Source organism: Kineococcus sp. NBC_00420 (genome assembly GCF_036021035.1).
Taxonomy (GTDB): domain Bacteria; phylum Actinomycetota; class Actinomycetes; order Actinomycetales; family Kineococcaceae; genus Kineococcus.
Genome location: NZ_CP107930.1, coordinates 3726432 through 3783178, shown reverse-complemented (window position 1 = coordinate 3783178; position 56747 = coordinate 3726432). Strand labels below are relative to the sequence as shown.

Here is a 56747-nt window from a genome sequence, read left to right as displayed (position 1 = left end):
GTCGGCCACCGGGCGCACCGGCAGGTCGGCCCAGTGGGGAAACTGCTCGGCGATGAGCTGGTGGACCAGGTCGGTCTCGACGCTGAGGCGGGTCGGTACTGGACCGAGGTCGTGGGCGGTGCTCATCCACGCGGCCCCGGGCCGACCGTTGCGGTCGCGGGTCGGACTGCTCCGTCGTCGTGGACCACGGTGACCAGGCTGGCAGACGGAACTGCTTCCCTCACCCGCATTCCGTGCTCCTCGGCGTGAGCGCGAGGTTCCCGGCCTCCGACGCCCGCCCGTACCGCGGAACGACCCTGAAGTCCGCTGCCTCGGTGGAACCGCGGCCCGTCCCGCCGGCGCACCTCGACGGTCGAGGAAGAGCTTCGAGTCCCGCGGCGACCTCGTTGTCGGACCCCTGGGACAGACTCACTGGCATGATCTTCAACGGGCTCGCAGACGGTGAACGCTGGTGATCGACCTGCGCCAGGTCGCCGCGGCGCCGTGGGAAGAGGACCTCCTGGTCACCGCCCGCCACAAGGGGCTCGTGGACGTCTGGTCGCTGGAACGTGCCGCGCACTGCGCCACGTTCGAGACCATCTGGGACTACGGCGGTTGGCGGGGTGCACTGGTACCCGGTGAGCACCCCGTGGTGGTCGCCGGCGCCTGGGAACGCCACGGTGTGTGCGGCTACGACCTGACGGGTCAGCGGCTGTGGCAGGACCGCAGCCGCACGAACGTGGAGGCCGTGACTGCTCTGGCTGGAGGTCGTGTGGTCGTCACTCACCTCCGCAGGGCCACCCGCGTGCTGGAGGCAGCCACCGGGGAGGAGGTGCGTTCCCTGCGAGGGGTGTTGAGGGTGATCGCGCTGACTTCGGACCTCTCGCTGGGAGTGGGTGGTGGTTGGTGCCGCCTGCTGGACGGTTCGCTGGATCCGCTGGGGCCCCGGATCGCGACCGGACCGGGTCCGGTCTGGTTCGCGGCTGGCGACGGGGAGCACCTGGCGTTCACCGACAACGGGTTTCTACGGATCCTCGACTCCGACGGGCGAGAACGAGCGAGGGTGCCTGAGCACTTCCGTCTCGTCCTCCACGACCCGGTGACGGGGACCTGGGTCGCGGTCGGTGAGACCTTCGAGGGGAAGAACTCCCTGATCCGGCTCAGCGACGACGGGGAGGTTCTGGAGCAACGTCCCTAAGACCTTCGCGTCGGCGGTACGGCGACGATGCGCGGAGGCAGAACGTTGATCGTGATCACGGCTGAAGGTGTGCAGGTCGTGAACTGCGCGGACTGGAGCGTGCGATGGCTCGAAGCGCCGTGAGCCTGGGCGTCGAGTAGCCCCGTGGCAGCGCCGCGGGCTGACGGCTATGCCACCCATCACCATCGGCCAGCTCGCCACCAGCACATCGCTCGCTCTTCGCCAGACACGCACTTCGCGGGATGACCGTGAGGTTCTCGGGCGTCGTCAGCGTTCGAGGAGCCGGGTGGTCCAGGTGGCCAGTGCCGCAACCGCGGTCCGGGACAACGCGGCACGCGGCTGCATGCTGGTGAAGCCGTGGAAGGCGCCGGGCCAGACGTGCAGCTCGGCCTGGACCCCCGCGGCCCACAACGTGCTCGCGTAGGCGACCGTCTCGTCGCGGAACACCTCTGCGCTGCCGCAGTCGAGGTAGGCCGGGGGCAGGCCGGACAGGTCGTCGGCTCGGGCGGGGGCGGCGTAGACGGACACGTCGTTCCCGCCGCGGCGCTCTCCGAGGTAGGCGTTCCACCCGAAGCGGGTCATCGCGCGGTCGGCGACGCCGACGCCGTCGATCTGGTGGGTGGAGACGGTGGAGTCGCTGTCGTCGAGCATCGGGGAGATCAGGACCTGGGCCAGGACCGCGGGGCCGCCGCGGTCGCGGGCCAGCAGGGCGGTTCCCGCAGCGAGGCCGCCGCCGGCGCTCTGCCCGACGAGCACGATGCGGTCGGGGTCGATCCCCAGCTCCTCGGCGTGGGCTGCGGTCCAGGCGAGTCCGGCGTAGCAGTCCTCGACGGGGTAGGGGTCGGGGTGTTCGGGGGCGAGGCGGTAGTCGACGCTGATCAGGACGACGTCGTGGGTGAGCAGCCAGTCGTCGTAGGAGTCGAGGTTGCCGAGGTGGTGACCGAACATCATGCCGCCGCCGTGGATGGCGTAGAAGCACGGGGCGGTTCCGGTGCGCCCGGCGCGCTGGACGATCGCGAGGTCGATGGGTTCGCCGAGGTGGCCGGGGACGGTGACGCTGCGCCGCTCCAGGCCCTTGGCTCGCAGGTCCGCGTCGAGCTGGTCCTGGCTGATCTCCAGAGCCCGCATCCGGGGAAGCATCTCGGTGGTGAGGGTGAACGGGCCGCGAGCCTGCACCGCGGTGAGGAAGACCGCCAGCTCCGGGTCGAACGGCGGGTGGGCGCTGGGTGCGGTCACGACTGGACGCTCTTCTCTTCGGAGGGGGTGGTGGAGGTCTTGTCGGCGCCGCGTCGGGAGCGGTGGACGCCGAGGGCGACCAGGGCGGCAGCGGCGAGAGTGAGGGTGAGCCCGGCGATCTCGAGGGCCTGCTGGAACTGCCCGACCTGGGTCGTGCTCCAGGTCGGTGCGGTGAGGGAACCGGTGAACAGCGCGGCGAGGATCGTGCCCGTGGCGGCGATGCCGATGCCGGTGGCGAGTTCGCTGGAGGTGTCGACCAGGGCCGCGCCGACGGAGGTCCGATCGGCGGGTAGACCGCGCAGGACGTTGTTGCCGGCCACGACCCCGACCACGCGCATCCCGGCGGCCACGAGCACGAGGGCGGCGACGACGACGGGGTAGCCGTAGCTGCCGGCGAGGGCGAAGACGGCCAGGCCGGCGACGACGGCGGTGGCGCTGAGCCAGGCGGCTCGCTCGAGTCCGACGCGGGCGACGAAGGGTCCGACGAAGCGGCCACCGGCCAGCAGCACCGCGACCTGGGGCAGCATCCCCAGCGCCGCGGCCGTGGGAGGCCAGCCCCAGGCGAACTGCAACTGCAGCGTCACCAGGTAGTTCGAGCCGGCGACGGCGAGGCCGGCGGCGGCCTTGTAGGCCAGTCCGCTGGCGACGAGCGGGCGGGCGATCAGGGCCAGGTCCAGCAGCGGGTGAGCGGCGGTCCGTTCACGCAGGACGAAGGCGGTCGCGGCCAGGACCGTCAGGGCGGTGGCCACCCACGGCACCCACGAGCGAGTGCCGTCGGCGACGAAGAGGGTGGGGGTGAGCAGGGCCGCGACGATCGTCGCGGTGCCCAGCACAGCGCCGGCGACGTCGATCGGGTCCGTGTGCAGGTCCCCGCCGACACCCGCGCCGACACCCGCGCCGACACCCGCGCCGGTGTCGGCGGCGACACCGAGGCGGATGCCGACGAGGGCGAGCACGGCGATGGGGACGTTGGCCAGCAGCAACACCTGCCAGGGTGCGACGGTCAGGACGAGACCACCTGCCGTGGGGCCCACGGCGAGTCCGACCAGGCCGGCGGTGGAGATGACGGTGAGGGCCCGCACGCGCAGGTCGTCGGTGGAGAAGAGCCGGAAGGCCAGGGCCATCGAGCCGGGCGTGGTCATGGCCGCGGCCACGCCCATCACCGCCCGCACGGCGATCAGCTCACCGGTGGTCGAGACGAACGCGGTGGCCAGGCTCGCCGCGGCGAGCAGGACCAGTCCGGTGAGCATCACCCGGCGTCGCCCGAACCGGTCGGCGATGGCTCCGAAGAGCAGCATGGCGCCGCCGAAGAGGACGGAGTAGGCCCCGCCGATCCACTGCAGCGAGCTCGTCGTGGCGTGCAGGTCGCGCCCGATCGTGGGGAGGGCGACGTTGAGGATGGAGTTGTCGAGCATCTCGAAGAGGAAGACGGCGGAGAGACCGGCGAGGGCGATCCACGCCTCGCGCAGCGAGCGGGGCGCGGGGCGGGGCTCACTGCGGATGGCAGTCTGGGGGATGGTCACATCAACTAAGTTAACTGACTAAGCAGAGTCACACAAGAGAGTGAGGCCGTGATGCCCCGAACAGGTGAGCGCGGCGGGCCGCAGACCCGCGCCAGGATCGCCGAGGTCGCTGCCCGGCTCTTCGCCGAACGCGGTTTCGACGCGGTGACCGTCGCTGAGGTCGCCCGAGAGGCGGGGGTCTCCAGCGTCACGGTGTTCAAGCACTTCCCGCGCAAGGAGGACCTCTACCTCGACCGTGCCGACGACGCGGTCGAGCTCCTGCGCACCGCGGTGCGCGAACGGGCCTCGGGGACCGACGTGCTGACCTCCCTGCACGAGGTGAGCCTCGGACTGCTCGCGGCCCGCCACGTCCTCGCCGGCTTGGACGAGCGGTCCGCGCCCTTCTTCCGGACGGTGGCGTCCTCGCCCGCGTTGATCGCCCGGGCCCGTGAGATCGCCGCGGACCTGCAGGACACCCTCGTCGAGGAGTTGGAGCGTGATGAGGGGTTCGCGGGGAACGCGACGCTGTTCGCCGCCCTCGTCGTCGCCGGCTACTCCACCGTGCTGGTGGGCAACGCCCGTCGCCGGCTGGCGGGTGAGTCGGTGGAGGCGGTGGGTGCGGACCACCGTGCGCGTCTGGATGAGGTGTTCGGCGCGTTGCGGAGCGGGCTGGGAGGTGGCGGTGGGGACCACAGGGTCAGCTGAACCGAGTCAGGGGATCACAGCGCAGCTCACCTCGACAGTGCGCTGAAGTTCACGCAGATCGGCAGGAGAGGTCGTCGGCCACCAGCGACAGCGCACACATTGCGGTATGAGCGGATGGTTGGTCGGACTGGCAGCCTGACGGCTCCCACGACCCAGACGTTCTGATCAGCGCGCCGTCCGGGCAGCCAAGGCATCAGCCAAACGCTGAGCGTCGTCGACGGGCATGCCGATCAGACGCTCGCTGCGACCGTCGCTGAGCAGCAGCTGGCTGACGTCCTGCCGGCGGCCCTGCACCTGCACGTCGCGCACCTGCGCCCACGAGACGACCCGGGTCTTGGGGAAGCCGTTCCGCAGGCGGACGCCGTCGACGGTGAGGGTGGTCGAGGGGGTCCAGACAAAGTAGGCGCCGAGGAAGACGATGAAGAACAGCAGCTGAATGATCGCCAAGACGACGTCGAAGGTGTCTGGATCGCCGATGAGCCGGGTCACGGCTAGGAGCGCTTGGACGCTGATGCTGCCGAAGAGCAGTGCCCGGACACCGCGACCGGTGGTCCAGGTGTAGCGAGGCTGTAGACCTGTGAGGTCGGGAGCCTCGTCGTGCGGGCTGTTCACCCGCGCACGGTGGCACAGGCTGTCGGCCGGCTGGGGCAAGGAACCGCCGCGTCACCTGGATGCCGCAGCCGTTCGGAGAGCCGGACTGACCTGATGGGCACGAGCACGTCAGCGTGCTGGACGCCAGTGCGGACATCGACAGATCCGGTCGCCAACGCCGGGGTGACCGCGCACAACACGGGATGACCGTGCGCTTCGCGCGCACCGCGGGATGAGCGTGCGCCGAGCGCACCGCGGGACGGCCGTGCGGCGCTGACTGTCCGGGTCGATGAGCCTCGGCTCCGGTGCGGGCTGTCGACGGGGGCAGCAGCCGCACCGGCACGCCGAGCTCGCGCAGTGGGCCCTGACCTGTGGCGGCAGGACGACGGCGTTCGACGCCGCGCGCAGCGCAGGCCTGTACCGCGCTGCTTCGGCTACCTCCTGCACCACGTGTCGGCCGTCGCCTTCGGTGTGTGAGAGCAGGTCTGCAAGCGGCCACAGTCTCCAGATGTCGGACTCTGCAGAACGCGGGACGCACCAGCCGCGCTCGGACGGCGGTGACGGCAGCGCGGAAGGCCATGGATCGTCAGGACCTCATCGCCTGGGACTGCTTCAGCGGTCACTTCGCAACGACCGTGGTGAAGTGGCCTTCTGGGAGATCTTTCACCAGAGTGCAGAGCTGGTCGATGGGGAGGGCTGGGCTCCACAGGTAACCCTGCGCTGCGTCGCATCCCAGGCGCGTCAGCAGGGTGCACTGCTCCTGGGTCTCGACCCCTTCGGCGATGGTCTTCAGGCCGATGGCGTGGGCCAGCTGCACCACCGACCTCACGATGGCCAGGTCCTGGGGGTTCTCGGCGATGCCCTGGATGAAGCTGCGGTCGATCTTCACGTGCTGGGCGGGGAAGAGACGCAGGTAGGTCAGGGACGAGTGCCCGGTCCCGAAGTCGTCGATGGCGATGTCGCAGCCCAGCGCGCGGATGGCGTTCAGGACGCGCCTCGAGTGCGCGAGGTCGCGGATCACGACCGTCTCGGTGACCTCCACCATGAGGTTGCGGTGCGTCATCGCAGGGCCGGCGGCGCGGATGGCCGAGTCGATCGTCAGCTCGACCGCGGAGTCGGCGATGTCGTGCGCCGAGAGGTTGACGGCGATGTGGGCGCCGGCAGGGAGAACGCCCGTCGACAGCAGACGTGCACCGTCTCGGCAGCCGCGCACGAGCGCCCACTGGTCTATGGCGGTGATGAGGCCGGTGTCCTCGGCCAAGGGGATGAAGACGTTGGGCGGGACCGTGCCGCGCTCGCGGTGAGTCCAGCGGATGAGGGCTTCGACGCCTCGCACCGTCCCGGTGCGCAGGTCGACGACGGGCTGGTAGTGCAAGGCGAGGTCACCGGCGGTGAGGGCGTCCCGGAGGTCGCCCGCCAGCGCGAGCCGCCCCTGCGTGTGGGCGTCCAGGCTGTCGTCGAAGAGCTGCACGCGCCCGCGGCCACGCACCTTGGCCTCGTACATCGCGACGTCGGCCTGCCGGATGAGGTCGCTGCTGCGGCTCGGCGCCGCCACCGCCACCCCCACCGAAGCGGACACGTACGAGCGACGACCCACGACCTCGAACGGCTCGGACAGCACGGCGAGCACGGCGCGGGCGAGGGTGAGCGCCTGGTCGATGCCGGTGTCGGTGCACAGGACCACGAACTCGTCACCACCGAAGCGGGCGACGGTGTCGCCGGAGGACACCACCTGCGACAGCCGCCGGGCCACCTGGACGAGCAGCACGTCGCCGGCGTGGTGGCCCGAGGCGTCGTTCACCATCTTGAACTGGTCGAGGTCGACGAACAGCACAGCGACGGCGGGTTCGAGCGCTGCCCCCTCCCGCGAGGTGTGTTCCAGGCGCTGGAGGCGATCGAGCAGCAGCGCTCGGTTGGGCAGCCCCGTCAGGGAGTCGTGCAGCGCCTGGTGTTCGAGCCTCTGCTGGAACCGGCGGCGCTCACTGACGTCGCGACCGATCGTCGACACGGCGACCACCTGCCCCTGGGGGTCGAGGACGGGCGAGATGGTCAGGGCGACGTCGACGGTGGACCCGTCCGGTCGCTGCGCGGTCCACTCCGACGACAGCACGACTCCGTCGCGGGCGACGGCGGCGAGGATGCCCAGGACCTCCTCGGCGCGGTCCGCGGGCACGAGATCGGTGACCGGGCGGCCCGTGGCGCCCTCGGTGGGGTGGCCGTAGAGCTCTGCCGCGGCCCGGTTCCAACCGGTGATCACGCCGTCGACGGTCATGGACGTCACCGCGTCGGCGGTCGACTCGACGAGCTGGCGGTAGCGCTCGGCGCTCTGGGCGATGACCTCGCTCTGCCGCTCCAGCTCCTCCACGAGGTCGGTCCGCGGCGCGAGGAACAGCTCTTGCAGCCGGAGCGGTACCTCGCGGTAGGCGGCCATGTCGCGCCGGAAGACGAGCAGGTACAGCAGGAGCGGCCCGCTGAACGCGACGGCGATCACGAGCTTCGACTTCAGGCCGGCGCTGATCGCCGGCGAGAGGTCAGGTGAGGTCGGCGCTGCGAGGATCGGGAACAGGACACCGTCGAGGCAGAGCACCGCGATGTAGAAGACGACACACGCGAGGGCCAACGTGAGGCCGCTGCGCACGCGCGTCTTCAAGGCCTCGAACGTCATGAGCAGCAGGACCAGCTCGGTGATGATGAGGATGCCGCCGAGAGCCACGACGAGCAGGGACACGTCGAAGACGTCGGGTGAGGTGTCGAAGCGGTTGACCACGGCGGTGTTGCGCAGTGCGGCCGCGGTGACCGCCAGGACCCCGACCTTGATGACGTTGACCGCGATCACGATCTTGATGATGTTGCGCACCACGTGGCTGTCGCGGGCGGTGACGACGGCGAGCAGGCTGGCGAGCACCAGCGCCCCGTACAGGATGCTGCCGGCCGACACGACCAGACCGTCGGCGAGCGGAAGCGCGTAGATGGAGCCCATGAAGCCCCCGAAGACGAGCACCACGGCGATGTAGGTGTACGACAGCAGCAGGCGCAGGGGCTTGCGGAAGAGCGCGAAGGCGAAGGGGAACGCGGAGTACAGCAGGATCTGCGCGATGAACAGCGGCCAGGGCCCCACTGCCCGCCTCCCTCACCGCCTGTGATGAACCTTCACGACAGCGTAGGGGTCTGTCTCCGCGGTGGTCGCTGGAAGCTGAGCCCAGGTCGTGCCGGTCGCACGAGTCGTCGTGGAGCACTGTCCTGCGTGCAGCACCCCACTTCGGACCTGCGGGACGGTGCGGTGCGATCGCGTGGCCATCGCCACGACCGGACGTCGCCGGCTCGGGTGACCGCGCGCACCGGGATGACCGTGAAGTCACCGAAACCCGTGGACCTCCCTGAGACGCTGCCCGGATGGAGAGCTCCGGGTGGGTCGCGGTCCGCTGCATCTTCCGCAGCCAGGCCGAGCACCACGGTGCTGAGGTCGTCTACGAGGAGCGTGTGACGTTGTGGCGGTAAGCCGACATGGACCGCGCCATCGAGAGGGCTGAGGCGGAGGCGCAGACATACGCGAGCGAGACGACCTGGCCGCCGGATCGGGTGACGGAGTACCTGGGGCTCGTCCAGGCCTACGCGCTGTTCGACGAGCCGGTGGACGGGGCGGAGGTGTTCAGCTTGATGCGGACGAGCGATCTTCCTCCGACGGCCTACCTGGACCGGTTCTTCGACACCGGACAGGAGCGTCGACGAGATGTCGATGAGCCCGCCGAGCCGGACTGAGACCGTCCTACGCCGTGGGGCAACGTCACGCGCACCGCGGGATGACCGTGCCGTCGCAGACCCGCCGTGGCTGTCCTCAGATGGCCGGATGACCGCATCCAAGCCTGGTCGCCGACGTGGCTCCCGGCATTCGTTGCGGGCGCTGCCATGCAGCGTTGCCCCTCCGAGTCAGCATCTCCAGCTGACCACCACCACTGGCTGACCCCCACCGGTGGACGGCGTGAGACACCAGATGGTCCCCTCGGCCCCGTTGGCGGGATCGGCAACGTCCGCGGTGCGGGAGAAGACGCCGGCCTGGATCAACACGTCGAGGCGGTCTGAGGGGTGCACGTCGCGTTCGGCGTGCTCTTCCTCCAGGCTGACAGAGAGGGGGACGACGATGAGCTTCTTCTCCGGTCAGCGTCACGGGCCCAGCGCCGCGCAGATCATCAGTGGCTGACCTGGCCGAGGGGGCAGTCGCTGCGCAGGTGATGAGCTGCCCGCCATGGCTCGACCCTGCCCCTGCTCCAGTCCCCGGTGCGGTCGTGGCGGTGCTGCGCCGGCGTCAGGACGCACTCATCGGCCATGACTCGGCCGGGGAGGGTCAGTCCTGAGTCCGCTCCCACACCAACGCGGCGACGACCCACCACCCCACCTGCACCATCGCCGTCCACAGGAACGCCACCACCGCCAGGACCAGCAGGGGTGTGCTGCCCGTCGTCATCCCCGAGACCAGCAGCAGGAGGGCGGCCACCAGACCGGCCACCGCCGCGAACCGCATGATCTGCAGGTACGGGTTGCCGGCGTCGACGACCAGGTCGCGCAGGCGCAGCGGCAGGATGGTTCTGCTTGGTGAGCTCACCGCACCATCATGGCCGCGCGCCCCCTCCTGGGACGTCCTTCGCCGCGATCACCGACGTCACGGTCGTCCCGCCGTGCGCGGGCACCTGCACCGCGAGGCCCCGGACCCAACACGCCTTCGCGGGCTTCGGCCGTCAGGCACCCTGAACCCGTGGAAGGACACCGCCGCTACCGCCCCCGTGCTCACCCGTCCGCGCGGACCCAGGTGAACACCACTGCGCTCCCCGGTGAGCGGGCACCGCGACCAGGGCCGGTCACCGACGCCGACGACGAGCGACTGGCCCGGCTGCGCCGGCGGGTCGTCGAACCGGTGGTGACCAGCGTCCTGACGACCGAGGAGCTCGAGCACCTGAGCGTGCACTGGGGTGTGGACGGTCGTGAGGGGGACGTGTGGGTGCGCCTCGACGTCCCCGACCAGCGGCACGAGGAGCTGCTGCTGTCGCCGTGGTGGGTAGCGGACCCCTGCGACGTCGAGGTCCCCACCAGTGCTGCGCAGATCGCCGCTCACCTGGGCGACCGCTTGGAGGACTGGATCTGCGAGACGGCCTTCGCGTGGGGCCAGCAGCGCCGAGCCCGGTACCAGCTGCCCGAGACGTAGCCCGGGGCGGGCCTGGCACTGTCGACCGCTCCGTCATCCAGCGTCGCGCGGACCGGAACCTCTGGTGGCACAAGCGCTGCCTCGCCCTCATGCCCGTCGTCGGCCTCGGCGAACTGCGCCAGCACGCCTCCGACCTGGTCCGCCGCGTCGAAGCGGGCGAGGAGGTCACCATCACCGTGGCCGGCCGAGCCAGCGCCCGGCTGGTCCCCGACGACACCAGGTCCTGGCGCACCTGGACGACGTCGGAGGGGACGTCCTGGGCGAGGAGATCGTGCTGGGCCCAGCGGGAGCGGTAGCGGTTCGGATGCCCGGACGGGTCGGGCAGGACGGCAGGTCGTGACGGGTGCACCCCTCCAGGAATGGGCGGTGGCAGCCGATGGTTGTGATGGCTGGTCGCCCCGGTACGTGTCCCCGGGCCTCAACCCTGCCGCTACGAGCGGCCACTCGCCGTGAGGCGACGCTCGGGGCGACCACCAACCCTTCCTGTGACGACTCGTGACACCGAGTCGGGGGGGTGCTTCCACGGGGGTTTTGCGGAGGTCTATGTTCGCGGCACCACCCCGTGGAAAGGACCACGAATGCCGCGTTCAAGCAATTCCCAGCATTCTTCCGCACGACTCTCATTCAGGCTCCTCACCGCCGCTGTCGGTGCCACCGCCCTCGTCGCGACCGGCGGTGCGGCCCACGCCGCCCCGGCCCGGACCACGACGATCGCGGGCACGCTGCCGCGGTGGCTGCCGAGCGGTACCGCCGCACGCCTCGCCCTCCGTTCGGCCCCGGTCGACACCCCGCAGTCCGTCCGCGTCTACCTCGCGCCGCGCGGTGGGCTGAGCGCTCTGCAGGCCGCGGTCGCCGGCGTCTCAACGCCCGGCTCCCCCACCTACGGGCACTACCTCGACGGAGCGCAGTACGCCGCCGCCTTCGGCCCGACCGAGGCCGCCGCCACGACGGTCTCGAACTACCTGGCCTCCGCCGGTCTGCACGTCGACTCCGTCGAGGCGAGCCGACGCTACGTGGCTGCCACCGGAACCCGGCAACAGCTCCAGCGGGCCTTCGGCGTCACGCTGGCCTCCTTCACCCACGACGGCGCGGACGTCGTGGCTCCCACCACCGCCGCGTCGCTGCCGACCGACGTGGCGGCCGACGTGATGACCATCAGCGGCCTCGACACCAGCGTGCAACGCATGACGTCGCAGCGGATCGCCGAGACCGGGGGCACCACGGCCGCGGACACCACCGCGAACCGCACCGCGGCCGCCGCGTCCGCCGCCGGGGTCGCCCAGCCGGTCGTCGCACCGCCGGCCGCCTCGGTCGTCGGCCGACCGTGCAGCCAGTTCTACGGCGGCCTCCTGGCGAAGTACCAGGCGGACTACAAGACCCCCCTGCCCGCCTTCCACGGGCAGACGCCGTCCTACGCCCTCTGCGGGTACACCGCCCCGCAGTTGTTCAACGGGCTCGGCGGGGACACCGGAACCTCCGGTGGCGGTGTCACCGTCGGAGTCGTCGACGCGTACAACTCCTCGACGATCGTGGCGGACACGAACACCTACTCCAGCGCCTACGGCTGGCCCACCCTCGCCCGCAACCAGTACTCCACCTGGAGCGCCGGGAAGTTCACCGACCAGGAGGCGTGCGACGCCTCGGGCTGGACGGGTGAGCAGACCCTCGACGTGCAGGCCGTGCACGCCATGCGTCCCGCGGCCCGCATCCGCTACTACGCGGCCTCGAACTGCGCCGGTGGGCTCATCGACGCCCTCGCGGCCGTCGTGGACGAGAACCGCGCCGACGTCGTCACGAACTCCTGGGGCGGTCTGGAGACCGACACCGGCGCGGACGACGTCTTCGCCTACGAGCAGATCTTCCTGCAGGGCGCGTTGCAGGGACAGACGTTCCTCTTCAGCTCCGGTGACAACGGCGACGAGATCGCCTCGACCGGCACCAAGCAGGTCGACTACCCGACCAGCGACCCCTACGTCACCTCCGTCGGCGGGACCTCGACGGGCCTCGGCAACGGCGTGCGCAACGTCGTCGCCGAGACCGGCTGGGGAACCGGCGTCTACGCCCTGAACGACAAGGGCACCGACTGGGTCGACGGCGGGTTCCTCTACGGCGCCGGCGGCGGGTACTCCACCCTCTTCCCGCGGCCCGCCTGGCAGGCGGGCACCGTGCCGAACACGGCCCCCACCGGGCGCGCCGTGCCGGACATCGCCAGCGTCGCGGACCCGCAGACGGGGATGCTCGTGGGCCAGACCCAGACCTTCCCGGACGGGGTCCGCTACGGCGAGTACCGCATCGGCGGGACGAGCCTGGCCTCGCCGCTGGCGGCGGGCGCCATCGCGGAAGCCGTGCAGCGCAAGGGCAAGCGGGCCGGACTCGCGAACCCCGCGTTGTACTCGATCGCCCGCGGCGCCTACACCGACGTCCAGGCCTCCACGGTCAAGGGCGTGGTCCGCGCGAACTACGTCAACGGACTGGACCCCAGCGGCGGGACGTCGTACACCGTCCGCACCTGGGGCCGGGACTCCACCCTCGGACTCGCGAAGGGCTGGGACCCCGTGACGGGTCTCGGGCGTCCCGGCGCGACGTTCGCCAGGACCCTGGCGAGCACCCTGGGGAAGTAGGACCCCACGACGAGAACGCGCCCACCGGGTCTCCCGGTGGGCGCGTTCTCCGTTGTGGGGAGGATTCAGGCGTGGCGGCGGCGCGCCGCCGCGGTGATCAGCAGACCACCGGCCAGGACGAGCGCCGCACCGACGGTGATCCAGGGCGCGATGTCCGCGCCGGTGGTCGCCAGGTCCTCCTCGGCGACCGCCGCGGCGGCCGGCTTCGAGGTCGTGGCCGACGGGGTCGGGACGGCCACGGCGGGGACCGTGGGCGTCGCCGTCGGCGCCGGGGACTCCACGACCGGGGGCGGGATCTCGGTCGCGACGGCGGAACGGGGTTCCTGGTCCGGGGCGAGCCGCGCGTTCTCGGGCAGGCCCAGGTAGGCCGTGAACGCCTCGAGGTCGGTCTTCCCGAGTTCGACCCTGTCGGTCCCCTCCGCCAGGGTCGTGAAGTTGTCGCCGCCGGAGGCCAGGAAGCTGTTGACGGTCACCCGGTACTGCGCGGTGGCGTCGAGCTCCGCGCCGTCGAGGGTCACCGACTTGACGTGCTGTCCGGCCGGGGCCGCGTCGTCGTAGGTGAAGAAGAATCCCTTCGGCACCCCGAGGGCCAGGAACGGCCGCGAGGAACCCGCGGGCTGCCACTGCTGCTCGAGCACCTGGCGGACCTGCGCACCCGTGAGGGTCAGGGTCACGACGGAGTTCGCGAACGGCTGCACCGCAGCGGCTTCGGCGTAGGTGACAACACCGTCACCCTCGCTGCCCGAGGCCGCGTACTCGAGGTCGTCGCGGATGCCGCCGGGGTTCTCGAACGCGATCTGCGCACCGGCGCCCTCGGTCTGCTGCAACTGCGCGTCGGCGATGAGGTTCCCGAGCGGGGACTGCGTCCCACGGTCGTCGTCGGCGCCGGAGAACGCGCGGGTGATGTCGGCCGTGACCGAACCGACGGGCGTGGTGCCGACCTGGTCCGCGAAGGCCACCGCGTCGTCGACGATCTTCTGGACGGCCGGGTCGGGGGTGAAACCCTCCACCGGGACGACCTGGTGGGCCTGGGCGACGACGTCACCGGTGACGTCGTCGACGTTCAGCACGAGGTTGTCCACGGCGACCGAGTAGCTCTCGGCGGAGACGACGGGACGGGCGACGGCCTTGCCCGCGACCGGGAACTCGCAGTCGTAGAGCATGTGCGTGTGCCCGGAGACGATGGCGTCGATCTGCGGGGAGGAGTTCTGCACGATCTGCCCGAAGGCGCCCTCGGAACCGACCGCGGCGCAGTCGGTCCCGGACGAACCCTCGTGGGCGAGCAGGACGATGACCTGCGCCTCGTCGTTGGCGGTGTTCCCGTCCGACAACTGCGCGGCGACCCGGTTCGCGGCGGCGACGGGGTCGGTGAAGCGCAACCCGGCGATGCCGGCCGGGGCGACGAGGCTCGACGTCTGCTGCGTCACGACCCCGATGAACCCGACGCGGATCCCACCGACCTCGGTGGTGGCGTAGGCGGGCAGGGCCGGGGTCCCGTCGGCCTTCACGACGTTCGCGCCGAGGTAGGGGAACGCCGCCAGCGGGTCGGCACCGTTCGCGCCCTGGCGACCGGTCACCCCGATGCGGTCGGTGAGGTCGGTGTAGCCCTGGTCGAACTCGTGGTTGCCGACCGCGGAGACGGCGACGCCCATCTGGTTCAGCGCGGCGATCGTCGGGGCGTCCTCCTGGATGAAGGAGGTGAACGTCGAGGCTCCGACGTTGTCACCGGCGGAGACGACGATGGTGTTGGGGTTCTGCGCGCGCATGACGTCCAGCGCACCGGCCAGCTGGGCCGCCCCACCGACGGGTTGTCCGTCGTCGGTCTCGTCGGGGGCCTCGAGGCGACCGTGGAAGTCGTTGAACGCGCCGATCTGGATCTGCGTCTGGCCGGGTGCGGGGGCGGGCAGCAGCGTCGGGATCTGCCCGGGGGTGGCCGCCTCGGCGGGAGCCGCGAGCAGCGGGGTCGCCAGGACCGTGAGCACGGCTCCCGAACTGAGGAACCGGACGAGGGGACGACCTGTGCGCATGAGCTCGCTTCCACGAGGTGGGTGACTGGCGCCGGAGTCTGCCAGTCACAGTGACGTCCAGGGAACCCCTGGGTCACTCCACACGTGAACATCAGGTTTCGGCGGGCGGTGCCCCCGGCGAGTTCTCACTGAGAGCGATCGCGAGCCCACGTTGCGCAACTCCAACGAGGCCGACGCCTTCCGCCTCGGACAACGGGATCCACTGCGCGAGATCGGTGCTGCCGCCGACGTCGAGGACCTGCGGAACCTTCACCTCGACCGGCGCGGCCGTCACCAGGATGCGCACGGCGTGGAAGTCCTCCAGGACCCCCCGCGGCGAGCGCCCGGTGAAGTGCTCGGCACCGATCTCGGCCAGACCGGTCACGACGACGTCCATGCCGGTCTCCTCGTGCACCTCGCGGACCACGGCGGCGATGGGGTGTTCGCCGTGGTCGACACCGCCTCCCGGCAAGGTCCAGCGCCCCGGGCTCGGGGTGGTGGTGCTGAGCCGGGTCAGCAGCAGGGACCCGTCCGCGACGACGACGGCGTAGCAGGCGAGGCGTTGCCGGACGACGGGGACGTCGGGGTCCTCCGCGGGTGCCGTGCGCCGCAGTTCCGCCTCCTCGAGCGCCACGAGGGCGTCGGCGACGAGCGGCCACTCCGCCCCGACCGGCCGCCACTCCCCCGCCGGGGGTTCGGCGACCGAGACGGCCAGGACCAGGTGCACGGTGTGCAGGTCGACGTCGCCCTGGGTGCGGCGACCGTCGTGGACGGCCAGGAGTCCCCCGACCTGGGCGTGTTCCCCCAGGACGCGCCGCAGCGCCGCGGTCGGGGTCTCGCCGTGGGCGAGGACCGTCCAGGGCAGCGAACCGTCGAGGGTCAGCAGCCGGTCGTCCGCGCCGCCCTCCTCGACGACCGCGGCGTGGACCGCGACGCGTTGCAGCGCCCTCACGCGGTGGCGCGCGGCGCCTGGCGGGCGTCGAGGTGGGTCCGCGCGAACCGGGCGTTCTTGCGCTCGGCGTAGAAGGACAGGAACGGGATCGTCCCGGCCAGGGCGGTCAGGACCATCCGCTGCCAGGACCACCGGAGCCGGTTGCCGAGGTCGAAGGTCGTGATGAGCAGGACGACGTAGAGCCAGCCGTGGGCGACACCGACGACCTCGACCACGCGGTCCCCGCCCCCGAAGGCACCGAAGTACTTCTGCGGCATGCCGACCAGCACCAGGACGACCAGACCGATGCCGGTCAGCCAGGCCATGACGCGGTAGCGCGTCAGCGCGGACCGGACCTTGGGGACCGAACGCAGACCTCGCGCACCTCGCGCACCTCGTTCAGCACTCACCGGGCACCACTCATGTCTCGTCCTCCGTGACCGTCGACGTGCTCGTCCGAGCTCGCGTCGCCGTCATCCTCTCCTGCGGCGGCGTGCTCGTCGCGCACGACCCGCACCCAGATCACGATCGCGAACAACCCGAACACCCACCACTGCGCGGCGTAGGCGAGGTTTCGCCAGTCCAGGCGGTGCGAGGCCTGCCCGGGATCGGCGGGCGGGACGGCGCTCAACCCGGCGGCCGGCGCGGCGTCGGTGACGTAGGCGTTGGCGACGCCGTAGTCCACGCGGTTGATCAGGTCCGCGGCGCTGACGATCCACGTCTGCCCCTCGGGCAGGACGGCGGTCGAGGGTGCGAGGTCGGAACTCTCGGGGGGTTGCAGCGTCCCGGTCAGGTCGACGACGCCGGTCGGCAGGGGCGGCGCGGCCTGCCCCTGCGGGACCCAGCCCCGCACGACGGGGACCCCGGACCCGTCCGCCAGCACGACGACGCCGAGGACCCAGGACCCGACGGTCCCCCCGAGCTCACGCCCGGGGACCAGCAGGTCCAGGGCCGGGTCGAAGGTGCCGTGGACCTCGACGCGGCGGCCGACCTCGTCACCGGAGAGCACGGCCGCGGCACCCGAGGCCCCGGCGTCGACGACCGTCGAGATCGGGACGACCGGCTGGGCCGCAGGGGGTTCGGTGACGACCACGTTCCCGCGGTGCCACTGCCAGACCCCGAGGCCGCTGCAGACGACCACGACGAGCAGGGCCACCAGGCCGAGTCCGGCGAGCCGGCCGTTGAGGCCGCGACGGGGATCTGACACCCCCCCAGGCTACGTGGCGGACCTGGGAAGTCCCTCAGCTCGTCCGCTCGAACTGGTCCCGATGGACCTCCTCGGCGATAGCGGAATCCCAGAGGCGTTGGTAGCGCTTTCCCCGACGGGGACGGTCAGGCTGCGTACCGGATCCGTCGAAGCGGGTGTCCGCACCGAGGAACGGAGCGGTCAGCGCGAGAGCGAGGAGCACGCAGAGAACGATCAGGACGCCCATCAGGATCACCACTCGCCCTGTGAACCGCTACCGGACTGGCTGACGAAAGCGCTATTCTCTCTTCTCATGGACCACGGTAGCAGTGTGCAGCGCGTCACCGCCAGCCTGCGGGACCTCGCGGCGACCCTGCCCGCGGGCACGAAACTGCCCAGCAGTCGCCGGCTGGTGAGCGACCTCGGCGTCGGGCCGGTCACCGTCCAGCGGGCGATCGACGTGCTCGTCGCGGACGGGACCGTCGCCACCCGGCCGGGCGCGGGCACCTTCGTCGCACGCGCGAGCCGGACCCAGACCGTCGACACGGACTGGCAGCGGGTGGCCCTCGGCGCCTCCCCCGTCCGGACCGAGGGGGTGCTCGCCTCGCTGGCGATCCCCTCCCAGGACGTCCTGGACATGTCCCGCGGCTACCTCGACCTGTCGCTGCAACCGTCGTCCAGGTTGTCGGCGGCCATGGCCCGCGCAGCCCGGCGGCCGGAGGCGTGGACGACCCCACCGCTGCAGGGCATGCCGGAACTGCGGACCTGGTTCGCCCAGCAGCTCGGCGCCGACCGCGACGACGTCCTCGTCAGCCCCGGCGGCCAGGGCGCGCTCTCGACGGTGCTGCGTTCGATCGTGCCGGCCGGCAGTCCCGTCCTCGTCGCCGTCCCGAGCTACCCGGGGGCGATCGCGTTGCTGCGCAGCGCCGGTCTCGTCCCGATCCCCGTCCCCACGGACACCGACGGCGTCCGCCCCGAACTGCTGGAACGTGCCTTCGAGCAGACCGGCTCCCGGGTGCTGTACCTGCAGCCCACCTACGCCAACCCGGACGGCCACGTCCTGGCCGCGGAACGCCGCCGCCCCGTCCTGGAGATCGCCGCCCGCGCCGGGGCGTTCATCGTCGAGGACGACTTCGCCCGGTGGCTCAGCCACGGACCGACACCGCCGCCGTCCCTGCTGCGCGACGACACCGACGGCCGGGTCATCACGGTGAACTCGCTCAGCAAGGCCGCCGGACCCAGCCTGCGGGTGGGGTGCATCGTCGCGCGAGGCCCGGTGGCGCAACGCATCACCGGCCTGGCCGTGGTGGACCACCTCATCGTGTCCCGGCCGCTGCAGGAGGCCGCGGTGGAACTCGTGACCGGGGCGGGCTGGAACGCGCACCTGCGCTCGCTGTCGGCCGCCCTCGGCGCGCGGGCCACGAAGCTCTCGACCGCCCTGTCCCGCGAACTGCCCGACTGGAGCTTCGTCCGCCCGCGCGGCGGGTTCTCCACCTGGGTGCGCCTGCCGCGCGGCACCGACGACGTCGAACTCGCCCGCCGCGCCCTGACCAGGGGTCTCGCCGTCGGGCCGGGACGCCACTTCGTCGTGGCCGAGGAGGACGCCGCCTACCTCCGTCTCTGCTTCGCCGCGATCCCCGAGCAGCACATCGACGCCGCGGTGCGGATCCTCGCCGACTCGCTCTGAGGTCCGTGTCCGGTTCCCTTGACATCGTGTCAGGTCTACTTGACACTCGTGGTCATGGGCAGGACATCGGCACAGGGCCGAGGGAACCGCGTCCGGGCGGCGAGGACGGTCCGCGGACTGACGCAGGCGGAACTCGCGACGGCGGCCGACGTGACGCGGCAGACGGTGGTCGCGATCGAGGCGGGGAACTACGCCCCGTCGGTCTACCTGGCCCTCGACATCGCACGGCACCTGGGACGGAGCGTCGAAGAACTCTTCGACGCGGAGGAGGCGACGACGTGAACCACCAGAACCACCAGAACCACGAGCACGACGAGAAGGATCCGCGCGAGAGCGTGTTCGTCCGGCTGGCCGCCGGTGTCGGGGACCTCGGGAACCCGTTCTACCGCGAGGAACCTCAACGGGACGTGTGGAACGAGGCCTCGGCCGTCGGGATGCAGTTGACGTTGTGGGCCGGGATGGCCGCCGCCACCGTCATGGTGTGGCTCGGTGGGGCGCAGGGTTTCCCTTACGCCCTCACCCTGATGCTGCTGCTCGGCGCGATCAGCTGGGTGGTCCTCCTCTACGCCGCACGGTTGGGGGTGCACGCCGGCAGCGGAACCCGGATCGCGCGGTGGCGCGTGGTCCCGTACCTGGTGCTGCTGCTCGCGTTCTTCGCGGGAGTCCTCCACTCGGGCGTCGTGAGCGGGAGCACGGGCTGGGGCGCGACGTTCGGTGTCCTCGTCGGTGTTCTCGCGGGTGTGCTCGGACTGCGCCGCTCCCGCCGGACGGCGCAGGCGTGAACCTCGCGACCTTCGAGACCCCCACGGGTCCGGTCGAACTGCGCCACGCGCGGGCGGGCGACGTCCTGGGGATCGTGGCGATGCTGCACGACGACCAGATCGCCGCGGACCGCGACTCGGTGCGCGAGACCGGGGACGAGGCCGAGGACGAGGCGGTCTACCTGGCCGCGTTCGCGCGGATCGAGGCCGACCCGTCCTCGGAACTGTTCGTCCTGACCGACGCCGACGGCACGCTCGTCGGGACGCTGCAGTTCAACGTCCTGCCGGGGTTGTCCCGGCGCGGCTCGGATCGCGCGCAGCTCGAGGCGGTGCGCATCGATTCTGCGCGGCGGGGCGGTGGCCTCGGGTCGCAGTTCATCGGCTGGGCGCTCGAGGAGGCCCGCCGACGCGGGTGCGGGCACGTCCAGCTGACCAGCGACGCGCGCCGCGTCGACGCCCGCCGGTTCTACGAACGGCTGGGTTTCGTCGCGTCGCACGTCGGGATGAAGCGCGAGCTCTGACTGGCCGAGGACCGGCTCGTGACGGGGTCCACGACCCGACGGACCAGGGGGCACAACGTCTGGCCGTGGGTGGCGAACAACTCGTCGCGGGAGTCGAACCGGCCGAGGTCGGCGACGACCCGGTCGGCCAACCCGGCGGCCTCGTCGTGGCCGTCGCGCGCGCAGCCCCCGGTGCAGTCCTCCAGCGAGACGGCACCGCGGGCGAGGGCCTCGAAGAGCGTCTCGCCGTCCCGGTTCGTGAAGGCCGCAATCCCGGCGCCCGGGGGTGCGAAGAGGTGCGAGGCCGGCACCCAGGAACCCTCCACCCGGAACTCCGGCCAGGCCAGGACGACGACGTCCGGCACGAACCGGTGCAGGCGCGGGAACCTCGGGTACCAGAACCGCCCGTCGACGAGCAGCCCGCGGCACCGGGTCACGACGTCGAGGGAGCGTGCCGTCGCCTCGAGCACGGCCATCCGCTGGCTGCACGATCCCCTGCCCCTGCGCAGGGTCACCGACGCGGGCTGCAGTTCGTCGAGGGCGTAGACCGGGCGGACGGCCACCGAGACCAGAGCGTGGGCCGAGCGCAGGCGCTCCCGCTCGTCCCCGCCACGGGTCCGCGCCGCGAGGTTCCGCACCGCCTCGGCGGAGTGGTCGAGGACGGCGGTGGGCTCACGACTCCCCGTCGCCTCCCGGGCGGGGTCCGGGTCCCGGGGCAGCCACCACGGGGTGGTCAGGCGCGTCGTCACGGTCTCAGCATGCCCCGCCCGGTCCCGCTCAAGGTCACCCGTTCGGCCGCCGATGCGGAGGGTTCACCCCCAGGAGGAACCCGTGCCCGCTCAGAACCCCGGAACCCGACGACTGCTCGCCGACCGGTCGATGACGACCAAGATCGCCGCCGCCGTCCTGGCCGCGTCGACCGTGGCCGTCGGGGTCGGCGCCGTGGGTCTGGTCGGCATGCAGCGCGCCGAGGACGAGGTCGCGAAGATCAGCGACCAGCACGTGGCGGGGATGGCGGACATCTCCACCGCGCGCGGCGCGATCGCCGCCCAGTACCGCGCGGAGTTCCTGGCCCTCATCCCCGGCGCCGACGTCCCGGCCTCCGTCCAGTCGGCCCACGAGGCGGACGCGGCGCTCACGAAGGCCCTCGACAGCTACGAGGCCCGCGGCTCCGTCGGCGCGTCGTCGAAGGCGGTCGCGGAACTGCGCACCTCCTACGGCGAGTACGCCACGTTGCGCGACGTCCTGGTGCTGCAGCAAGCGCCGCCCAGCGGTTTCCAGATGCCCGCGGGTGATCAGATCGGGGCCCGCTTCGGCGGGGCCGAGAACGGCTTCAACGCCGCCATCGCCACCCTGCAGGCGGACGAGACCCGCCAGGCCGCGGCCGGTCGGGCCGCCGCCGAACAGGCCGTCAGCCGGGCCAGGACGATCGTCCTCGCGGTGCTGGTCGGCGGGCTGCTGCTCTCCGGGGCCATCGGCCTGGCCGTCGTGCGGCTGATCCGCCGCCAGCTCGACAGCGTCGCGACCGCCCTCGACGCCGTCGCCGAGGGCGATCTCACCGTCGCCGCCGAGGTCCACTCCGCCGACGAGCTCGGGGCGATGGCCGGGGCGGTCAACCGCGCCCGCGACGGCATCCGTTCCGTGGTCTCCCGGATGGCCTCCTCGGCGGCCGACCTGGCCGGGTCCTCGCAGCAGCTGACGTCCGTGGCCGGCGAGCTGTCCCACGGGGCGCAGGAGTCCGCCGCGCAGGCCCAGGTCGTCTCCGCCGCCACCGGGGAGATCTCCGCCAACATCGCCACGGTGGCCGCCGCCGGGGAGGAGATGACGTCCGCGATCCGGGAGATCTCCAGCGCCACCGCCGAGGCGTCCTCCACCGCGAGCACCGCCGTGGCCTCCGCCGACGAGGCCAACGCGACCATCCAGCGCCTCGGCACCTCCAGCCGGGAGATCGGTGACGTCGTCAAGCTCATCACCTCGATCGCCGAGCAGACGAACCTCCTCGCCCTGAACGCGACCATCGAGGCCGCCCGGGCCGGTGAGATGGGCAAGGGTTTCGCCGTGGTCGCCGGCGAGGTCAAGGAACTCGCGCAGCAGACGGCGCGGGCGACGGAGGAGATCGTGTCCCGGGTGGGTGCGACGCAGACCGACGCGGAGGCGGCGTCGGTCGTCATCGGGCAGATCGCCGAGGTCATCGCCCGCATCGACGGCCTGCAGGCGACCATCGCCGCCGCCGTGGAGGAGCAGTCCGCGACCACGTCGGAGATGGTCCGCAACGTCAACGAGGTCGCGACCGGGTCGCAGGAGATCTCCACGAACATCTCCGGCATCGCCGCGGCCGCGTCGCGCACCACCGACAGCGCGGGGGCCACGGCGACGGCGGCGGCGGAGGTCTCCCGGGCGGCCGGGGACCTCACCGCGCTCGTCGTGACCTTCCGGGTCTAACCGGCGACCGGCGGCGAGGTCACTCCCTCGTCGCTCTCGTCCTCGTCCTGGAGGGCCGCCAGCAGCCGTCCCAGCACGGCGACGACCCCGGGCAGTGCCGCCTGGTCCTGCGGGCTCAGACGGTTCGCCGCAGTGGCCAGGGTCGTCGCGCTCGCCCGGTCGTAACGGGCCAGCAGCGACCGCGCGGAACCCGTCGCGCTGACGTTGACCACCCGCAGGTCACCGCCGGCGGAGGACCGCTCGGTGAGACCGGCGACCCCCGTGACGCGCAGCAGGTTGCTGATCGTGGACCGCGCCAGGTGCAGGGTCTCGGCCAACTGGCTCGGGGTCAGCGGGCCACGGTCGGTCAGGACGCGCAGCAGCTCGACCTGGGCCTCGGGGAGGTCCGGCAGGTCGGCCAGCTCGCGGCTGCGCCGCAACACCCTGCGGCGCAACGGTCCCAGCAGGACCGAGAGACCGGCCGCGGTGGAGGTGTCGTCGCGCACGCCCTCATCCTGCCCCGGCGGTCCGCTTGACCCCAACTGCTTTTGCACGCAAAATCATCGCGTGACGACTCACCGCGCGCCGACGCCCACGCCCAGCGACCCCACACCCCCGCAGGACCTCGACGGACTGGTCGGGCACCGGTTCGTCTACACCTACGCCAACGGCTGGCAGTACGAGATGTACGTCAAGAACGAACGCACCATCGACTACCGCATCCACTCCGGGATGGTCGGCGGGCGGTGGGTCAAGGACCAGGAGGTCGACCTCGTCCAGCTCGACGAGGACAGCTTCAAGCTCTCCTGGAACGAACCGACCGGGACGTCGGTCGTGGTCAACGTCATGCCGGGACGGCGCCGCCTGCACGGCACCATCTTCTTCCCCCGCTGGGTGGAGGAGGACGGGTCCAGGACCGTGCTGTTCCAGAACGACCACCTGCCCCTGATGCGGCGCTACCGCGACGCCGGGCCCACCTACCCGATCCTCGTCGTCCCCGAGTTCGCCCGGATCACGTTCTTCGAGCACGTCGGCACCGACGACGACACCGTCGTCTCCGTCGCCCCCGGCGACCTGCCCGCCGACTTCACCGCGCAGGAGAACTGAGGTGGCCCCGACCGGGCACACCCGGCGGATCACCACCGGCGACGGGCTCACGCTCGCCGTCCACGGCTGGGACGGTTCCGGCGCCGGGGCGCAGGCCCACCCGGTCCTGCTGCACCACGGCTTCAGTTCCAGCACGTCCGTGGAGTGGCCGCGCTCCGGGGTCCTGGACGCCCTGCTCGCCACCGGGCGCCGGGTCGTCGCGGTGGACGCCCGCGGTCACGGGGCGTCGGACAAGCCCCACGACGCGGCACGCTACGGCGAGGCCCGGATGGCCGCCGACGTGATCGACGTCCTCGACGCCCTGGACCTGGCGCAGGTCGACCTGGTCGGGTACTCGATGGGGTCGGTCGTCTCGCTGCTGGTGGCCTCGACCCACCCGGACCGCGTCCACCGCCTCGCCGTGGGCGGCGTCGGCGCCGGGATCGTCGAGGTGGGCGGCGTGGACACCCGCGCCCTCTCCTCCGCCCGCCTCGCCGAGGCGCTGCGCTCACCCGACCCCGCCACGATCACCGACCCGATGGTCCGGGGGTTCCGCGAGTTCGCCGAGCAGACCGGCAACGACCTGCCGGCCCTGGCCGCCCAGGCCGACGCCGTGCACGCCTCCCCCCTCGCGCTGGACCGGATCACCGCGCCCACGCTCGTGGTGGCCGGCGACGCCGACCCCCTCGCGCAGCGCCCGGAGGTCCTCGTCGCCGCCGTCCCGGGAGCCCGGCTCCAGCTGGTCCGGGGTGACCACGGCGCAGCCCTCACCGACCCCCGGTTCGCCGCTGCGATCGCCGGGTTCCTGACCCCGTGACGGCCGGCTGACGGTTTCAACGGGCAGGAAGGCGCCGGGCTTCCTACCGTTCGGGGTACCGGGACCACCGGTGACCATCGTGGAGAAGGAGCGGACATGTCCATCGCGGACAAGGCCAAGAACGTCGTGCAGCAGACCGTCGGCAAGGCCGAGGAAGCCGTCGGGAAGAAGACCGACGACGCGGAGCTGACGGCGCAGGGCCACAAGGACCAGGGGATGGGCGCTGCGCGTCAGAACGTCGAGAAGACCAAGGACGCCCTCGACGAGAAGTGACGTTCGAGAACGGCAGGGGCTGACTCCTCCCGGGGTCAGCCCCTCCTCACGTCCGGGACCGCAGGAGGCTCACTCCCACTCGATGGTGCCCGGCGGCTTGCTCGTGACGTCGAGCACCACGCGGTTCACCTCGGGCACCTCGTTGGTGATCCGGGTCGAGATCTTCGCGAGCACGTCGTAGGGCAGCCGCGTCCAGTCCGCCGTCATGGCGTCCTCCGAGGACACCGGACGCAGCACGATCGGGTGGCCGTAGGTCCGCCCGTCGCCCTGGACCCCGACCGAGCGGACGTCGGCGAGGAGCACGACGGGGCACTGCCAGATGTCGCGGTCCAGACCGGCCGCGGTGAGTTCCGCCCGGGCGATGGCGTCGGCGGACCGCAGGATCTCGAGGCGTTCCGGGGTCACCGCCCCGACGATGCGGATCGCGAGTCCTGGACCGGGGAACGGCTGGCGGTAGACCATCGCCTCGGGCAGACCGAGCTGCACGCCGACCGCGCGCACCTCGTCCTTGAACAGCGCCCGCAGCGGTTCGACGAGTTCGAAGGCGAGGTCGTCCGGCAGCCCGCCGACGTTGTGGTGGCTCTTGATCGTCGCCGCGCCGGTGCCGCCACCGGACTCGACGACGTCGGGGTACAGGGTGCCCTGCACGAGGAACTTGACCTCGCCCCCGGCCGCACCTTCAGCCTCGACGACGTCGCGGGCGGCCTGCTCGAAGACGCGGATGAACTCGCGGCCGATGATCTTCCGCTTCTGCTCGGGATCGCTGACCCCGTCCAGCGCCTCCGCGAAGCGCTGGACCGCGTCGACGACGTGCAGCTTCACCCCGGTGGAGGCGACGAAGTCCTTCTCGACCTGCTCCGACTCCCCCGCGCGCAGCAGGCCGTGGTCGACGAAGACGCAGGTCAGCTGGTCGCCCACGGCGCGCTGCACCAGGGCCCCGGCGACCGCGGAGTCGACGCCACCGGAGAGGGCGCAGATGACCTTGCCGTCACCGATCTGCGCGCGGATCCGCGCGACCTGCTCCTCGATGACGTTGCCGGTCGTCCAGTCCGGGTCGATGCGGGCACCGCCCCGCAGGAAGTTCACCAGGACGTCCTGGCCGTGCGTGGAGTGCTTGACCTCCGGGTGCCACTGCACGCCGTAGAGGCGACGCTCGTCGTCCTCGAAGGCCGCGACCGGGGTACCGGCCGAGGACGCGGTCACCCGGAAACCCTCGGGTGCGCGGGACACGCTGTCCCCGTGGGACATCCACACCGACTGCTCGGTCGGCTGGTCGTGCAGCAACGTCGAGTCGGCGGCGTCGCTCAGGTTGGCGACGGTGCCGCCGTACTCGCGCTGACCGGTCTGGGCGACCTCGCCGCCCAACGCCTTGGCCATCGCCTGGAAGCCGTAGCAGATCCCCAGGACGGGGACCCCGGCCTCGAAGAGGGAGGCGTCGACCTGCGGGGCGCCCTCGGCGTACACGCTGGACGGGCCGCCGGAGAGGATCACCGCCGCGGGGTTCTTCGCGAGGATCTCGGCCACCGGCATGGAACTGGGGACGATCTCGGAGTAGGTGTCCGCCTCACGGACCCGGCGCGCGATGAGCTGCGCGTACTGGGCTCCGTAGTCGACGACGAGCACGGGGCGGTGCGCACGTTCCGCACCCACCTCGGCGAGTTCGATCTCAGGCTGGTCCTGGGGCTGGCTCTCGGGCGCATCCGGCGTCACGACCCAAGGGTAGCCGCGTGCGGGACCCCGCTCCTCCCCCGCGATCGTGGACGCCGGTTTAACGTGTGGGCACGGGTGCGGGAATGCGATTACCGTCGTTGCTCGTGCGCTCCCTCCCGCTGAGCGATCCCGGAACCCCCGACGTCACCTCCCCCCTGCGCTTCCTGCTGCACACCGCGGCGCTGCAGTGGGCTCCGATGGTGATCGGCTCGGGCGTCGGGACCGTGTGGCTCCTCTCCCAGGCCGTCCTCCCCGCCGCCATCGGCAAGGCGATCGACGAGGGCGTGGTCGCCGGTGACCCCACCGCGCTCACCCGGTGGGCGCTGGTCGTCCTGGGCCTCGCCGTCGTCACCGCGACGGCCGCGATCGTGCGCCACCGCTACGGCGTGACGAACTGGCTGACCGCCTGCTTCCGCACGCTGCAGCAGGTCGGGCGGCACACCGCGCACGCGGGGACGGCCGTCACGGAGAAGCTCCCCCAGGGCGAGGTGCTCGCCTCCATCGCCTCCGACGGGCCCCGCCTCGCCGACGCCTTCGACGTCACCCAGCGCGCCGTCGCCTCGCTCGCGGCCGTCGCCGTCGTCGCCGTCCTGGTGCTGCGCACCTCGGTGCCCCTCGGCCTCGTCGTCCTCGTCGGGGTGCCCGTCATCATGGCGTTCCTGCTCCTCCTCCTGCGGCCGCTGCAGGACCGGCAACGACTGCACCGCAAGCTGTCCGGTGAACTGACGTCGATCGGCACCGACACCGTGCGGGGTCTGCGGATCCTGCGCGGGATCGGTGGCGAGGAGGTCTTCCTCGGCCGCTACCGGGCCAAGAGCCAGCAGGTCCGCGCGGCGGGCGTGCGCGTCGCGACCTGGGAGTCGGCGCTGGAGGCGCTGCAGATCCTCGTGCCCGGCCTCCTCGTCGCCGCGCTCGTGTGGGCCGGGGCGCGGGCCACCGTCCGGGGCGAGATCACCCCCGGGGACCTCGTCGCCCTCTACGGCTACGCCGCGTTCCTCACCTCACCGCTGCGGATGCTGGTGGAGGCCGCGGACAAGTACGCTCGCGCGCTCGTCGCGGCCCGGCGCCTCATCACGCTGCTCGAGGTCCCGCCCGCGGTGCACGACACCGGGCACGCCGTCAGCCCCGGCGGGGACCTCGCCGATCCCGAGTCCGGGGTCGTCGCCGACGCCGGTCACCTCACCGCCGTCGTCTGCGACCCGCCGGAGGACGCCGCGGTCCTGGCCCGCCGCCTCACCCGCTTCGACGACGACACCCGTGCCACCTTCGGCGGGACGGCCCTGCTCGACATGCCCGTCACCGACGTCCGCCGGCGCGTGCTGCTGGCCGAGGACGACGCGCAGCTCTTCAGCGGGACGATCCGCGAGCAGGTCGACCCCGAGGACGTCCACGCCGACACCGAGGTGCTCGACGCCCTGCGGATCGCCGACGCCGTCGAGATCCTCGACCTCGTCGACGGCGGCCTCGCCGGAACCGTCACCGAACGCGGCCGCTCGCTGTCCGGGGGACAGCGCCAGCGCCTCGCCCTGGCCCGGGTGCTGCTGCGCGAACCGGAGGCCCTGGTCCTGGTGGAACCCACCAGTGCCGTCGACGCGCACACCGAGGCCCGGATCGCCGGCCGGTTGCGCACCGCCCGCGCCGGACGGACGACCGTCGTCGCGACGGCCAGCCCGCTCGTCCTGCCGCAGGTCGACAGCGTCTGCTGGGTGCGCGACGGCCACGTCGTCGCCCGCGGGACGCACGCCGAACTGCTCGACCGCGACGCCCGGTACCGGCGTTTCGTCACCCGCGACGCGGGTGTCCCCGTGCCGCGGGGCGCGACGTCCGACGTGGAGGGAATGGCATGAGCGAACCGACCACCGAGCCGACGACGCTGCCCGTCGCCGATCGCGCGCAGGTGCTGCGCGACGTGAAGCGCCTGATGACCCAGCACCGCGGGCCGGGCCTGCGGATGCTCGGCCTGCACGCCCTCGCCGCGCTGGCCGGCCTGGCCGGGCCGTTCCTGCTGGGCCGCCTCGTCGACGACGTCGTCACCGCCCTGGGCGCGCGGACGCCGCTGGCCGACGTCACCTCCACGATCGACACCGCCGTGGCGGTCCTCGTGGGTGCCGTCGTCGTGCAGGCCGTGCTCGCGCGGCTGGCCCGGAAGCGCTCGCTCGTCCTGGCCGAAGGGGTCTTCGCGCAGCTGCGCGAGGAGTTCCTGACCCGCGCCACGGCGCTGCCGCTGTCCGTGGTGGAACAGGCCGGCACCGGGGACCTGGTGTCGCGCACCACCAACGACGTCGACGCGTTGAGCTACACCGTCCGCTACGGCGCCCCGGCGATCCTCGTCGCGTCGGTGACGTCGGTGCTCACCGTGATCGCCGCCGTGTTCTCCGGACCGCTGGTGGCCCTGGCGATCGTCGCCGGCATCCCCGGGTTGTGGTTCGCCACCCGCTGGTACCTCAAGCGCGCCCCGCAGGGCTACGCCGCCGAACGGGCCGAGTGGGGCCGGATCTCCACCACGCTCGGCGAGAACGTCGAGAACGTCCGCACCGTCGAGGCGCTGAACCTCGCCGACCACCGCGTGCACCTCGTCGACGACGTCATCGGCGCCACCGTGCGGCGCGAGCGCTACACCCTGTCGCTGCGCACCGTGTGGTTCCCGAGCATCGAGATGTCCTACCTGCTGCCCGTCGTCGTCGCGCTGCTCTGGGGCGGCTTCCTCGTCCGGCACGACCTGCAGAGCGTCGGTCAGGTCACCACCGTCGTGCTCTACCTGCGCCAGCTCGTCGGCCCCGTCAACGAACTGCTGGCCTGGTGGGACGAGCTGCAGGTCGGGCAGGCCTCCTTCGCCCGGGTCGTCGGGCTCAGCGCCGTCGACGCCGACCGGGTCGAGAGCTCCGACCGCCCCGTCCACGACGAGATCGCCGCGGACGCGGTCGGGTTCGAGTACAGCCCCGGACGCCCTGTGCTGCACGGAGTCTCGCTGGCGCTGGAACCGGGCGAACGGCTCGCCATCGTCGGGCCCACCGGCGCCGGGAAGTCCACGCTGGGCCGCCTGCTGGCCGGGATCAACCCGCCCACCCACGGTTCGGTGCAGGTCGGCGGCGCGGAGGTCACCGGCTTGCCGCTGGACGAACTGCGCTCGCGGATCGCCCTGGTCACCCAGGAACGGCACGTGTTCGCCGCGACCCTGCGCGACAACACCGCCCTCGCCGCCCCGGGGTCCTCCGACGCCGTCGTCCGCGAGGCGCTCGCGGCGGTCGACGCCCTCGGCTGGGTCGAGGCCCTGCCCGAGGGGCTCGACACCCCCGTCGGCGAGAACGGCCTCACGTTGTCGGCCGCGCAGGCCCAGCAGGTCGCCCTCGCCCGGTTGGTGCTGGCCGACCCGCACACCCTCGTCCTCGACGAGGCGACGTCGTTGCTCGACCCCAACGCCGCCCGCCACCTCGAGCGCTCCCTCGCCGCGGTGCTCGAGGGCCGGACGACCGTCGCCATCGCCCACCGCCTGCACACCGCCCACGACGCCGACCGGATCGCGGTGGTCGAGGGCGGCCGGATCACCGAGCTCGGCACCCACCACGAACTGGTCGACGCCGGCGGTCCCTACGCCGACCTGTGGCGTTCCTGGCACGGCGAGGCCTGACCCCGCCGCGTTACGATCGGGACGTTCACTCTCAGGGCTCCGGTGCGTCAGAGGTGGGGAGGCGCACCCGCACCACTGGAGCCTGCCCTGTGACGAGCCCACCCGTCTCCCTGCGCTCGCGCTACTCGCGACTGCCCGAGATCGCCGGTCGCACCTACCTGGCCACCACCGCCCTCGGACGACTCCCCGTCGCGATGGCCCCCCTCGCGATCCTCGCGCTGGTCACCTCCACCAGCGGCTCCGTCGCCGTCGGCGGCATCGCCAGCGCCTGCTCCGCCCTCGGTGAAGCCCTCGGCGTGCCCGTCGTCGGCGCGCTCGCCGACCGGCGCGGGCAGCGGGCCGTGTTGCTGAGCGTCGTCGCCCTGCACCTCCTCGCGCTCGGCGGCCTGTTCGCCGCCCTGGCCTCCGGCGGCCCCTGGACGCCCCTGGCCGCGGCCGGCGTCGGTCTCACCCTGCCCTCCGTCAGCGGTTTCTCCCGCGCCCGCTGGCTGCGGATGACGGCCGACGGCGACGAGCGCTCCACCGCGTTCGCCTTCGAGGGCACCGTCGACGAGGCGGCGTTCATCCTCGGTCCGGCCCTCGTCGGGATCATCGGGGTGCTGATCAGCCCGACGGCCGCCCTGCTCGCCACCGCCGGGCTGAGCGCCGTCTTCGTGTCGGCCTTCGCCTGCCACCGCAGCCACCGGATCACCGCCCCCGTGCGCCGCGCAGGACGTCCCCGACCCGCGCGGGTCCCCGGCGTCGTGCTCGTCCCGGTGCTCGCGATGCTCGCGATGGGCGCCGTCTTCGGCGCGACCCAGACCGGGGTCACGGCCGCCGCGGAGGCGGTCGGCTCCCCCTCGACCGGCTCGCTGGTCTACGCCCTCTCCGCGATCGGGTCGACGGCGACGACGGTCTGCCTCGTCCTGCTGCCCAGGACCTTCGGCCTGCGCGCACGCTGGGCCGTCTGTGGGGCAGGACTGCTGCTCGGGGCGGGCCTCATGGCCCTGGCCGCGGACTCGCTCGGCGCGCTGTCCCTCGCCGTCCTCGTGATGGGCGTCTTCGTCGGGCCGACGCTGGTCACGGTCAACACCATCGCCGCCACGCTCGTCGACGCCGAACGCGGGGCGTTCCTCATGGCCCTGCTCAGTTCCGGGGTGGTGCTCGGCATCGCCACCGGCGCAGCGCTGGGCGGCGCGCTCGCCGAGGGGTTCGGCCCCGCGTGGGGGTTCACCGTCGTCGCCGCGGCCGCCGTGCTGCTGCTCGTGCTGGCCCCGCTCGCCCCGACCCGCCGCTGACCGGCGGAAACAACACTTTCCGCCCTCTCAGAGCGCATTCGAGGGCGGGAAGTGTTGTTTCCGCGGAGAAGTGGGAGGTCGCGTCAGGCGGTGAGCTCGGCGTAGTCGACGCCGGTCCACTCCACCGACCGGGCCCACAACCAGGCGGCGTCCGCGGTGTCGTAGGCCGCGGCGCTCGCCGCCACCAGCACGGGGAAACCGCGCCACTCGTTGCGCCCGTCCGGGCCGAAGTACTCGCCGCCGAGGACGTCGGGGTCGGTCGCGGCGCGCAGCAACGGCCACGCCCCCTGCGCCGGCGGCTGCCCGATCGCCCGGCCGAAGACCGAGCCCAGCGCCTCGCCGAACCGGTTGCCGCCCAGCGGGGTGTTCTTCCACAGGCTGGTGTCGGACAACCCCGGGTGCGCGGCCACCGAGACGATGCCGGCGTCGACGGCGAGCGCCCGGCGCTGCAGCTCGAACCCGAACAGCAGGTTCGAGAGCTTGGACTGCCCGTAGGCGAACCACTTCTGGTAGCTGCGTTCGCTCTGGAAGTTCTTCCGGTTCAGCCGGCCGAACTTGTGCGCGACGCTCGCGACGGAGACGACCCGGGCCCCGCCGCCCGCGAGCAGCGCGGGCAGCAGCAGGCCGGTGAAGGCGAAGTGCCCCAGGTGGTTCGTGCCCACCTGGGTCTCGAAACCGTCCACCGTCCGCCCGAACGGCGGCGCCATGACCCCGGCGTTGTTGACCAGGACGTCGATGCTGGATCGGCGGTGCAGGACGTCGCTGGCGGCCCGGCGGACGCTGGCGAGGTCGGCGACGTCGAGCGGGATGACCTCGACGGTCGGCTCCACGCCGGAGTCGCGGACCTCGGCGGTCAGCTGCGCGAGCGCCGCCCGACCGCGTTCGGCGTTGCGGCACGCCAGCAGGACGTCGGCGCCTCGGCGGGCGAACTCCGTCGCGACCTGCAGACCGAGCCCGCTGTTCGCGCCGGTGACCAGGACCGTCCGCCCCTCCTGCCGGCCGATGGCGTCGGGCGTCCAGGGGGCGGTGTCCTGCTGCGGCACAGTGGGTTCCGTTCGGTCAGGAGGTCGGTTCAGGCAGGCTGGTAGGGCGAGACGACGACCTCGATGCGCTGGAACTCCTTGAGGTCGGAGTACCCGGTCGTGGCCATCGAGCGGCGCAGCGCACCCATGAGGTTCGTCGTGCCGTCGGCGACGCGACCCGGGCCGTTGAGGATCTCGGCCAGGGGCGCGGAGGTGCCGACGTGGACGCGCTCACCGCGGGGCAGCACCGCGTGGTGGGCCTCGGGGCCCCAGTGCCAGCCGCGGCCGGGAGCCTCGGTGGCCCGGGCCAGCGACGCGCCGAGCATGACGGCGTCCGCACCGCAGGCGATGGCCTTGACGATGTCGCCGGAGGTCCCGACGCCGCCGTCGGCGATGACGTGGACGTAGCGGCCACCGGACTCGTCCATGTAGTCGCGGCGGGCGGCGGCGACGTCGGCGACGGCCGAGGCCATCGGCGCGTGGATGCCCAGCGCCTTGCGCGTGGTGTGGGCCGCTCCCCCACCGAAGCCGACGAGGACCCCGGCCGCACCGGTGCGCATGAGGTGCAGCGCCGCGGTGTACCCGGCGGCGCCGCCGACGACGACGGGGACGTCGAGCTCGTAGATGAAGCGCTTGAGGTTCAGCGGTTCGCTGCTGCCCGAGACGTGCTCGGCCGAGACCGTCGTGCCGCGGATGACGAAGAGGTCGACCCCGGCGTCGACGACGACCTTCCAGAACTCCTGCGTCCGCTGCGGGGAGAGCGCACCGGCGACGGTGACCCCGGAGGCGCGGACCTCGGCGAGCCGGCTGGTGATGAGTTCCGGCTTCACCGGTTCCGCGTAGATCTCCTGCATGCGCGGGGTCGCGACGGCGGGGTCGAGGGCGGCGATCTCGGCGAGCAGCGGTTCCGGGTCCTCGTAGCGGGTCCAGAGGCCCTCGAGGTCGAGGACGCCGAGGCCCCCGAGCTTGCCGAGGGCGACGGCCGTCGCGGGCGAGGCCACGGAGTCCATCGGCGCGCTCATCACGGGGATGTCGAAGTGGTACGCGTCGATCTGCCACGTCGTGGAGACGTCTTCGGGGTCGCGGGTACGGCGGCTGGGGACGACGGCGATGTCGTCGAAGCTGTAGGCGCGACGCCCCCGCTTACCGCGGCCGATCTCGATCTCAGACACGCGGCAAGGCTACCCGCTGGAGACCCCGCGACGATCCGTGCCGCGGGGCCCCTGCCGGTCGGGCGGGTCAGCGACCGCCGTAGTTCGGTGCCTCGACGGTCATCTGGATGTCGTGCGGGTGCGACTCCTTCAACCCGGCCGGGGTGATCCGGACGAAGGTCCCGACCTGCTGGAGCTCCGGGACGGTGCGCGCACCGGCGTAGAACATCGACTGGCGCAGCCCGCCGACGAGCTGGTGCGCCACGGCCGAGAGCGGGCCGCGGTAGGGGACCTGGCCCTCGACGCCCTCGGGGACGAAGAGGCTGTCAGAGGCGACGTCGTTCTGGAAGTAGCGGTCCTTGGAGAAGGAACGTCCACCCTGCCGAGTCTGCTGGGCCCCGAGGGAGCCCATGCCGCGGTAGCTCTTGAACTGCTTGCCGTTGATGAACACCAGGTCGCCCGGGCTCTCGTCGCACCCCGCGAGCAGCGAGCCGAGCATCACGGTGTCGGCACCGGCGACGAGGGCCTTGGCGATGTCGCCGGAGTACTGCAGACCACCGTCGCCGATGACCGGGACCCCGGCGGGCTTCGCGGCGCGCGAGGCCTCGTAGATCGCGGTCACCTGCGGCACACCGACCCCGGCGACGACGCGGGTGGTGCAGATCGACCCGGGGCCGACACCGACCTTGATGCCGTCGACCCCGGCGTCCACGAGCGCCTGCGCGGCCGTGCGGGTCGCGACGTTGCCGCCGACGACGTCGACGTGCGCGGCGGCACTGTCGTTCTTGAGCCGGGAGATCATCTCGAGCACGGCCTTGGAGTGCCCGTGCGCCATGTCGACCACGAGCACGTCCACACCCGCGTCGACGAGGCCCATCGCGCGCTTCCAGGCGTCCTCGAAGATGCCGATCGCGGCGGCGACCCGCAGCCGGCCGTCGTCGTCCTTCGTGGCCAGCGGGTACTGCTCCGACTTCACGTAGTCCTTGACCGTGATCAGGCCGGTCAGGCGGTTGCGGGAGTCGACGATCGGGAGCTTCTCGATCTTGTGCTGACGCAGCAGCTGCATCGCGTCGTCGGTGGAGATGCCGACGGGCGCGGTGACCAGCGGCGGCTTCGTCATGACCTCGTGCACGGGGCGGGAGAAGTCGCTCTCGAAGCGCAGGTCGCGGTTGGTGACGATGCCGACGAGCCGGCCGTCGGCGTCCACGACCGGCACGCCGGAGATGCGGTAGCGCCCGCAGAGGGCGTCCACGTCGGCGAGGGTCGCGTCCGGGGTGGTCGTGACGGGCTGGGTGACCATGCCCGACTCCGACCGCTTCACGAGGTCGACCTGGGCGGCCTGCTCCTCGGCGGAGAGGTTGCGGTGCAGGACGCCGAGACCACCCTGACGGGCCATCGCGATGGCCATCCGGGACTCGGTGACGGTGTCCATGGCGGAACTCAGCAGCGGGATCCGCAGGCTGACGCGCTTGGACACCTTGGTCGAGGTCTCGACCTCGGACGGGATGACGTCCGACTCGCCCGGCAGCAGCAGGACGTCGTCGTAGGTCAGACCCACGAACCCGAAGGGGTCGTGGTGCTCGGCAGGGGATTCGACGGAAGGGTTGTCCTCGGACCGCACGCTCACCCCCCGATGCTACGACCCGGCGGACGCCGTCCCGGACGCCGTCTCGGACGCCGTCTCGGACGCCGTCCCCGAGGCATCGACGACGCCGGGGCTCGGCTCGGCTCCCGCGCTGGGCGAGGGCTCCACCACGACGGGCAGCGTCGGGGTCACGACCTCGACCGGATCGGTCACCACGGGCGAGGCGGTGTCGGTCACCGGGTCCGAGGGCGGCGGGACCACCGGGTCCGTCGTCGTGGACGGCGGTGCCTCCGGGCTGGTGGCGGTCTCCGTGGGGGCCGTCGACGTCCCCGGGTCGCTCGGCGAGCCCGTCGAGGGATCGCTCGGGCTCTGCGTCGGGGGCGGCGTGACCGTCGGCGGCGTGGTGACGCTGCCCGACGGCACCTCGGTGACGACGGGTGGGACGTAGGGCGGGACCACGGGGTTCGAGGACGACGAAGAGGACGAGGAGGAACCGGAACCCCGGCCCGGCGAGGACGTGGAGCCCCCGGGAGCGCCGCCCGAGGTCCCCGTCGCCGTCCCGGTGGCGCCGGTGGGCGCGGTGGTGGCCACCGGGGTCTGGGTCGGGACCCAGGGCGTGGAGCTCGGCGAAGCCGTCGGCGACGCGGCGTTCACGACGTCAGCCAGCGAGGTCCCCGCCGGCGTCGGCGTGGGCGGGGCGGGCGAGGGCGAGACGGACGAGGGCGTGGGTGCGCTCGTCGGACCCACCGCGGTGCCGTCGACGTCGGACTGCAGGTCGTCGAGCTTCGCAGTGACCGTCGCGGCCAGCGTGGCGTCGATGTCGTCGGAGGCGTCGATCTGCCGGACCAGGTTCTGGACCCGCGCGAGGGCCGACGCGCTGTGGCCGGCCTGCACCTCGATGTCCGCCTGCGCCAGTTCGCGCTTGACCCGGTCCGTGGGAGTGCCGCCGAAGGCGCGGAACACCGTGTCGGGGAACCAGCCCGGCAGCTGCGCGGCCGCGGAGCTGCCGGTCCGGCCGTCCGGGCCCGCGATCGAGCCCGCGCCGGTCGCCGCGGCGGCGGCGGTACCGCCGAGCAGGGCGAGGACGGCGGCCGCGGCGGCACCGCCGTGACCGATCCGGCGCAGGGTGCGACGGGAGGCGAGCAGCACCCGCGGGGCGGGTACCGGGGCCGGGAGGCCCTCGACCTCGAGGGCGAGGTCGGGCACCTGCACCGGCCGCACCCCGGCGGTCAAGGGATCGGCGTGCAGCGCGTAGGAGTCCAGCAGCCGGGCGACGGCGTCGCGCAGGTCGGCGTCGGTGGTGTCGTGGCTGCCGAGGCGGTCCAGCAGGGCGTCCGTGGCCAGCAGGTCGGGCACGGAGACGGAGGCGTCGTCCACGTCCCCCCCTCCCTGGCTGTTCACGTCGTTCGTGGCGGAGCCGCGGACACCGCGAAGGTGCCCGGCCCGCAGGTGACCGTCGCGCAGGTGTCCCCGCCCGCCGGTGCCGGCGGTGGTCTCGTCGTCGGGCCCGTGGCCCGGGCGGTCGTCGTCGCTCACGGGGCGACCCGCAACGTGAGGTCCTCGCTGGCGATCTTGCGCAGCTTCTGCATCGCGCGGTGCTGGGCGACGCGCACGGCGCCGGCGGTCATGTCCAACGCACGTCCGGTCTCCTCGGCCGACATCCCGGCCCCCACGCGCAGCGTGATGATCTCGCGCAGCTTGGGCGGCAGGGTGTCGAGCAGCTTGCCGACGGTCTCGGCGTCGAAGGCGTCGAGAGCGAGTTGCTCGGGACCCGGTTCGGCGCTGACGCCGTCCGGGACGTCCTCGGTCGGGACCGGGGAGCGGTAGGAGGCCCGCTGGGCGTCCGCAACCTTGTTGGCCGCGATCCGGTACACGAACGCCTCGAAGGGACGTCCGGTGTCCTTGTAGCGGGGAAGGGCCGTCAACACGGCGATGCAGACCTCCTGTGCCGCATCTTCTGCGGCGTGATCAGCTCCGGGCAGTCGCCCGAGCTTGGCCCGGCAGTAACGGTGGACGAGGCGGCGCACCGCTGCCAGGAGATCGGCGACGGCGCCCTGCTCCCCCGTCAACGCGCGCGTCGCCAGTTCCTGGAGCCCCCCGGCATCCGAACTGTTCATCGCTGCAGGCCGCGAGGGTGTTACACCCTGCGCCGCCCTGGTTCCGTCGCCCCCGCCAGGGGCCTCGGCGGCGTCGCCGAGGTCACCCGGAAGATCGGTGCGGAGGTCGGTGGGACCGGCCCCGGGGTGCGCGACGGCGTCGTCGTCCCCCGAGAACTGGACCCGGGGGACGTCGGGAGCGACGGCAGCACCGACGTCACGCCTGCTGGCGTCTGCGTCGGGCCGGCCGCCGGCACCAACTCCGACTGACTCGTCGCCCCCGGGGCTCACCCACCTACCGTACGAGACCCCAGCGGAATCCCACAGCCACCGCTTGAGCGCGGTCGGCCGCCTCGAGCTTGCGGAACAGCCGACGAGCGTGGGTCTTGACCGTGTCCTCGGAGAGGAAGAGCTCGCGCCCGATCTCCGCGTTGCTGCGCCCGCGGCTCATGCCGACGAGCACCTGCTGCTCCCGCTCGGTGAGCACGGGCGCCCGGCCCGTGAGCACCGCACGCGTGCGGTTGCCGCCACGACGACGGCTGACGTCCTGCAGCGCCTGGAGCACCGCGGTGGCGAGCTCCTCGCGCGAGACGTCCTTGACGAGGTACCCGCGGGCTCCGGCCGCGACCGCGCGGGCCACTCCGTCACCGTCCTCCGCCATCGTGGCCATGAGCACGTTCGCCTCGGGGTGACGGGCGAGCAGCCGGCGCGCTGCTTCGACACCGCCGATCCCGGGCATCCGGACATCCATGATCACCAGCGAGGGCCGTTCGACGGGCCAGCGCTGGAGCGCTTCTTCGCCCGAGCTCGCACCCACGACCCGAGTGACGCCGGGGACGGCAGCCACCATGCGACGCATGGCCTCGCGCGCCAGCGGAAGGTCATCGCAGACCAGAACCGTTGCCACCACAAACCTCTTCCCTGTGTGGGTGGAGCGCGGCCGTCCGTGGCCCCGCCGTGAAGCACGTCGGGTGCCCCACAGGAAGAGTTGTCGGCACGCGGGAGCGCCGACCTGAGCGTTCAGGTGCACGGCGGTCCCGGTGAACCCGCTGGTCAGGCGGTCGAGGCCCCGACGCACCTCGCGACGGCGTCGGCGAGCCCCGTGGCCACCTCGGCGCCGCGCAGCCGGTCCTTGAGCGCCGGCGTCCACCCGTCCCCCAGGAGGACGACCAGCGGCGCGGGACGGACCCGGGCCAGGGCCAGCAGGTCCTCGACGACGTCGGCGGCGGGTTCGGCGTCGGTGTGCAGGAGGAGGGCGGGCGGGCGCACCCGACGCACCGCGGCGGCGAGCATCCGCACGGGGACCCCCTCCCCCACGCTGCGCGCACCGGAGCCGGCCTCGGCCAGGGCGGCGGCCGCGGCGAGCAGCACGGGACCGCGGGCCACCTGGGCGGCCGGGTCGTGCAGCGCGGCCAGCAGGACCGCGCGGTCCCCGGTCGCGACGGGCAGCGCGGCCAGCGCCCGGGCGACGGCCGCGTGCATGGCCGCGTCGCGGGTGGCGAGCGCGGGACGCAGGACGGCGTCCCAGGCCGGCGCGACCCCCCGGGTGCGGATCTCCTCGGCGAAGCGGTCGGCGAGGCTGCTGACGGCCCAGTCCACGGCGTCGGTGGGTCGTCCGTGGTGCCCGGGCAGGCTCTCGGCGTCCTCGGACTCGTCGGGCCCGGAGAGCGCGGGCGCCTCCTCCGCCGTGGTGACCTCGCGGGCCGGGTCGAGCCCGGAACCGGGGCCGGCGATGGCCACCGCGTCGGTCACGGCGGCCTCGATGACCGCCGCCGGGATCGTCGAGACGCTCGCCAGCGCGAAACCCCCGTCGGCGACGGCGGTGGTCGCGGCCAGCTGCGCCGCCTCGGACGGCGCGACGCCCTCCAGGGTCAGCCGGCGCATCACGACGAGGCGGGCCAGGTCGGAGGAGGAGTAGCGGCGGTGCGCGCCCGCGGTGTGCTCGGAGGGGCCGAGGCCGTACCGCCGGTCCCAGGTCCGCAGCGTGGCCGGGGCCACCCCGAGGCGGCGCGCGACGGCGGCCACCGTCAACGTCATGCGCGGGGCCGGAGGCACGGCAGCTCCCTGGGAGGGTGCGGCGGGGGACATGGCTGCAGTGTCCCAACGTCGGGGGCCGCCCGCCACTCGCGCCATTGGTCAGGGTTGTCCAGCCTTGTTCAGAGCGTTCGGGTGGCGGAGGCACCAGGGATCTGCACCTTGTTCAGCGTGTTGGGCAGAGGTTGTTCACCCCCGCGCCACGTCCCGGTCGCCCCCGCACGGGCAGATTGGTTGAACAAGTTCCGACCAGGGGCTTGAACAACTTCTGACGCGGTTGTACGTTCATGACCAGTCAGCAAGATCCCTCCCGAACCAGGAGCGCACCATGGCCGAGATCTCCCGCCTCCCCGGACCCGTCGCCGACGTCTGGGAGTGGCAGCTCGACGGAGCCTGCCGCGAGGCCGACCCGAACCTGTTCTTCCACCCCGAGGGTGAGCGTGGCCCGGCCCGCCGCAACCGCGACGCTGCGGCCCAGGCCGTGTGCGGTGGCTGCCCCGTCCTGGAGATGTGCCGTAAGCACGCCCTGAAGGTCCGTGAGCCCTACGGCGTGTGGGGTGGCCTCACCGAGGACGACCGCGAAGCCGTCTACGCGACCGAACGTCGTCGCGGACTGCGCATCGCCAGCTGACTCCTGCTCCACCCGTGCGCGGTGTGGTGCGGCGTGCGGAGAACGTGAAAGGGCCCGGCCCCCCGAGGGGGAGCCGGGCCCTTCGTCGTTCAGGGAGATCGGTCAGTGGCCGTGGCCGTGACCGTGGCCGCCGCCGTTGACGGCGAGGTCCTCTTCCTTCTTGTCCACGACGAGGGTGTCGGTGGTCAGGACCATCGACGCGATCGACGCGGCGTTGCGCAGGGCCGAACGGGTGACCTTGACCGGGTCGAGGACGCCGGTGGCGAGCAGGTCGACGTACTCGCCGGTCTGGGCGTTGAGGCCGTGACCGGCCTCGAGCGCACGGACCTTCTCGACGACGACGTAGCCCTCGAGGCCCGCGTTCTCGGCGATCCAGCGCAGCGGCTCGGAGGCCGCCTTGCGGACGAGGGCGACACCGGTGGCCTCGTCACCGACGAGACCGAGGTTGTCCTCGAGCACGGACACCGCGTGGACGAGAGCGGAACCGCCGCCGGCGACGATCCCCTCCTCGATCGCGGCGCGCGTCGCGGAGACGGCGTCCTCGATGCGGTGCTTCTTCTCCTTGAGCTCGACCTCGGTGTGCGCGCCGACCTTGATGACGACGACACCACCGGAGAGCTTGGCCAGACGCTCCTGGAGCTTCTCGCGGTCCCAGTCGGAGTCGGTGCGCTCGACCTCGGCCTTGATCTGGGCGACGCGACCCGAGATGTCCTCGGACGTACCGGCACCGTCGACGATGGTGGTGTCGTCCTTGGTGACGGTGATGCGGCGGGCGGTGCCCAGCGCGTCGAGGTCGATCTGGTCGAGCTTGAGGCCGACCTCCTCGGCGACGACCTGCGCGCCGGTGAGGGTGGCGATGTCCTGCAGGATCGCCTTGCGGCGGTCCCCGAAGCCGGGAGCCTTCACCGCGACGGCGTTGAAGGTGCCGCGGATCTTGTTGACGACGAGGGTCGACAGCGCTTCGCCGTCGACGTCCTCGGCGATGATCAGCAGCGGCTTGGAAGCCTTGAGGACCTTCTCGAGCAGCGGCAGCAGGTCCTGGACCGTGGAGATCTTGCCCTGGTGCACCAGCACGTAGGCGTCCTCGAGGATCGCTTCCTGGCGCTCGGCGTCGGTCACGAAGTACGGGGAGATGTAGCCCTTGTCGAACTGCATGCCCTCGGTGAAGTCCAGCTCCAGCGCGGTCGTGGAGGACTCCTCGACCGTGATGACGCCGTCCTTGCCGACCTTGTCGAACGCGTCGGCCAGCAGCTCGCCGACGCTCGCGTCCTGGGCGGAGATGGTCGCGACGTGCGCGATGTCACCCTTGCCGTCGACCTCGCGGGCCATCGACAGGAGCTTCTCGCTCACCGCGTCGACGGCCTTGTCGATGCCGCGCTTGAGGCCCGAGGGGGCCGCACCGGCGGCGACGTTGCGCAGACCTTCGTGCACGAGGGCCTGGGCGAGCACGGTCGCGGTGGTGGTGCCGTCACCGGCGACGTCGTTCGTCTTGGTGGCGACCTCCTTCGCGAGCTGGGCGCCGAGGTTCTCGTAGGGGTCGTCGAGCTCGATCTCGCGGGCGATGGTGACGCCGTCGTTCGTGATCGTCGGCGCACCCCACTTCTTGTCGATCACGACGTTGCGGCCCTTGGGCCCCAGGGTGACCTTGACGGCGTTGGCGAGCGCGTCGACGCCACGCTCCAGCGCCTTGCGGGCGGTGTCGTCGAACAGCAGCTGCTTGGCCATGTGTGCGGACCTTTCCGTTCAGTGGCGAGCTTCGGGGCGGGAACAGGAGACGCCCCGGGCACCCGGAGTGCGGGCGCCCGGGGCGTCTGGACCTGTCAGTCGCTTACTTGGCGACCTTGGCGAGCACGTCGCGCGCCGAGAGGATCAGCAGCTCGTCGCCGCCGTACTTGACCTCGGTGCCGCCGTACTTGGAGTAGATGACCTTGTCGCCGACGGCGACGTCGATCGGCACGCGGTTGCCGTTGTCGTCGACGCGGCCCGGACCGACAGCCAGGACTTCGCCCTCCTGGGGCTTCTCCTTGGCGGTGTCCGGGATGACGAGACCGGATGCGGTCGTCTGCTCCGCGTCGAGCGGCTTGACGACGATGCGGTCCTCGAGCGGAGTGATGGAGACCGACACTGGTGCGGCCCTCCCCTTCTGCTTCAGCGAACTGGCACGGACGGTCGGTTCGGGGAGCGGACGACCGTCGTCGCGGGTGCCGGACGGCCGCTGCCCCGGTTGGCACTCTCCAGGGGGGAGTGCCACCGACGCTGCGCGAGACGCTAGCACTCAGGGCGGGTGAGTGCCAGATCCGGTGCCCCTCCTGGCAGCATCGACCGGGTGAACGTTTCCGACGTCGACGCCCTGACCTCCCCGCAGGGACGGGCCCTGCTGGCCGAGCTGGCGGGGACGGCCGGCGAGGACCCCGTCGCGCTGGCCGCCCGGTTGCGCCGCGCGGGGCACGATCCCGCCCTCGCCGCGCTCGCCACGACGCAGTCGCGACTGCGCGCGAAGGCCGCCGCGAAGTTCGGGCCCCGAGCGGACGGGCTGCTCTTCACGGCGGCCGGCGCCGAGCAGGCCACCCGTGCCGTGGTGGCGGCCGAGCACGCCCGCCGCTTCGCCGCCGCCGGGGTGCACCGGGTCGCGGACCTGGGCTGCGGGATCGGCGCGGACTCCTTGGCGTTCCTGGACGCCGGGCTCGACGTCCTGCCCGTCGACGCCGACCCCACGACGGTCGCGGTGGCGGCGCACAACCTGGGGCGCGAGGTCCGCTGCGCGGACGTCACGGCCGGGGTCGTCGACGAGCTCGGTCCCGGGGACGGCGCCTGGTTCGACCCGGCGCGGCGGACCTCCGGGGGGCGGCGCCTCTTCGACCCCGAGGCGACCTCTCCCCCGCTCTCCTTCGTCCTCGCCACGGCCGCCCGGGTCCCGGCGACCGGTGCGAAGCTCGCCCCCGGTCTGCCGCACGAGCTGGTCCCGGCCGGCGCCGAGGCGCAGTGGACGTCGGTGGACGGGGAGGTCGTCGAGTGCGCGCTGTGGTGCGGACCGCTGGCCCGGCCGGGTCTCGTGCGCAGCGCCCGCGTCGTGCGGGGTGCCACCGCCCACGAGATCGACGACGTCGACCTCCCGGTGGCCCCGGTCGGGCCGGTCGGTGAGTTCCTGCACGAACCCGACGGGGCGGTGATCCGTTCGGGGCTGGTGGCGAAGGTCGCGGCCGACCTGGACGGGCGACTGGTCGACGAGACGATCGCCTACGTGAGCACGGACTCGTCCCGGACCTCGCCGTTCACCCGGGCGTTCCGGGTGCTGGAGGTCATGCCGTTCGGGCTGAAGCCCCTGCGCGCCCGGCTGCGCGAACTCGACGTCGGAACCCTGACCGTGAAGAAGCGCGGGACGGCCGTCGACCCGGACCAGTTCCGCAGGCAGTTGGCGCTCAAGGGCTCGCGCACCGCGACGATCGTGCTGACCCGGATCGCGGGGAAGCAGAGCGTGCTGGTGGTGGAACCCGTCACCCCGTGACGCGGGCGAGGAACTCCCGCACGTGGTCGGTGACCTCGTCGAGGGCGCTCTCGAGCAGGAAGTGCCCGCCGTCGACGAGTCGGACCTCTCCGCCGACCGCCTCGGCCAGCGCCGTGGCCCCGGCCGGCCCGAAGATCTCGTCGTCGCGCCCCCACACGGCCAGCAGCGGGATCCCCCGGGCGCGCAGGAGTTCCTGGACGTGTCGGTAGAGGGGGACGTTGCTCGCGTAGTCGGCGAACAACGCCAACTGCACCCGGTCGTTGCCGGGACGGGCCAGCGCGGCCGCGTCGTGGTGCCAGGTGTCCGGGCTCACCACGCTCGGGTCGGGAACCCCGTGGGTGTACTGCCAGCGGATCGCGTCGACGCCCAGCGCCGGGCGGAGCGCCTCCTCCGTCTCGCGCGTCCGGAGTTCGCCGTGCGCCCAGATCGGCGCCCAGAACTCCTCGACGAATCCCGCCTCGTGGCCGTTGCCGTTCTGGCTGACGACGGCCGTGACGGCGTCCGGGCGCTCCAGCAGCAGGCGCCAGCCGACGGGGGCGCCGTAGTCCTGGACGTAGACCGCGAACCGGGTCACGCCGAGACGGTCCAGCAGGCGGCCGGTGAGGTCCGCGAGTGCGGCGAAGGAGTAGTCGAACTCCTCGACCGCGGGGGCGTCGGAGAGCCCGAACCCGAGCAGGTCGGGGGCGATGACCCGGTACCGGTCGGCGAGGCGGGGGATCAGCTCGCGGAACATGAACGAGCTCGTCGGGTAGCCGTGCAGCAGCACGACCACGGGCGCGTCGGGAGCGCCCGCCTCCCGGTAGAAGAGCTGGAACCCGTCGACCTCGGCGTAGCGGTGGTGCGTGGTCATCATCTAACCCCTTTCGTGGTCTGGAGCGGTTAGAGTTGCCCAGCACTGCTAACCTGTCAAGTCGATAAGGGAGGTTAGATGACCGATCCGGACGAGGAACTGCTGCTCGGCCTGCTGAACAGCACCCCGGTGGTGGACGGCCGGCCGCAGGACCTGCTCACCACGGACGCGGGCGAACGACCCGCCCTGGTGCGGGCGCGGGACCTGCTGCAGTCGGTGGTCCGCGGCGACGGGGACGCGTCCCTGCTGCAGGAACTGCTGGTCGGCGTCACCTGGACGGCCTCCGTAGGCCCCCGGGGCATCGAGCGCGTCCTGCGGACGACCGGCACGAACCCGTCGGTGGTGCGCGCCGTCCTGGCCTGGGACACCCTCGAACGCGAACGTCCGGGGCGGTTGCGGCCCTGCGCGAACTCCGAGTGCCGGTTGTTCTTCGTCGACCGCTCCCGGGCCGGAACGGGACGCTGGTGCTCGATGGCGGTGTGCGGCAACCGGATGAAGGCCCGCCGCCACCACTCGCGGGTCAGTTCCCAGGACGCCTGACGTCGGCCCGCAGGATCAGCGCGTCGACGTCGTCGGGCTGGTAGTAGCGGGCCCGGCGGGCGATCTGGACGAAACCCTCGCTGAGGTAGAGGTTCTGCGCCGGGGTGTTGTCGGCGCGGACCTCCAGCAACAGGTGGGTCGCACCCCGGGCGACGACCTCCTCGCGCAGGGCCCGCAGCAGCGTCCGGCCGGTCCCCCGGCCCTGCTGGTCGCGGGCGACGCCGAGGGTCTGCACGTCGGCGTCGGCACCGGTCACCACGACCCCGCCGTAGCCGACGACACGCCCGTCCTCGAGGGCGACGAGGAAGCTCCGGTTCGGCTGCGCCAGCTCACCCCAGAACGACTCCAGCGACCAGGCCGTCGAGCCGAAGAGGTCCTGTTCGAGGACGTGCACGTCGGCGACGTGCCACCAGCGCATCTCGTGCAGTTCGACGGTTCCCACCGGGTCAGGGTAGGTGGTTGGATCCCGGGGTGTCCTCGGTGCGGAGATCGGTCCTGGCGCTCAACGCGATGGGTGCTGCCGCGGCCGCGGGCTTCGCCGTGCGGGGTGTGCTGCGGCCGGAGTACGTGCAGCCGAACAGGTCAGCCGACCCGCTGGCATCGTTCTGGGCCGCGTCCTCGGCCGTCCGCACCGCGGCCGTCGCCGTCCCCCTGCTGGTGTCGTTGGCCCGCGGTGACCGGTCCACCCCGACCCTGCTGGCGATCGCCGGTGCGGTGCAGCTCGGTGATTCCCTGCTGGGGATCCAGCGGCGCAACCCCGGGATGGCGCTGGCCCCCGCCGTGATGGGCGCCCTCCACCTCGCCACCACGCGTCGCCTCGCCGGCTGAGCCCCGCTGACTAGCCTGGGCGCATGGTGCTGCCCCGGGCGACGCTGGACTGGCTGCTCGACTCCGACCCCGCCCTGCGCTGGCAGGTCGAACGCGACCTGCTCGACGCTCCACCGCAGGTCTGGGAGGCCACCCGTGACCGCGTCCCGACCGAGGGTTTCGGCGCGCGCCTGCTGGCCGCGCAGGACGCCGACGGGCAGTGGGCCGGTGGGGCGTACTTCCCGGCGGACGCGAGCCCCGCGGAGGACGGACAACCCTGGACGGCCACGACGTGGGCGCTGAACGACCTGCGCGAGTGGGGGGTGGACGCCTCCGCGTTGACCGGCACGGCCGACGCCCTCGCCGAGAACTCCCGCTGGGAGTACCAGGGCCTGGCCTACTGGGGCGGCGAGGTCGACTGCTGCGTCAACGCGTGGACGCTGGCCAACGGCACCTGGCTCGGCGCCGACGTCTCAGCCTGGATCCACCACCGAATGACCGATGAGCTCGTGGTGACCTGCCGAAGGCAGGTCACCACGAGCAGGGCATCAGATAGCCGCCGACCGGGTGTTGGCTCTTCCACGGCGATTCCTGGTCGTGCCCTCTCGGGCGGTGGGCGTCGGGCAGTGCTCAGATCCGGCGGGTCACGACCGGCTGATGCCGGTCGATTTCAACGATGGCGACCAACACGTTCTCCAAGCCGGACTGCCAGGGCCAGCCGGACGGGGCGTGCAACCGCAGCCGACGAGCCGAGAACGCGACCCGCGCCGGCAAGCTGATCAGCTTGCCCCGGATCGTCCCAGCACGTTCGCGACGGTGGGTCGTCCCCGCCAACGCGGCAATGGCTCGGGTCAGGTTGTGCGTGATCGCGGCCAACACCAACCAGGCAGCGTTGGCCTGGAACTTCCCCGACGGCAGATGCGCCAACGGCCCGTCCTTGGCCTCGGCGATCACCGACTCGATCACCGCGTGCGCGCGGTGATCTTTCTCCGCGACCAGCATCGGCAGCGGGGAGTCGGTGAACACCGCGTGATAGCGATAGGTCTCGAACAACTCACCCTGCCCCCGACCGAGAGCGGCGGGGTTCAACCGTTTGACGCGGCGGACGATCAACCGCGCCCTCACGTGCTCAGCCTTCCTGCGGCCGGTGAACGCGGTGTAGGTCGTCTCGGCGACCTCGGCATCAGAAACCCAGCGCCGGTCGTCTTCATCCCAGACCGCGTCGGTGTACTTGATCGGCGTCCAGGCATCGTCGGCGATGCCCGCGATCGCCCGCCGGACAGCGGGATTGCTGCGAGCGGTGAGGGAGAAGCGGGCCCGGCCGCGGCGGGCGGCGGCGATCACGGCGTGGTTGTAGTAGGCCGAATCGGCCCGCACGATCACCAACCCGCCACCGGTAGCCGCACCAGCACCAGCACCGGTGCCGGTGCCGGTGCCGGTGCGTTTGAGGGTCGCTAGGGCATCGCCCAGTAGTTTCGGCGCACCCTTAGCGCTGGCGACCGATCCCTTTCGCAAGCGGGTTCCCACGATCACCGGCGTGCTGGCCGGGGTGGTCGCGGTCACCAGCATCGCGTTCAGGCCTTTGACTTTCGAGTAGCCGTATCCGGCGCCCTGCTTGGCGTAGCCGTAGGTCTGGCGGATGGTGTCGTCGACATCGACGTAGAGGATCTGGTCGGCATCGGCCAGTAGCGGTGACCCAACCGCGGCGGTCGTGGTCTGCAGGCCGGTCAGGAACCGGGCCGCGACGGCGTCGAGTTGGCGGACGTGGCCGTGAGTGAAGGTCCGCAGGAACGTCCCCAAGGTCGAGGGGGCGCGGACGTCGTCGAACAGTTTCGTGTTCGCGCCGTGTCGCAGGACGTCCATGTCGTCGATGCTGTCGGCGCCGACTAACATCCCGGCGACCAGGCCGGTGGCCTTGGCCGCAGCGTTAGCCGACCCGGGCCCGGCGAGGGTGAGGTGCTGGCCGAGCAGGTCGTGCAGGCCCGCGGTCTGGGCCAGTTGCAGGGCCGGGGCCAGGCCGGCGTGGGCGATGAGGTTTGGGTCGTCGAAGGTGATCGAGGACGCCGCCGCGGTGGTGGGGAGGGCGTGCGAGACTTGCATTTGGCGGGTGTCTTCCTTGCTGCTGCGTTGGAACCGTAGAGAAGTCCCATCGTTGCAGGTCAGAAGCCACCCGCCGCCTCACGTACTGGCCCCCGCAGCATCACGGGACGGTGGATCCAGGCTCAGGGATCGCGCGGTGGTTCGTGGACCACCGGCTGCCCGACGGCGGCTGGAACTGCGCCTGGGTGGACGGTTCCACCCGCTCCTCGTTCCACTCCACGCTGAACTCCCTCAAGGGGTTGCTGGCCCACGAACGGGCCACCGGGGGTTCCGCGGAACTGCGTTCGGCCCGCCACGCCGGGGAGGAGTACCTGCTGGAGCGCCGGCTGCTGCACCGGCTCTCGACCGGGGAACCCGTCGGACCCTGGGTGAGCCGCTTCGCCTTCCCGCTGCGCTGGGAGTACAACGCCCTCAACGCCCTCGACCACTTCCGCGCCGCGAACCTGCACGACGGGAGTCCTCCCGATCCGCGACTGGCCGAGGCCGTCGAGGTCGTGCGCGCCGACCGCCGGGAGGACGGGACGTGGTTGCTGGAGCACCGCCACCCCGGGCGGTCGTGGTTCGAGGTCGACGGCGAGGTCGGAGAACCTTCGCGCTGGCTCACGTTCCTCGGGACCCGGGTGCTGCAGTGGTGGGACGCGCGTCACTGACGCGGCCCGGGAAGGGGAACGTTCGGCGGCTCCCGGAGCGGTCCGGGCCGCCGAACGTTCCCCTCCTCCCGGTCAGGCCTTGCGGTCCGCACGCTCCCCGCGCACGTCCACCAGCAACCGGTCGGAACTCGTGCGGAACCGCTTGGTGCCCAGCATCATCACCGCGGCCAGGAACGGCAGGACGCCCAGCGCGGCGATCCCCAGCGCGTCGGAGCCGGTGGCGCCGACGATCCCCTCCCGAAGGTTCGGGGCGACGAAACCCCCGAGGTTGCCCAGGGAGTTGATGAGCCCGATGCCGGCCGCGGCGGCCGGTCCGGTGAGGAACGCCGTCGGGAAGGACCAGGCGATGGGGCCGATGCTGAGGAACGACGACACCGCGATCGTGATGAAGAGGATGCCCAGCAGCGCGTACCCGTTGGCTCCGGCCCACGCGGAACCGAAGACGAAGATCCCGGTGCTGGCGAACAACCACGCGCCCCAGACCCGGCGACGGGTCACGGTCACGGCGTTCTTGCCGACGTAGTAGCAGGCGAAGATGCCGACGGTCCACGGGATCGCGGCGATCAGCCCGACCTGCCAGCCGACGTCGCGGCCCACCAGGCTGGACACCTGGTCCGGCAGGTTGAACGTCACCCCGTACACCGCGATCTGCAGGCAGAAGTAGATGACGGTGAAGTACCAGACCCGGCCGTTGCGCATGGCCGCCCACACCCCGCTGGGCCCGTCGCTGCGGCGCAGCTCGTCCTCACCGGCCATCGCCTCGCGCAGGGCCGTCTTCTGCGGCGCGGACAGGAACGTCGCCTTCTCCGGGGAGTCCACCAGGAGGAAGATCGCGGCCACGCCGGCGATCACGGCCAGCGCGCCCTCCACGGCGAACATCAGCTGCCACCCGGTGACGCCGCCGGCCGAGGCGTTCCCCACGTCGATGAGGACTCCCGAGAGCGGGGAACCGATGATCTGCGAGAACGGCTGGGCCAGGTAGAAGATGGCGAACAACCGCACGCGGTCGCGGTTGGGGAACCACTCCGAGAGGTACATGATGATGCCGGGGAACAACCCGGCCTCGGTCACCCCGAGCAGGAAACGCAGGGCGATGAACGACTTCTCGCCCTGCACGAAGGCGAAGGACGCCGACACCAGGCCCCAGGTGATGGCGATGCGGGCCAGCCACAGCTTGGCGCCGAACCGCTGCAGGGCGAGGTTGCTGGGGATCTCGAAGATCGCGTAGCCGATGAAGAACACCCCGGCCCCGAACGCGTACGCCGCGGTGGAGATGCCGCGGTCCAGCTCGAGGCCCTTCGTCGCGAACCCCACGTTGGTGCGGTCCAGGAACGCGACGACGTAGAGGATCACGATCATCGGCATCAGCCGTCTGGTCGCCCGGCTGACGGCCGAGGCGAGCACGGTTCCGGACGGTGCGGCCGGCGTCGTCGCTGGCATGGAGACCTCCTCGTCGAGACTTCCCGCTGTATCGATCGACAGGCTACGCCGAGTCGTGCTCCGTCACGCCGTGACGCGCTTGCGCGCTCCCGGCTCGGTCGCGTCGGGGCGCCGCAGGTACAGCGGTTCCGGGGGCAGCAGTTCCCACGTCGCCCGGCCGGCGAGGGTGTCGACGACCAGGTGGGCCAGCGCAGCACCGTCGGCGTCGAAGGGGGCCCGGGCGGGTCCGAGGACGTCGGGGTAGAGCCGCGTGCCGGCGCCCACGACGGGGACGTCGGGGGTCAGCGACGCCGGGGCGACGACGTCGGGACCGGCGGTCCGCCGCACCCCCTCGGTCGTGGCGAGGTAGCGCGCGGTGTGGACCTCGCGGCGGCGGGCGTCGGTGGCGACGAGGAACTCCCCGGTCAATCCCTCGGCGACGGCCTGCGCGGCCAGCACGTCGAGCGAGCAGACCCCGTGGATCCGGGCCCCCCAGGCCAGGGCCAGCGTGCGCGCCGTCGCCAGCCCCACCCGCAGCCCGGTGTAGGGGCCGGGACCGACCCCCACCGCGACGTCGGTGACGTCGGTCCGCTCCCGGCCGGCCTCCTCGAGGACGGCGGCGATCGTGGGGACGAGCACCTCGTTGTGGTGGCGCGCGTCCCCCGCGCGGGCGGCGGCCAGGACCCGGTCGCCGTCGTGGACGGCGACCGCCACGCCGGCGGTGGCCGTGTCGATCGCGAGCAGGAGCACGCGAGCAGGGTAGCCGGGTCACTACAGTGGCCGCTCGGTCGGCAACTCGGTCGGGAACGCAGCAGCAGGGGGTTTCGTGGTCGAGGGTCCGCCGCGGTTGTCCGTCCCGCGTTCGGCGTGGCGGGTGCTCGTCCTCGTCGTCGGCCTCGCCGTCCTGCTCGGCGCGCAGCTGCGCGACACCAACGACTGGTTCCCGCTCGGTTCGCTGTCGCAGTACGCGACCCCCCGGGCGAGCGACGGCACCGTCGTCTCCACCTACCTCGAGGGCATCACCGCCGACGGCGAGGTCGTGCGGGTCGCGCTCAGCCCCGGGTCGGTCGGGCTCTCCCGTTCCGAACTGGAGAGCCAGCAGCTGCGCGTCATCGACCACCCGGAACTCCTGGGCGACCTCGCGCGCTCCCGCGCGGCCCTGCACCCCTCGGCCCCGCTGCTGGACGGGCTGCGGCTCGTCCGCTCCTCCCAGCGGCTGCGCGACGCGACCGCCTCCGGCGCGCCGGAGCTGACGGTCCTGGCGCAGTGGTCGCGGTGACGGTCCTCGACTGGCTGGTCCCGGCCGTCCCGGCCGCCCGGGTCGCGTGGTTGCGCCGGATCCTGGCGGGGTTCGTCCTCCTCGACGCGACGCTGCTCACGAACCACGTCCTGCAGCACGTCCACGTCGCCGCGTTCTGGCACCCGGGGATCGTCGGGCGCACCCTGCACCTGCCGCCGCCGACGTCGCTGACCGCCACGACCGCCCTCGTCCTCATGGCCGCGGGTTTCGCCCTGAGCCTCACCCGTCGGCTGGGGCACATCGGATGGGTCTGCACCGCCGTCGGTTACCTGCCCTGGGTGTTCTGGAGCATGGGGTTCGGCTACGTCGCCCACGACCACATGGCGATCGTCGTGGCGGTGTTCGCGCTGCTGAGCGTGGGGCGCGCCGACGCCGACGACCTGCGCCCCAGCCGGAGCGCCGGGTGGGCGGTGCGGTGCGTGCAGATCGCCACGGTGATGACCTACACCGGTTCCGCGGTGAGCAAGTGGGTCCGCAGCGGGACCCCCGCGGCGTGGGCCGACGGCGCCGTCACGGTGTGGGCACTGACCCGCCGTGGGAACGCGGTGTCGCGCCTGCTGCTGGAGGTCCCGCAGTTCCTCGTCGCCGTGCAGTGGGTGGTGCTCTGCTGCGAGTTCCTTGCCCCGGTCGCCCTCTTCCTGCGGCGCCGACTGCTCTGGGCGGCCCTGGGGGCCGTGGTGGTGTTCCACCTCTCGACCTACCTGACCCTCGGCATCCACTTCCTGCCGACGGTCGTCTGCTGGGCCGCGTTCCTCCCCCTGGAACGCCTCAGCCGCCGACGCGGCGAGCGAACCGCACCGATTCCGCGAACACCGACGGCGAGTCCACGTCCGACGTGAGTTCGTGGAAGCTGTTGGCGTAGACCACCTCGGTGACGTCGCGGGAGGAGATCCCGGCCAGGACGGTCCGGGACGACGACGCGGGCACCACGTGGTCGACCCGGGACCGCAGCAGCAGCACCGGCTGGCGCACCCGGGCCAGGTCGCGGCGCACGTCGCGCCAGCCCGCGGCCTGCGACACCAACGCCCGCAACGGGGTGCTGTCGTAGGCGAGGACGCGCACCGAGGGGTCCGCGAGGTCCCCCGCGATCGCGGGCCAGGTCGGCAGGACCCGCCCCAGCGTCTGGACGGCGAGCGCCCGCAGCGGGTCGAGCCCGACGGCCGGGTTGGCCAGGACGACGGCGTGGACGCGGTCGGGGTGCAGTTGCGCCAACCGCAGCACGAGGCCGCCGCCCATCGAGATCCCGGCGACCACGACGGACTCGTTCTCCAGCCGGGCCAGGGCCGCCGCGGTTCCACCGAGCCAGTCGGCCCAGGTGCTCGCGTCGCAGTCGTGCGCGGTGGTGCCGTGGCCGGGCAGCAGCGGCACCTCGACGTCGAACCCGGCCGCGTGGAACTCCTCCGCCCAGCCGGCGACGGTCAGCGGCGTCGCCGTGAACCCGTGCACGACGAGGACCCCGACGCGGGGGCGTGCGGCGTGGCGGCGGGAGAACCCCCGGACGCGCTCGTCGTCGGTGGTCTCGCTGAGGTTCACGTGAGGTCCACCCCGACCCAGCGGGCACCGACGGCCCGGACGCGGACCCGGCGCGGTTCGACGGGTTCCTCGCCCTCGACGCCGGGGACCCCTCCGTGCGGGCGGAGCAGGTCGATCTCGAGTCGGTCGCCGGTGAGCCCCTCGACGAGCCCGCGGCCCCACTCGACCACCGTGACGGCGTCCTGCGCGTCGGTGTCGAGATCGAGGTCGTCGACCTCGGCGAGCGAGCCGAGCCGGTAGGCGTCGACGTGGACGAGTTCCGGCCCGCCCACGAGGGAGGGGTGCACGCGGGCGATGACGAACGTCGGCGAGGTCACCGGACCGCGGACGCCGAGGGCGTCGGCGAGACCGCGGGTGAACGTCGTCTTCCCCGCGCCCAGGTCCCCGGAGAGCAGGACGAGGTCACCGGCCCGCAGGGCGCCGCCCACCCGGGCACCGAAGGCGACGGTGTCCTCCGGGGCGGCCAGGACGAGTTCCACGTCGCTCACCGCCGGCTCACCGTCGCCTCCGGCGGGTGCGGGGTGCGGGCACCGGGACGACGACCTCGTCGGCGGGCAGGCCCCGCCGGGTCCCGACGCGCTCCAGCAACCGTTCCAACCGGGCGGTGACCACGCTCGGGTGCTCGAGCATCAGCAGGTGCCCGGCCCCGCGGACCAGGACGTGCTCGGCGCCGGGGACGGCCTCGGCGATCTCCCGGCCGTGGGCCGCGGGGGTCATCAGGTCGCGTTCGGCGGCGAGCACCAGGACGGGACGACCGGCGAGGTTGGCGAGCGCCTCGCGTTCGTCGAGGGTGCCGAAGGCGGGCAGCAGGTCCGCGATGACGTCGACGGGGGTCCCGGCCATCATCCGGGCCGCGAGCCGCAGGAGTTCCGGGGTGACCGGTCCGGCGAAGTTCCAGTGCCGCACGAGACGTTGCTCGAGGTCCCCGCCGACGCGGCGGCTCCGTTCGAGCACGTCGGTCCGGCCCGCGGCGCGTTCCAGGGCCAGTTCGGCCCAGCGGACGAGGTGGTGGCCGAGCATCGGCAGTCCGTGGTCGACGGCGGCCATCCCGCCGGCGCTGGTGGCGACGAGGGCGACCCCCTCGAGGCGGTCCAGCAGGTCGGGGCGGCGGACGGTCAGCTCCATGACCGTCATCCCGCCGAGGGAGTGCCCGACGAGCACGACGGGCCCGTCCGGGGCGACCGCGTCGATGACCTGTCCGAGGTCGTCGGCGAGGCGGGCGATGGTGACCGGGCCGGCCGGGCCGCGGGCGGAGCGGCCGTGCCCGCGCAGTTCCGGCAGCACGAGGCGGTACCGCCCGCGCAGCGCCAGGCGCTGGAAGTGCCAGCTGTCCGCGGTCAGCGCGTAGCCGTGCTGGAACACGACGGTGGGCGCGTCCGGGCGGTCCGCGGGGTCGACCTCGACGTGCAGCCGGACCCCGTCGTCGGTCTCGACCTCGACGGGTTCGCCGGTCAGCGACTGGAGTTCCTCGCCGCGCACCGTGGGGCGGTGCCGGCGGGCGGGACGCAGCGCCGCCCTCACGCGGGCACCCCGGCGAGCCGGCCGGTGTAGCGGCGCGGGACGCGGGAGCCGATGCGGGTGACGATCTCCCAGGAGATCGTCCCGGCCGCCTGGGCCCAGTCGTCGGCGGTGGCCTCCCCGTCCAGGCCGGGACCGAAGACGATCGCGGGGTCACCGGGGGCGGCGACGTCGTCGCCGAGGTCGACGACGACCTGGTCCATGCAGACCCGGCCCGCGATCCGCCGCCGGGCGCCGGCCACGAGGACCTCCCCCGACCCGGCACCGTTCCAGGAGGCGTGCCGCGGGACGCCGTCGCCGTAGCCGAGCGGGACCAGCCCGAGGGTGGTGTCGGCCCCGGCGGTGTAGGTCAGGCCGTAGGAGACACCGGCCCCGCGGGGGACGCGGCGGACGTGGGCGAGGCGGGCGGCCAGCGTCATGGCGGGGACCAGCCCCAGCTCGGCCCCGGTGGCTCGTTCGGGAGCGGGCGAGAGCCCGTAGACGGCGAGTCCGACGCGGACGAGGTCGTAGCGCGACTCCGGGACGAACATCGCGGCGGCGGAGTTCGCGTGGTGGCGCAGGCCCGGGTCGACCCCGTGGTCGCGGGCGGTCTGCAGCGCCGCCTCGAAGGCCTCGAGCTGGGCGGGGACGGAGGGGTCACCGGGGACGTCGGCGCTGGCGAAGTGCGCCCAGGTCCCGCGGACCTGGACGGTCCCGTCCGCGACGTGCTTGGCCACGGCGTCCAGCAGCGCGGGCCACTCGGCCGGGGAGGCTCCCCCGCGCGACATCCCGGTGTCGACCTCGAGGTGCACCCGGGTCGTCGTCCCGGTCGTGCGGGCCGCCTCAACGACCATCTCCAGCGCCCACACCGCGGCCACCGAGAGGTCCACCCGGGCCCGCACGGCCGGGACGAGGTCCGTTCCGGGAGTGAGGATCCAGGCGAGGAGGTCGGCGTCGACGCCCGCCTCGCGCAGGGCCGTGGCCTCGTGCACGTGGGCCACCCCCAGCCACGTCGCCCCGCCCGCGAGCGCCGCCCGGGCGACGGGGACGAGCCCGTGGCCGTAGGCGTCGGCCTTCACGACGGCCATCACCTCGACGCGACCGACCTGCTCACGCACGACGGCGACGTTGTGCGCGATCGCGTCGAGGTCGACGACGGCCTCCGCGGGCACCCCGGGTCGTGGTTGCACGACTCGACGGTACCCGCCCACGGTTCACCAGCCAGGCAGGGAGGTGAGCGCCGCGGGGACGGCGTCGGCGACGTCGAGGGCGGCGAGCGGACCACCGGCCGAGGCGAGGGCGGCGGCCCGGCCGTGCAGCACCGCGACGTCCGCGGCGACCTGCGCGGGGTCCTCGTCGGGGCGACCCGCGAGGGCTGCGCCGAGGATCCCGGCGAGGACGTCACCGGCCCCGGCGGTGGCGAGCCAGGTCGGCGCGGACGCGGCGGTGAACACGCCGTGCGCGCCGACGACGGTGGTGACCGAGCCCTTGAGCAGGACCGTGGCCCCGGTGCGCTCGTGGACGCGGCGGGCGTGGGTCAGCGGGTCGGCCTCGACGTCGCGCCGCTCGGCCCCGAGCAGGCGGGCCAGTTCCCCGGCGTGGGGGGTGAGGACGTGCTGCGGGCCGAGGGTGTCGGGCAGGCCGCCGAGGGCGCCGGCGTCGACGACGGCGGGTTCGCCCGAGGCCAGCGCGTCGCGGATGCGGTCCTGCTGCTCCGGGTCGTCCGGGGAGACCCCGGGCCCCAGCACCCAGGCCTGGACCCGGCCCGGACCCGCGACGACCTCGGGACGCCGTTGCCGGACGAGTTCGGTGGGGTGGCGCGGACCGAGGTAGCGCACCATCCCGGCCCCGGCCCGGACGGCGGCCTCGACGGCGAGGACCGCGGCGCCGGTGTAGTCCGGCCCGCCCGCGACGACGCCGACGACGCCGCGGGAGTACTTGTCGTCGCCGGGGGCGGCGCGGCGCCAGCGGGCGGCGACGTCCTGCGGCTCGACCCGCCGGACCGCCGGTTCCGGGAGGTGGTGGGAGGTGCCGAGGTCGACGACGACGAGCCGGCCGCAGCGGGCCGCAGCCGGGGCCAGCAGGTGCGCGGGCTTCGCCGTGCCGAAGGTGACGGTGACGTCGGCGGCCATCAGCTCGCCGGTGAGCGCGCCGGTGTCGGCGTCGAGACCGGAGGGGACGTCGACGGCCACGACGACCGGTCCGTCGAGGGCGCTGAGCCCCTCGAAGTCCGGGCGCAGACCACCGTGACCGCCGATGCCGGCGATCCCGTCGAGGACCAGGTCCGCTGCGGCGCAGACGTCCTCGTCGCCCGCTCGCCACGGCCGGGTGCGCACGCCCGCCCGGCGGGCCGAGCGCAGCGAGTCGTCGTGGACGCGGTCGGAGGTCGTGAGCGCGGTGACCCCGACCCCACGAGCGGCGAGGCGGGCCGCGGCGTAGAGGGCGTCGCCGCCGTTGTCGCCGGAGCCCGCGAGGACGAGCACCGAGCGTCCGCTGACCCCGCCGGTCGCCTCGCGCAGGATCCGCGCGCACTCGACGTCGAGGGCCGCCGCGGCCCGCTGCATGAGCGCGCCCCCGGGGAGCCCGACCATCGTCGCCCGCTCGGCAGCGCGGACGTCGGCGACGCGGTGCGCGGCGATCACGTCAGCGGCTCTCGGCCACGACCATGGCCGTCGCGATCCCGGCGTCGTGGGAGAGCGAGAGGTGGAAGACCGA

The 56747-nt window shown here is 72.7% G+C and carries 57 protein-coding genes and 2 pseudogenes (2 of these 59 cut by a window edge); 26 read left to right on the top strand and 33 right to left on the bottom strand.

Annotated features, from left to right (window positions below; translation table 11 throughout):
• Positions 1 to 126 carry the 5' portion of an aminoglycoside phosphotransferase family protein gene (locus OG218_RS18700; RefSeq protein WP_328294725.1) on the bottom strand. 831 nt of this gene lie to the left of the window's left edge, so 126 of the gene's 957 nt are visible here — the first part of the coding sequence; the start codon lies at positions 124 to 126; its stop codon lies off the left edge, out of view.
• A 325-nt stretch (positions 127 to 451) separates the two neighbouring features.
• Here OG218_RS18700 and OG218_RS18695 point away from each other — a divergent pair, with 325 nt between their 5' ends.
• Positions 452 to 1177 (top strand): hypothetical protein, encoded by a 726-nt coding sequence (locus tag OG218_RS18695; RefSeq protein ID WP_328294724.1) that lies wholly within the window; start codon positions 452 to 454, stop codon positions 1175 to 1177.
• A gap of 267 nt (positions 1178 to 1444) precedes the next feature.
• Here the strand turns inward: OG218_RS18695 and OG218_RS18690 are convergent, their stop codons facing one another.
• Together OG218_RS18690 and OG218_RS18685 are read right to left on the bottom strand one after the other, a co-directional pair.
• On the bottom strand, positions 1445 to 2413 hold the full coding sequence (locus OG218_RS18690; RefSeq protein ID WP_328294723.1) for an alpha/beta hydrolase: 969 nt from the start codon (positions 2411 to 2413) through the stop codon (positions 1445 to 1447).
• Positions 2410 to 3828, bottom strand: a complete 1419-nt coding sequence (locus OG218_RS18685) for an MFS transporter (RefSeq protein ID WP_442906528.1) — start codon at positions 3826 to 3828, stop codon at positions 2410 to 2412. Before OG218_RS18685 ends, OG218_RS18690 begins: the two co-directional genes overlap by 4 nt.
• A gap of 159 nt (positions 3829 to 3987) precedes the next feature.
• On the opposite strand from OG218_RS18685, the gene OG218_RS18680 reads away from it, so the two are divergent.
• Entirely contained in the window at positions 3988 to 4620 is a 633-nt protein-coding gene (locus tag OG218_RS18680; RefSeq protein WP_328296265.1) for a TetR/AcrR family transcriptional regulator, read from the top strand.
• Positions 4621 to 4785: 165 nt separating this feature from the next.
• Here OG218_RS18680 and OG218_RS18675 read toward each other — a convergent pair whose 3' ends face one another.
• Both OG218_RS18675 and OG218_RS18670 read right to left on the bottom strand, forming a co-directional pair.
• A complete protein-coding gene (locus OG218_RS18675) occupies positions 4786 to 5232 on the bottom strand; it encodes a PH domain-containing protein (RefSeq protein ID WP_328294721.1) in 447 nt (148 codons plus the stop codon).
• Between the two features lie 598 nt (positions 5233 to 5830).
• Positions 5831 to 8329 (bottom strand): putative bifunctional diguanylate cyclase/phosphodiesterase, encoded by a 2499-nt coding sequence (locus OG218_RS18670; protein ID WP_328294720.1) that lies wholly within the window; start codon positions 8327 to 8329, stop codon positions 5831 to 5833.
• Positions 8330 to 8715: 386 nt separating this feature from the next.
• Here OG218_RS18670 and OG218_RS18665 point away from each other — a divergent pair, with 386 nt between their 5' ends.
• Entirely contained in the window at positions 8716 to 8970 is a 255-nt protein-coding gene (locus OG218_RS18665; protein ID WP_328294719.1) for a hypothetical protein, read from the top strand.
• Positions 8971 to 9553: 583 nt separating this feature from the next.
• On the opposite strand, the gene OG218_RS18660 is transcribed toward OG218_RS18665, so the two are convergent.
• Positions 9554 to 9811, bottom strand: coding sequence for a hypothetical protein (locus tag OG218_RS18660; protein ID WP_328294718.1), 258 nt, complete (start codon positions 9809 to 9811; stop codon positions 9554 to 9556).
• A gap of 150 nt (positions 9812 to 9961) precedes the next feature.
• Between OG218_RS18660 and OG218_RS18655 the strand changes: the two genes are divergently transcribed.
• The 3 genes from OG218_RS18655 (at position 9962) to OG218_RS18645 (ending at position 13029) form a co-directional block, all read left to right on the top strand.
• Complete coding sequence (locus tag OG218_RS18655; protein WP_328294717.1) at positions 9962 to 10408, top strand: hypothetical protein; 447 nt, start codon at positions 9962 to 9964, stop codon at positions 10406 to 10408.
• 89 nt (positions 10409 to 10497) lie between these two features.
• Positions 10498 to 10704, top strand: coding sequence for a type II toxin-antitoxin system Phd/YefM family antitoxin (locus tag OG218_RS18650; RefSeq protein ID WP_328294716.1), 207 nt, complete (start codon positions 10498 to 10500; stop codon positions 10702 to 10704).
• Positions 10705 to 10986: 282 nt separating this feature from the next.
• A complete protein-coding gene (locus OG218_RS18645) occupies positions 10987 to 13029 on the top strand; it encodes a S53 family peptidase (RefSeq protein WP_328294715.1) in 2043 nt (680 codons plus the stop codon).
• A gap of 65 nt (positions 13030 to 13094) precedes the next feature.
• Here the strand turns inward: OG218_RS18645 and OG218_RS18640 are convergent, their stop codons facing one another.
• The 4 genes from OG218_RS18640 to OG218_RS18625 all read right to left on the bottom strand — a co-directional run bounded on the left by OG218_RS18640 (position 13095) and on the right by OG218_RS18625 (position 17173).
• Positions 13095 to 15056, bottom strand: a complete 1962-nt coding sequence (locus tag OG218_RS18640) for a bifunctional UDP-sugar hydrolase/5'-nucleotidase (RefSeq protein WP_328294714.1) — start codon at positions 15054 to 15056, stop codon at positions 13095 to 13097.
• A gap of 91 nt (positions 15057 to 15147) precedes the next feature.
• On the bottom strand, positions 15148 to 15987 hold the full coding sequence (locus OG218_RS18635; protein WP_328294713.1) for an NUDIX hydrolase: 840 nt from the start codon (positions 15985 to 15987) through the stop codon (positions 15148 to 15150).
• Entirely contained in the window at positions 15984 to 16376 is a 393-nt protein-coding gene (locus tag OG218_RS18630) for a DUF3817 domain-containing protein (RefSeq protein WP_328294712.1), read from the bottom strand. Before OG218_RS18630 ends, OG218_RS18635 begins: the two co-directional genes overlap by 4 nt.
• On the bottom strand, positions 16373 to 17173 hold the full coding sequence (locus OG218_RS18625) for an SURF1 family protein (RefSeq protein ID WP_328294711.1): 801 nt from the start codon (positions 17171 to 17173) through the stop codon (positions 16373 to 16375). The genes OG218_RS18630 and OG218_RS18625 overlap by 4 nt, the downstream gene beginning before the upstream one ends.
• 310 nt (positions 17174 to 17483) lie before the next feature.
• On the opposite strand from OG218_RS18625, the gene OG218_RS18620 reads away from it, so the two are divergent.
• From OG218_RS18620 to OG218_RS18605, 4 genes are all read left to right on the top strand, one after another.
• Entirely contained in the window at positions 17484 to 18839 is a 1356-nt protein-coding gene (locus tag OG218_RS18620; RefSeq protein WP_328294710.1) for an aminotransferase-like domain-containing protein, read from the top strand.
• A gap of 54 nt (positions 18840 to 18893) precedes the next feature.
• The gene (locus OG218_RS18615) at positions 18894 to 19121 is read left to right on the top strand and encodes a helix-turn-helix transcriptional regulator (protein WP_328294709.1); all 228 of its coding nucleotides are present in this window, start codon (positions 18894 to 18896) and stop codon (positions 19119 to 19121) included.
• Positions 19118 to 19621, top strand: coding sequence for a hypothetical protein (locus OG218_RS18610; RefSeq protein WP_328294708.1), 504 nt, complete (start codon positions 19118 to 19120; stop codon positions 19619 to 19621). The genes OG218_RS18615 and OG218_RS18610 overlap by 4 nt, the downstream gene beginning before the upstream one ends.
• Positions 19622 to 19701: 80 nt before the next feature.
• Complete coding sequence (locus OG218_RS18605; RefSeq protein WP_442906527.1) at positions 19702 to 20121, top strand: GNAT family N-acetyltransferase; 420 nt, start codon at positions 19702 to 19704, stop codon at positions 20119 to 20121.
• Here the strand turns inward: OG218_RS18605 and OG218_RS18600 are convergent.
• Complete coding sequence (locus OG218_RS18600) at positions 20067 to 20849, bottom strand: hypothetical protein (RefSeq protein ID WP_328294706.1); 783 nt, start codon at positions 20847 to 20849, stop codon at positions 20067 to 20069. The two genes, OG218_RS18605 and OG218_RS18600, sit on opposite strands and share 55 nt — an antisense overlap.
• Before the next feature lie 82 nt (positions 20850 to 20931).
• Here OG218_RS18600 and OG218_RS18595 point away from each other — a divergent pair, with 82 nt between their 5' ends.
• The gene (locus OG218_RS18595; RefSeq protein ID WP_328294705.1) at positions 20932 to 22542 is read left to right on the top strand and encodes a methyl-accepting chemotaxis protein; all 1611 of its coding nucleotides are present in this window, start codon (positions 20932 to 20934) and stop codon (positions 22540 to 22542) included.
• Here the strand turns inward: OG218_RS18595 and OG218_RS18590 are convergent.
• Entirely contained in the window at positions 22539 to 23027 is a 489-nt protein-coding gene (locus OG218_RS18590) for a MarR family winged helix-turn-helix transcriptional regulator (RefSeq protein WP_328294704.1), read from the bottom strand. The genes OG218_RS18595 and OG218_RS18590 overlap by 4 nt on opposite strands.
• Before the next feature lie 61 nt (positions 23028 to 23088).
• Here OG218_RS18590 and OG218_RS18585 point away from each other — a divergent pair, with 61 nt between their 5' ends.
• From OG218_RS18585 to OG218_RS18575, 3 genes are all read left to right on the top strand, one after another.
• Positions 23089 to 23628 carry a phenolic acid decarboxylase gene (locus OG218_RS18585; RefSeq protein WP_328294703.1) on the top strand — a complete coding sequence of 180 codons (540 nt, stop codon included), beginning with the start codon at positions 23089 to 23091 and terminating at the stop codon, positions 23626 to 23628.
• A gap of 1 nt (position 23629) precedes the next feature.
• A complete protein-coding gene (locus tag OG218_RS18580) occupies positions 23630 to 24424 on the top strand; it encodes an alpha/beta fold hydrolase (protein WP_328294702.1) in 795 nt (264 codons plus the stop codon).
• A 96-nt stretch (positions 24425 to 24520) separates the two neighbouring features.
• Positions 24521 to 24697, top strand: coding sequence for a CsbD family protein (locus OG218_RS18575; protein ID WP_328294701.1), 177 nt, complete (start codon positions 24521 to 24523; stop codon positions 24695 to 24697).
• 69 nt (positions 24698 to 24766) lie between these two features.
• On the opposite strand, the gene guaA is transcribed toward OG218_RS18575, so the two are convergent.
• The gene (gene guaA, locus OG218_RS18570) at positions 24767 to 26362 is read right to left on the bottom strand and encodes a glutamine-hydrolyzing GMP synthase (protein ID WP_380162230.1); all 1596 of its coding nucleotides are present in this window, start codon (positions 26360 to 26362) and stop codon (positions 24767 to 24769) included.
• Positions 26363 to 26511: 149 nt separating this feature from the next.
• Here guaA and OG218_RS18565 point away from each other — a divergent pair, with 149 nt between their 5' ends.
• The 3 genes from OG218_RS18565 to OG218_RS18555 all read left to right on the top strand — a co-directional run bounded on the left by OG218_RS18565 (position 26512) and on the right by OG218_RS18555 (position 31312).
• On the top strand, positions 26512 to 28254 hold the full coding sequence (locus tag OG218_RS18565; protein WP_328294699.1) for an ABC transporter ATP-binding protein: 1743 nt from the start codon (positions 26512 to 26514) through the stop codon (positions 28252 to 28254).
• Positions 28251 to 30035 carry an ABC transporter ATP-binding protein gene (locus tag OG218_RS18560; protein ID WP_328294698.1) on the top strand — a complete coding sequence of 595 codons (1785 nt, stop codon included), beginning with the start codon at positions 28251 to 28253 and terminating at the stop codon, positions 30033 to 30035. Before OG218_RS18565 ends, OG218_RS18560 begins: the two co-directional genes overlap by 4 nt.
• Before the next feature lie 89 nt (positions 30036 to 30124).
• The gene (locus OG218_RS18555) at positions 30125 to 31312 is read left to right on the top strand and encodes an MFS transporter (RefSeq protein WP_328294697.1); all 1188 of its coding nucleotides are present in this window, start codon (positions 30125 to 30127) and stop codon (positions 31310 to 31312) included.
• An 83-nt stretch (positions 31313 to 31395) separates the two neighbouring features.
• Here the strand turns inward: OG218_RS18555 and OG218_RS18550 are convergent, their stop codons facing one another.
• The 5 genes from OG218_RS18550 to shbA all read right to left on the bottom strand — a co-directional run bounded on the left by OG218_RS18550 (position 31396) and on the right by shbA (position 37187).
• Positions 31396 to 32355, bottom strand: a complete 960-nt coding sequence (locus OG218_RS18550; RefSeq protein ID WP_328294696.1) for an oxidoreductase — start codon at positions 32353 to 32355, stop codon at positions 31396 to 31398.
• 29 nt (positions 32356 to 32384) lie between these two features.
• A complete protein-coding gene (locus OG218_RS18545; protein ID WP_328294695.1) occupies positions 32385 to 33506 on the bottom strand; it encodes a GuaB3 family IMP dehydrogenase-related protein in 1122 nt (373 codons plus the stop codon).
• Positions 33507 to 33573: 67 nt separating this feature from the next.
• Positions 33574 to 35043 carry an IMP dehydrogenase gene (gene guaB, locus OG218_RS18540; RefSeq protein WP_328296264.1) on the bottom strand — a complete coding sequence of 490 codons (1470 nt, stop codon included), beginning with the start codon at positions 35041 to 35043 and terminating at the stop codon, positions 33574 to 33576.
• Positions 35044 to 35121: 78 nt separating this feature from the next.
• Positions 35122 to 36606, bottom strand: coding sequence for a hypothetical protein (locus OG218_RS18535; protein ID WP_328294694.1), 1485 nt, complete (start codon positions 36604 to 36606; stop codon positions 35122 to 35124).
• Complete coding sequence (shbA, locus tag OG218_RS18530; protein ID WP_328294693.1) at positions 36603 to 37187, bottom strand: RNA polymerase sigma factor ShbA; 585 nt, start codon at positions 37185 to 37187, stop codon at positions 36603 to 36605. Before shbA ends, OG218_RS18535 begins: the two co-directional genes overlap by 4 nt.
• 126 nt (positions 37188 to 37313) lie before the next feature.
• Here shbA and OG218_RS18525 point away from each other — a divergent pair, with 126 nt between their 5' ends.
• Positions 37314 to 37436 (top strand): hypothetical protein, encoded by a 123-nt coding sequence (locus OG218_RS18525; protein WP_328294692.1) that lies wholly within the window; start codon positions 37314 to 37316, stop codon positions 37434 to 37436.
• Positions 37437 to 37461: 25 nt separating this feature from the next.
• Here the strand turns inward: OG218_RS18525 and OG218_RS18520 are convergent, their stop codons facing one another.
• Together OG218_RS18520 and OG218_RS18515 are read right to left on the bottom strand one after the other, a co-directional pair.
• Complete coding sequence (locus tag OG218_RS18520; RefSeq protein WP_179750673.1) at positions 37462 to 38073, bottom strand: response regulator transcription factor; 612 nt, start codon at positions 38071 to 38073, stop codon at positions 37462 to 37464.
• Positions 38074 to 38219: 146 nt separating this feature from the next.
• Complete coding sequence (locus OG218_RS18515) at positions 38220 to 39203, bottom strand: MerR family transcriptional regulator (protein ID WP_442906526.1); 984 nt, start codon at positions 39201 to 39203, stop codon at positions 38220 to 38222.
• A gap of 325 nt (positions 39204 to 39528) precedes the next feature.
• Between OG218_RS18515 and OG218_RS18510 the strand changes: the two genes are divergently transcribed.
• Positions 39529 to 39831: a WhiB family transcriptional regulator gene (locus OG218_RS18510; protein WP_328294690.1), complete on the top strand. Its 303-nt coding sequence runs from the start codon at positions 39529 to 39531 to the stop codon at positions 39829 to 39831.
• A 102-nt stretch (positions 39832 to 39933) separates the two neighbouring features.
• On the opposite strand, the gene groL is transcribed toward OG218_RS18510, so the two are convergent.
• Both groL and groES read right to left on the bottom strand, forming a co-directional pair.
• The gene (gene groL, locus OG218_RS18505) at positions 39934 to 41556 is read right to left on the bottom strand and encodes a chaperonin GroEL (protein ID WP_328294689.1); all 1623 of its coding nucleotides are present in this window, start codon (positions 41554 to 41556) and stop codon (positions 39934 to 39936) included.
• 103 nt (positions 41557 to 41659) lie between these two features.
• Complete coding sequence (groES, locus tag OG218_RS18500; RefSeq protein WP_328294688.1) at positions 41660 to 41956, bottom strand: co-chaperone GroES; 297 nt, start codon at positions 41954 to 41956, stop codon at positions 41660 to 41662.
• A 201-nt stretch (positions 41957 to 42157) separates the two neighbouring features.
• Between groES and OG218_RS18495 the strand changes: the two genes are divergently transcribed.
• Positions 42158 to 43336 carry a class I SAM-dependent methyltransferase gene (locus OG218_RS18495; RefSeq protein ID WP_328294687.1) on the top strand — a complete coding sequence of 393 codons (1179 nt, stop codon included), beginning with the start codon at positions 42158 to 42160 and terminating at the stop codon, positions 43334 to 43336.
• Here the strand turns inward: OG218_RS18495 and OG218_RS18490 are convergent.
• Positions 43326 to 44189, bottom strand: coding sequence for an alpha/beta fold hydrolase (locus OG218_RS18490; RefSeq protein ID WP_380158383.1), 864 nt, complete (start codon positions 44187 to 44189; stop codon positions 43326 to 43328). The two genes, OG218_RS18495 and OG218_RS18490, sit on opposite strands and share 11 nt — an antisense overlap.
• 75 nt (positions 44190 to 44264) lie before the next feature.
• Here OG218_RS18490 and OG218_RS18485 point away from each other — a divergent pair, with 75 nt between their 5' ends.
• A complete protein-coding gene (locus tag OG218_RS18485) occupies positions 44265 to 44726 on the top strand; it encodes a CGNR zinc finger domain-containing protein (protein ID WP_328294685.1) in 462 nt (153 codons plus the stop codon).
• On the opposite strand, the gene rimI is transcribed toward OG218_RS18485, so the two are convergent.
• The gene (gene rimI / locus OG218_RS18480) at positions 44707 to 45168 is read right to left on the bottom strand and encodes a ribosomal protein S18-alanine N-acetyltransferase (RefSeq protein ID WP_328294684.1); all 462 of its coding nucleotides are present in this window, start codon (positions 45166 to 45168) and stop codon (positions 44707 to 44709) included. The genes OG218_RS18485 and rimI overlap by 20 nt on opposite strands.
• 29 nt (positions 45169 to 45197) lie before the next feature.
• Here rimI and OG218_RS18475 point away from each other — a divergent pair, with 29 nt between their 5' ends.
• Together OG218_RS18475 and OG218_RS26695 are read left to right on the top strand one after the other, a co-directional pair.
• Complete coding sequence (locus OG218_RS18475) at positions 45198 to 45554, top strand: hypothetical protein (RefSeq protein WP_328294683.1); 357 nt, start codon at positions 45198 to 45200, stop codon at positions 45552 to 45554.
• Between the two features lie 23 nt (positions 45555 to 45577).
• Positions 45578 to 46036 (top strand): annotated as a pseudogene (locus tag OG218_RS26695) (squalene cyclase); the annotation flags it as partial.
• 127 nt (positions 46037 to 46163) lie between these two features.
• Here the strand turns inward: OG218_RS26695 and OG218_RS18470 are convergent.
• Positions 46164 to 47633 carry an IS1380 family transposase gene (locus OG218_RS18470; RefSeq protein ID WP_328294682.1) on the bottom strand — a complete coding sequence of 490 codons (1470 nt, stop codon included), beginning with the start codon at positions 47631 to 47633 and terminating at the stop codon, positions 46164 to 46166.
• Positions 47634 to 47755: 122 nt separating this feature from the next.
• On the opposite strand from OG218_RS18470, the pseudogene OG218_RS18465 reads away from it, so the two are divergent.
• A pseudogene (locus tag OG218_RS18465) lies at positions 47756 to 48283 on the top strand (squalene cyclase); the annotation flags it as partial.
• A gap of 72 nt (positions 48284 to 48355) precedes the next feature.
• On the opposite strand, the gene OG218_RS18460 reads toward OG218_RS18465, so the two are convergent.
• Both OG218_RS18460 and tsaB read right to left on the bottom strand, forming a co-directional pair.
• On the bottom strand, positions 48356 to 49723 hold the full coding sequence (locus OG218_RS18460) for an MFS transporter (RefSeq protein WP_328294680.1): 1368 nt from the start codon (positions 49721 to 49723) through the stop codon (positions 48356 to 48358).
• A 63-nt stretch (positions 49724 to 49786) separates the two neighbouring features.
• Positions 49787 to 50452 (bottom strand): tRNA (adenosine(37)-N6)-threonylcarbamoyltransferase complex dimerization subunit type 1 TsaB, encoded by a 666-nt coding sequence (tsaB, locus tag OG218_RS18455; protein WP_328294679.1) that lies wholly within the window; start codon positions 50450 to 50452, stop codon positions 49787 to 49789.
• Between the two features lie 76 nt (positions 50453 to 50528).
• On the opposite strand from tsaB, the gene OG218_RS18450 reads away from it, so the two are divergent.
• Positions 50529 to 50981, top strand: a complete 453-nt coding sequence (locus OG218_RS18450) for a hypothetical protein (RefSeq protein ID WP_328294678.1) — start codon at positions 50529 to 50531, stop codon at positions 50979 to 50981.
• Positions 50978 to 51841, top strand: coding sequence for a hypothetical protein (locus tag OG218_RS18445; protein ID WP_328294677.1), 864 nt, complete (start codon positions 50978 to 50980; stop codon positions 51839 to 51841). The genes OG218_RS18450 and OG218_RS18445 overlap by 4 nt, the downstream gene beginning before the upstream one ends.
• Here the strand turns inward: OG218_RS18445 and OG218_RS18440 are convergent.
• The 6 genes in view from OG218_RS18440 to OG218_RS18415 are tightly spaced (at most 24 nt apart) and all read right to left on the bottom strand, a layout consistent with a single transcriptional unit that may run on beyond the window.
• Complete coding sequence (locus tag OG218_RS18440; RefSeq protein WP_328294676.1) at positions 51771 to 52535, bottom strand: alpha/beta hydrolase; 765 nt, start codon at positions 52533 to 52535, stop codon at positions 51771 to 51773. The genes OG218_RS18445 and OG218_RS18440 overlap by 71 nt on opposite strands.
• The gene (tsaE, locus tag OG218_RS18435) at positions 52532 to 53014 is read right to left on the bottom strand and encodes a tRNA (adenosine(37)-N6)-threonylcarbamoyltransferase complex ATPase subunit type 1 TsaE (protein WP_380162233.1); all 483 of its coding nucleotides are present in this window, start codon (positions 53012 to 53014) and stop codon (positions 52532 to 52534) included. The genes OG218_RS18440 and tsaE overlap by 4 nt, the downstream gene beginning before the upstream one ends.
• Positions 53015 to 53030: 16 nt before the next feature.
• Positions 53031 to 54056, bottom strand: a complete 1026-nt coding sequence (locus tag OG218_RS18430) for an alpha/beta fold hydrolase (protein ID WP_328294674.1) — start codon at positions 54054 to 54056, stop codon at positions 53031 to 53033.
• Positions 54053 to 55222, bottom strand: coding sequence for an alanine racemase (gene alr / locus OG218_RS18425; RefSeq protein ID WP_328294673.1), 1170 nt, complete (start codon positions 55220 to 55222; stop codon positions 54053 to 54055). Before alr ends, OG218_RS18430 begins: the two co-directional genes overlap by 4 nt.
• A gap of 24 nt (positions 55223 to 55246) precedes the next feature.
• A complete protein-coding gene (locus OG218_RS18420) occupies positions 55247 to 56674 on the bottom strand; it encodes an NAD(P)H-hydrate epimerase (RefSeq protein ID WP_328294672.1) in 1428 nt (475 codons plus the stop codon).
• A gap of 1 nt (position 56675) precedes the next feature.
• Positions 56676 to 56747 carry the 3' portion of a holo-ACP synthase gene (locus tag OG218_RS18415; RefSeq protein ID WP_328294671.1) on the bottom strand. Its footprint extends 282 nt past the window's final position, so 72 of the gene's 354 nt are visible here — the last part of the coding sequence; its start codon lies off the right edge, out of view; the stop codon is at positions 56676 to 56678.

Coding starts and splice junctions, on each gene's coding strand:
- OG218_RS18685 (WP_442906528.1), bottom strand. CDS start 3,828: ATGCTCGACAACTCCATCCTCAACGTCGCCCTCCCCACGATCGGGCGC.
- OG218_RS18680 (WP_328296265.1), top strand. CDS start 3,988: ATGCCCCGAACAGGTGAGCGCGGCGGGCCGCAGACCCGCGCCAGGATC.
- OG218_RS18665 (WP_328294719.1), top strand. CDS start 8,716: ATGGACCGCGCCATCGAGAGGGCTGAGGCGGAGGCGCAGACATACGCG.
- OG218_RS18650 (WP_328294716.1), top strand. CDS start 10,498: ATGCCCGTCGTCGGCCTCGGCGAACTGCGCCAGCACGCCTCCGACCTG.
- OG218_RS18645 (WP_328294715.1), top strand. CDS start 10,987: ATGCCGCGTTCAAGCAATTCCCAGCATTCTTCCGCACGACTCTCATTC.
- OG218_RS18640 (WP_328294714.1), bottom strand. CDS start 15,056: ATGCGCACAGGTCGTCCCCTCGTCCGGTTCCTCAGTTCGGGAGCCGTG.
- OG218_RS18615 (WP_328294709.1), top strand. CDS start 18,894: ATGGGCAGGACATCGGCACAGGGCCGAGGGAACCGCGTCCGGGCGGCG.
- OG218_RS18605 (WP_442906527.1), top strand. CDS start 19,702: ATGCTGCACGACGACCAGATCGCCGCGGACCGCGACTCGGTGCGCGAG.
- OG218_RS18575 (WP_328294701.1), top strand. CDS start 24,521: ATGTCCATCGCGGACAAGGCCAAGAACGTCGTGCAGCAGACCGTCGGC.
- OG218_RS18560 (WP_328294698.1), top strand. CDS start 28,251: ATGAGCGAACCGACCACCGAGCCGACGACGCTGCCCGTCGCCGATCGC.
- shbA (WP_328294693.1), bottom strand. CDS start 37,187: ATGAACAGTTCGGATGCCGGGGGGCTCCAGGAACTGGCGACGCGCGCG.
- OG218_RS18515 (WP_442906526.1), bottom strand. CDS start 39,203: ATGACGTTGACGGTGGCCGCCGTCGCGCGCCGCCTCGGGGTGGCCCCG.
- OG218_RS18510 (WP_328294690.1), top strand. CDS start 39,529: ATGGCCGAGATCTCCCGCCTCCCCGGACCCGTCGCCGACGTCTGGGAG.
- groL (WP_328294689.1), bottom strand. CDS start 41,556: ATGGCCAAGCAGCTGCTGTTCGACGACACCGCCCGCAAGGCGCTGGAG.
- OG218_RS18490 (WP_380158383.1), bottom strand. CDS start 44,189: ATGATGACCACGCACCACCGCTACGCCGAGGTCGACGGGTTCCAGCTC.
- OG218_RS18485 (WP_328294685.1), top strand. CDS start 44,265: ATGACCGATCCGGACGAGGAACTGCTGCTCGGCCTGCTGAACAGCACC.
- OG218_RS18470 (WP_328294682.1), bottom strand. CDS start 47,633: ATGCAAGTCTCGCACGCCCTCCCCACCACCGCGGCGGCGTCCTCGATC.
- OG218_RS18460 (WP_328294680.1), bottom strand. CDS start 49,723: ATGCCAGCGACGACGCCGGCCGCACCGTCCGGAACCGTGCTCGCCTCG.